This is a genomic window from Ruegeria sp. AE3 (genome assembly GCF_056542225.1).
Map to the genome: position 1 here is coordinate 113,027 of NZ_JBQFZL010000004.1, position 56,962 is coordinate 169,988.

Below are 56,962 nucleotides of genomic sequence, written 5' to 3' on the forward strand. Positions count from 1 at the left end.
TGTCCCTGTTGCTACTGCGGTGGCTTGAAGGTTTCGGTGAAGGCGGGGCCGACAACAGCCATTGGGGTCTGGGCCTGCTGGCGGTCATCTGGCTGCTGCTGGCCTTTGCTCAGGTTCAGAGGTTTGGGCTGGGCGGCAAGCTGAATTATGCCCGGTACGCGTTGGCGGCGTTCTTTGCCGGTCATGGCTTGTTCCGTCTGACCTTGGCGTTGACCGAACAAAACCCGTTGTTGAACCCCAACGCCGACCCGGTGCTTGGCCCACCGATTCTGAACACCCTTGTCCTTGCTTATCTGGTGCCTGCACTGACCATTGGATTCTCGGCCTGGCGGATCAGGGACATGCCAAAGCAGATCAGGCTGGCAAGCTACGCCATTGCGGGCGCGTTGATTGCCGTGTGGTTTGGGTTGACCATCCGCCATGTCTGGCAGGGAGCAGCAGGCATGTTTGAAGGCAACGGCGTCACGCAGCCCGAGCTTTATACATATACCCTTGTTCTGCTGCTGGTCGGGGCGGTGCTGTTCTACCAATCTCTGGCACGTGGTTCGGATGCGATGCGCAAGGCGGGGCTGGTGGTGATCGGGCTGGCGGTGGCCAAGGTCTTCCTGATCGATATTGCCGGTCTGGGTGGGTTGATCCGGGTGTTCTCACTGCTGGCGCTGGGGCTTGGGCTCGCTGGTCTGGCATGGCTGAATCGCTGGGCCAAGCTGCGCCATTCGCCGCATGGGCCGGAACCTCTGGACCATTGAAGGCAGGCGTCTTATAAGCGCGGCCATGTATGACCGGACGGCCATCATTATTCGAATTATATCCCCGGCGCTCTGACCCTCTGAGACGCCGGGCAAAGGTGTTTGAGAACTCGCACCGACCGCTTCGATCCAAGTACGACCAGATCATCCAAAGGACGCTCAAAATGTGCGCCGACACGATTCAAACGCCTGACTATAAAGACACGCTGAACCTGCCAAAAACCGATTTTCCGATGCGCGCGGGCCTGCCTGCACGCGAACCCGCATGGTTGGAGCGGTGGGAGACCATCGGTGTCTATGACCGCTTGCGCGAGAAAACGGGCCGCAAACCCTTTACTCTGCACGACGGCCCCCCCTATGCGAACGGCCACCTGCATATCGGCCACGCACTGAACAAGACGATCAAGGACATGATCGTGCGCTCCCATCAGATGATGGGCTTCGACGCGCGTTACGTGCCCGGTTGGGACTGCCACGGCCTGCCGATCGAATGGAAGATCGAAGAACAGTACCGCAAGAAGGGCAAGAACAAGGACGAGGTGAACATCGTCGACTTCCGTCAGGAGTGCCGCAAGTTCGCCGAAGGCTGGATCGACATCCAGCGGGAAGAGTTCAAGCGTCTGGGCATCACCGGCAACTGGCCTGATCCCTACATCACCATGGACTTCCATGCCGAGGCCGTGATCGCCGACGAATTCATGAAATTCCTGATGAACGGCACGCTGTATCAGGGCTCGAAACCCGTGATGTGGTCGCCCATCGAGAAGACAGCGCTGGCCGAGGCCGAGGTCGAGTATCACGACAAGGAAAGCTTTACCATCTGGGTGAAGTTCAAGGTCGTCCAAGCGAAGGGAGGCGAAAACAGCGATCTCTTCCCTCAAGAAACGGCTTCGGGTCGGCACTATGCGCATAAACCGCAACCAGTTAGAGATGACTTGTTGGGCGCCAATGTTGTTATTTGGACTACGACTCCGTGGACTATGCCGTCCAACAAAGCCGTGGTGTTTGGGAAAGACATTTCTTACGGGTTGTATGAAGTGACGGGAACGCCGGATGAATGCTGGGCAAAAGTCGGTGAGAAGTTCATTGTTGCTGACAACCTTGCCGGCGATGTGTTTGGCAGAGCCAGGCTCAATGATGATCAATGGAGCCGTCTGTCTGACGTTCCTACTGCTGATTTAGCTGGAATCGGCCTCGCCCACCCGCTGGCCGGTGCCGAAGGTGGCAATGGCGAATGGGACGATATCCGCGACTTCCGCGCTGCCGACTTTGTGACCGACACCGAAGGAACAGGCTTCGTTCACTGCGCGCCCTCGCACGGGATGGAGGAATTCGAACTCTATCGCGATCTGGGCATGTTGGAGCAGGTCATCACCTACAATGTGATGGATGATGGTTCGTTCCGTGCCGATCTGCCGTTCTTTGGTGGCAAGTTCATCCTGTCGCGCAAGGGCAGTGAGGGTGACGCGAACAAAGCCGTCATCGACAAGCTGGCCGAGGTCGGCGGGTTGCTGGCGCGTGGCAAGATCAAGCACAGCTATCCGCATTCGTGGCGCTCGAAAGCGCCGATCATCTATCGCAACACGCCGCAGTGGTTTGCATCCGTTGACCGCAAGCTGGATGACGGCATGGGTGAGATGGGGGACACCATCCGCGAACGTGCGCTTCGCTCGATCGACGAACTGGTCAAGTGGACGCCGCAGACCGGCCGTAACCGCCTCTATTCGATGATCGAAGCGCGCCCGGACTGGGTTCTGTCCCGCCAACGCGCGTGGGGCGTACCGCTGACCTGCTTCACCAAGAAAGGTGCCTTGCCCACCGATGCGGATTACCTGCTGCGCAACGCAGACCTCAACGCGCGTATCAAGGCGGCGTTCGAGAAAGACGGCGCGGATATCTGGTACACCGACGGGTTCAAAGAGAAAATCCTAGACGGCATTGCCAACCCCGATGACTACGATCAGGTGTTTGACGTACTGGATGTGTGGTTCGACTCGGGCTCGACCCACGCCTTTGTTCTGCGCGACCGCGAAGATGGGACCGAGGACGGTATCGCCGACGTCTACATGGAAGGCACCGACCAGCACCGTGGTTGGTTCCATTCATCCATGTTGCAGGCCTGCGGCACCAAAGGCCGCGCGCCTTATCGCAACGTCGTGACCCATGGTTTCACGCTGGATGCCAAGGGCAACAAGATGTCCAAGTCGCTGGGAAACACCATCGTACCGGAAGAGGTCGTCAAGCAGTACGGCGCCGATATCCTGCGCCTTTGGGTGGCACAGACCGACTACACGGCCGACCAGCGGATCGGGCCGGAGATCCTGAAAGGCACCGCCGACAGCTATCGCCGTTTGCGCAACACTATGCGGTTTATGCTGGGCTCGCTGGCGGATTTCACCGAGGCCGATCGCGTTGCGCCCGAAGACATGCCGCGTCTGGAACGCTGGGTGCTCAGCCGGCTGGCCGATCTGGATGAGCAGGTTCGCAAGGGCTATGCGTCTTTCGATTTCCAGGGCGTATTCAGCGCGGTCTTTACCTTTGCCACGGTGGACCTGTCGTCCTTCTACTTCGACGTCCGCAAGGATGCACTTTATTGTGACGGCGACACGCCGCGCCGTCGTGCCGCGCGAACTGTGTTGGATATTCTGTTCCATCGCCTGACCACATGGCTGGCGCCGGTTCTGGTTTTCACCATGGAAGAGGTCTGGTTGGAGCGCTTTCCGGGCGACGATAGCTCGGTCCATTTGGTCGACTTCCCGGAAACGCCTGCGGATTGGCGTTTTGCCGAACTGGAAGAGGCTGTTGCCAAAGTGCGCCGTGTACGCCGTGCAGTGACGGCCGCGCTTGAGATCCAGCGTCAGGACAAGGTGATCGGCTCCAGCCTCGAAGCAGCTCCGATTGTGCATGTTGAGGACAGTGAAACCCTTGATCTGCTGGTGACCTTTGACGTGGACGATCTGTGCATCACGTCAGGCCTGACTGTGACCGGCGACCCGGCCCCGGCCGAAGCGTTCCGCGTACCCGAAATCGAAGGCGTTGCCGTCGTGTTCGAGAAGGCCGAAGGCGAGAAGTGTCAGCGCTGTTGGAAAATCCTTCCTGACGTGGGCCGCCACGCCCACGCCGGAGTTTGCCGACGCTGCGATGAAGCGCTAAGCTGATGGAAACCGCCCTCTCGATCTTCCGAGGGGGCGTTTTTCGTTTCACGTCTGCACGGACTGCGGTGTCGGATTAAACAGGTCAAAGCCAATGGCTGGGTCCTTCAGGGCCTTCCAGATCTGATAATCCGTGAAATATCCAGTGTGCCCACCAGGATCGACCGGGATGTTGCGATTTACGGATATCAGCCCGCCTTCAATCTCGGTCCCTACAAAGTCATCCTGCCGGAAGATGTTGAACCATGCGGCGTTCAGATTTTTGGGAACGACCGTGAACATTTCCGGAAAATAGCGCTGATAGATGTGGGTCACAGGACAGCCCATCGTGATCAGCGTCAGGGTGCGCCCGTCAATCAGCTTTTGCACGCGTCGATCAGCCAGCATCTGTGTAGCAATCACGGTGCCTTGTGAATGTGAGATCACCGTGATGTGGTCCGCGGCAAAGATATCCACCACGTAATGCAGCGCACGGTAAAACCGTTCATCAATCGCCTTGCGATCCGGATAATTGCGCAACCTGGTTTTAAGGTCCGCTTTCAGAAAGCACTTGTCGCGAATGGCATAGGTGACGATGTCTCTTGCCACGCCCAGCCCTGCCGCGACGAAATCGGAAAAGCGGTACATCAATGCTGTTGCACCCAGGACGATCAGGCCAATCTCGCCCTGTTTGCTTGCCAGTTTGTTCAAAGCCCGGCCAATCACGTTGCAACTGTCCGTTCCGTTCTGACACAGGGGATCGACGTGCTGGCTCATCGCGATCTCTCGGATTGCGACCAGGGCCAGCGTGATTGCACCGAACAAAAAGACCCATTGTGCAAAACGATTGAGGATGGCGCGGCTGATCAGCCCGTCGCGGACATGCAGGTTTGTTTTCAACCTTCTGCGACCGGCAAACAGGCCAACACCGACAAACGCAAGTAGGACAATTGCCGCAAAGGCAACGCTGAGCGTTTCGATGGAATCGCTGAGAAAATTGTCAAACAGACCGGTCAGTTTTCCATCCGAAAGCCCCGGAATCGTGTTGAGCATTTCCCGCAGCATAAGCCACAACCCGGAGATAAAGAACATCCAGAACACCAACATCCCAGCACATACGCTGGGATACAGCCGTCTGTGTTCTTTCAGATTGTCTGCCTGAACCTTTTCATCAAGCCTGGTCGCAGAAAGCACGTACAAAATGATTGTCATGAAGATCAGTGAAGCCCAGAAAAACGCCAGCAGGTAGACCTGAAAAGCCACAAACTGCTCCAGCGCCGAAGGGCAGGCTGGGCTGCCCGGCAAGGGTGTGCAGGCCCGGATTTCCAGACCAAGCGGACCTATGATCAGGCAGATCAGCAGCAAGAACCCCATCCCGAAAATGCCGCGCCAGAATACGCGTCTTAGATAAGTCGGGGCTTTAAAGCTGCGCCTTAGTCCGTATGCGGCCCCTCCTGCGTAAAGCGTGAACAAGAGCCAGAACAGCAGGATCGTGCTTTGAAAGAAGATCCCGGGAACGCGATCGACCATCACGGCGAGCGCTCCGATCAGAAGATAGGCATTCAGGGTCGCGACTGCACCGAAGAAAACCCAGGTAAAAAGGTGAACCAGCCGCGCGGCCAAAGTGTTCCTGCCGTTGGCTTGGTCCGAGGCCACATCCGCGCGGCTATGCGTTTGTTCGGCATTGTCCATCGCCAGATAACCCAGTGCGAGAACAACCCAGATCAGGTCCAACGCTGTCTTAATGACACCTTTCGGGGCGGGTGAGCGATCTGCCCAGAAAACTTCGGCAAACATAGCTTCATCCTGCGGAGCAGACGGTTTTGTCACCTTGCGCAGGTTGACCGGGAACAATGTCGCGCTTCGGGGGGTGCCGTCGAAGGTTGTCTCGGCCAGCTCGATCATCCCGCGCTGAACCTCAATCGGCGGTTCGGGATTGCCATCCAGCCAGGTTGTCGCGGCCCCGACAACCTGATCGACGGTCTCACCGGGTATTTGTTCGCCAATTCCATGAACCGTCAGGATCAAATGACGACCCATCTCATGCTCCAAAACTCTTTTTGACAATGCAAGTAGGCTAACATGATTGCCGAAATTCACAAAATCCGCGCGTCGCGCAGCCCCCATGGCTTCCCCACTTGAACTTGGAGGATTGATCTGAAACCGTCATCCCATGGCGATGATTGCAGTTGAAACTCAGTTCGGAAGACTCGGGATCGAGGAAACCGATGGTGCCCTCACGCGGCTGGTCTGGGACGGCGAGGACGAGGGCGAGCCGACCGCTCTGCTGCGCGAGGCGGCGGCGCAGTTGATGGCCTATGACGCTGGTCGGCTTGACCGCTTCGATCTGCCCTACCGCATTCATGGATCGCAGTTTCAAAGGCAGGTCTGTGATCTCATGTATGCCATTCCCCTTGGGGAAACGCGCACCTACGGGGATATCGCCAAGGCGTTGGGGCAACCGGCGCAACCGGTCGGTCAGGCCTGCGGGGCAAACCCGATCCCCGTTATTATTCCCTGCCACCGAGTGCTGGCCGCCAATGGGCTGGGCGGGTTTTCCGGGTGCGGCGGGATCGAGACAAAGGTTGCACTGCTGCGGCATGAACGGGCGGCGGGTCTTTTGATCTGAGCCTCGAAATTCGGTTGCAATCCGGTCCGGGGAAGCACAACTTATGTCAGTTGCTGAATTTGAAGGATCGCATTGAATGAGCACTGAAAATGATCGCGCAGCCCAGAAGAAGGCCATTATCGACCGGTTGATGTCGCTTGAGGCGGAGGAACTTGCAACGGCGCAGGCCCATTACGATGCGTTTCTGAAGGATGCCCAACTGGACGACCGGGAAGGCCACGACAAGGATGACATAGCCGCGTCGCGCGAAAATGCCGATCTGGCGGCTGCGTTTGACGCGCCTGTCCATGCGCATCATGCCAAGATCGATGTGATCGAGAATACCGATTTTGGGCTGACAGATACAGTCAAGCCGGGATCGGTGATCAGGTTCAACAACCGCAGCTTTGTCGTCTGCGTTTCGACGACCCGGTTTGAGGTGGGTGGAGATACATATATGGGGATTTCGACGCAAAGCCCGATCTATCTGGCCATGGCCGGTCTGCGCGCGGGTGACGTCTTTACCCATAACGGTACTGAATTTGAGGTTCAGGACGTTCTTTGAACCGGGTCCGGCAGCGCTCGTGTCAGGTACGGCGCTGCGGAATGACCTGTTGTGCGATACCCGCAAATGTCAGGTACAGGCTGGCGATGACCAGACCCCAGTGTGCCCAGCTTTCGGGATGAAAATCGACCCACGCGGCCCAGCCCGCAAAGAACGTCCATGCAAGGGCGACCGGCAAGGTCACACTGCGCCAGCGTTCGGTGCGCACGGGGTGAACGAACTTCAAAGGTAGAAACATCGCAAGCGACAGCAGTGTGACCAGCAGCAGGATGATCCAGAAATTGGGTTCAAGCGCGAAGATCACGACAACGAACATGTTCCAGCATCCGGGAAAGCCGGAAAAGGAATTGTCCTTGGTTTTCATGCGAGTGTCCGCGAAATACATCGCGCTGGCGAAGGTGATGACAATGATTGCGAACCAGCCGGTCCACCCATCCATCAATCCGGATTTGAACAGCGCAAAGGCTGGAATGAACACATAGGTCAGATAATCGATGATCAGATCCAGCAAGACGCCGTCAAACTCGGGCGCGTTCTTTTTGACGTGATAGTGCCGCGCCAGCGGACCGTCGATGCCATCAACAACGAAAGATACAACCAGCCAAAGGTACATTAGGCTCCATTTCTCTTCCACGGCGGCCAGCATGGCCAGCATTGCGAAAACAGCACCTGTGGCAGTGAAGAGATGTACGGCAAGAGCTTTGAATCTGAGTGTCATGTTAGGGTCATGACCGATGCACGCCAGAGATGCAAACCAAAAGCCCGAGGTTTCTGTTCGATGTATCGGTCACGCCTTGGGGTGCGCGCGGTTGTAGACCTCCATCAGCCGAGCGGTATCCACTGCGGTATAGGTCTGTGTGGTTGACAATGAGGCGTGCCCCAACAGTTCCTGTATGGCCCGCAGATCTCCTCCGGCGGACAGCAGATGGGTGGCAAAGCTGTGCCGCATGGCATGAGGTGTGGCGGTTGATGGCAGCCCCAATTGCATCCGTGCCTTAGCCATGACGCCCTGAATTGCGCGCGGGTTCAGAGGGCCGCCACGGACGCCCCGGAACAGGGCTGCGTCCTTCGCTTGCTGGTGGGGGCAAAGCTGAAGATACCGGTCAACCGCATCTCGGGCGGCTGGAAGAACCGGAACGATCCGTTCCTTGTCGCCCTTCCCGACAATGCGCAATGTCTCGGGCAAGGGCGCGTCTGCACCGGTCAGAGACAAGGCCTCGGATATCCGCAGGCCGCATCCATAGAGAAGCGTGACAACCGCAACATCACGGGCCGCGACCCAGTCGGACACAGATTGCAGCTCGACCGTGTCAATCATGGCGCGCGCGGCGTCTTCGGCCAGAGGGCGGGGCAGTTTCTTGGTGAATTTGGGCGCGCGGGTCGACAGAACGGCGGTGGGTTCAAATCCCTCTCGCTCGGCCAGCCAACGATAGAAGCTTTTGACGGCGGACAGTTTGCGCGCAAGGGATCGCGCGCCGATATCCCCGCTGCGCTGATCTGCCATCCAGGCGCGCATGTCCGAGACGGTGATCCGTTCCAGCGCCTTCAACCCTTGTCGTTCCCCGTGATGAAGGGTCATGAAAGACAAAAACTCGGTGACATCGCCGCGATAGGCGGTCTGGGTGTTCTGGGACCGCCCCGCCAGCGCGCCCAGAGTGTCCAGCCAGTGCTGGAGCGCGTCGCGGCAAGCAGGTGAGATAAGGTTCACGACAGCCAGTGGCGCATCGAGCGTTCGAATACGCCGGAAAAGAAGGTGAGAAGATCGGTGCCGAGTTGCGGCGTGAAATGCCGCGGATCACGGGCCCCCATGACGATCATGCCCGGCAGGCGACCCGGACCGAGGTCCAGCTTGAGGCAGGCTTCCGAGCGCAACTGATCCGCCAGCGCGCCGAAAACACGTCGGTTCGGCTGATGAGTTTCGCGCAAGGTCACGTCGCGGACAGGGCCGCCGCGACCATTGGTCAGGTATTGGTTGATGAAGCCGGGCTCTGCGATCGTCAGAACGCCTCCAAGCCTGTCGATGGCAGGATCGTTCTGAACCACGGTGGTTTCCAGAACCAGCGTGATATGGTCAACCCGCAGGATATTTGCGACATCGGCGCCAAGGGCACGCAGGAAATCCTCGAATTCGACGGGTTCCAGCAAGCGCAAAATCGCGCGGTGTACCTGATTGGTGCCTGCAAGGTTTTCATAGGCCGCAGCGATGACCGAGCGGTGGGTATCTTCCAACCGGTCCAGCCGCGCCTCGAGCCGCTGCATGGCAATGCCGCGCAGATCGATCACATTATCACCCCGGGCGCGTTCGTTCGCGGCCACAAGGGCTTGCATCAGGTCCTTGTCGTCCAGAACGACGTCGGGCTCGGCCAGAATTGCCGCGCGGAGATTATCCTCGAGTTTGGGATTGCTGCTCATGTCCTGTCCGGTCTTTTTTTGTTGGGCGGCTTATAGCATGCCGAACCGGATTTGCCTTGGGAAAAATGCACGCAAGAGTGGATTTCCCCGGATGCTGTGGCGGATAGGCTCCCGCCTGCCACGCCTGATCGCAGATCAGGCTTTGGGCCGTTGGGCCGGGCACGGCGCCTGATAGCGCCGCGCGGTTGCACACCAGATCAGAGGATTTTCTGACCGGTTTTGGCCCAGTCTGCCAGAAATGTTTCCAGACCTTTGTCAGTCAGCGGGTGATCGGCCAGTTTCTTGATCACGGCTGGCGGCGCGGTGATGACGTCGGCACCAATGCGGGCACTTTCAGTAACGTGGTTCACGGTGCGGATTGAAGCGGCCAGAATTTCGGTTTCGAATCCGTAATTGTCATAGACCTGACGGATGTCGGCGATCAGATCCATGCCATCCAGGTTGATATCGTCCAGACGACCGATGAAGGGCGAGATGAAGGTCGCACCCGCTTTTGCAGCCAGAATCGCCTGATTGGTCGAAAAGCACAGGGTGACGTTGACCATCTGTCCTTCATCGCTGAGCGTCTTGCAGGTTTTCAGACCGGCCCATGTCAGCGGAACCTTCACTGCGATATTCGGGGCAATCTTGGCCAGCTTGCGGCCTTCGGCGATCATGTCGTCAGCTTCGGTCGCGACAACCTCGGCGGAAACGGGACCGTCGACCAGATCGCAGATCTCTTTGGTCACTTCCAGAATGTCGCGGCCCGATTTCAGGATCAGCGAGGGGTTGGTGGTCACGCCGTCCACCATGCCCAGATCGTTCAGTTCAGCGATGGCGTCAATCTCTGCAGTGTCTACGAAGAATTTCATGAGGGCAGTCCTTTGATGGGTTGGCCTTGGTCGCGGATGGCTTTACCTCAAAGAGAGCCATGCTGGAACCCCCTGCAAAGGATATGCTGTGAGCGCTAACGGATTTTTCGACGAGGGAGAGCTGATTGCGGTGCTGACAACGCAACCGCTTGACCGGACGTTGGATTACAAAGCGCCCGAAGGAGGGTGCTTTCTGGGTGCGTTTGTCGAGGTGCCACTTGGTCCGCGCAAGGTGTTGGGCGTGGTCTGGGGGCCGGGGCAGGGCGGTTTCGATCTGAACAAGGCGCGATCGGTGATCCGTGTGCTGGAAGTTGCACCGATGCGCGAGGAAATGCGGGCATTCCTCGGCAAGGTTGCCGACTATACTCTGACACCGATGCCCGCGATGCTGCGGCTGGCGACCCGCGCGCCGGGGCTGGGCGACCCGCCGTCCATGCGCAAGATCTATCGTTTGGGAGCCACCCTGCCAGACCGGATGACCGACGCCAGAATCCGTGTACTTGACGTGTTGCGCGACTATGGCGGGTTGGCATTCACGTTAAAGGAACTGGCGGAACAGGCAGGGGTAACTTCGTCCGTTGTCAAAGGCTTGGTCAAGCAAGGCGCGGTTCGTGAAGAAGACAGCCCGCGCGACCTGCCGTATCCGCATCTTGATCCCGATTTACCGGGAAAGGACCTGACCGAAGATCAGGCAAGTGCGGTTGCGCAGCTTCGCGCCGGGCAACGGACGGGGAATTACGGCACGACGCTGCTGAAAGGCGTGACGGGTTCCGGCAAGACCGAAGTCTATCTGGAGGCCGTGGCCGAAGCGCTGCGCATGGGGCGGCAGGCGCTTGTCCTTTTGCCTGAAATTGCGCTGACCGCAGAATTCCTGACACGGGTTGAAGCGCGGTTTGGCGCGCGCCCTGCCGAGTGGCATTCGGGCGCGACCATGACTGAACGCAGGCGGGTCTGGCGGATGGTCGGGCAGGGGGAAGCTCAACTGGTTGTTGGCGCGCGGTCAGCCCTGTTTCTGCCATTTCGCGATCTGGGGCTGGTCGTGGTGGATGAGGAACACGACACCTCGTACAAGCAGGAAGACGGGGTGCATTACAGCGCGCGTGACATGGCGGTCTTGCGGTCGGCCATCTGCGGCGCGCGGGTGATTCTGGCCAGCGCAACCCCATCGCTGGAAAGCTGGGCAAATGCTGAGACAGGTAAATATGATCGGATCGACCTGACTTCGCGTTTCGGGGCGGCAGTGTTGCCCGAGATGAAGCCCATCGACATGCGGGCCGAACAGATGCAGGCCGGAACGTGGATATCTCCGACTTTGCGGCAAGCGGTGCAGCAGCGGATCGAGAAAGGCGAGCAGTCGCTTTTGTTCATCAATCGTCGGGGATATGCTCCTGTAACCCTGTGCCGCGCCTGCGGGGAACAGATCGCTTGTGACCATTGCGACGCGCGCATGGTCGAACACAGATTCCTGAAGCGCCTGATGTGCCACCAATGCGGCGAGACCAAGCCGATGCCCGAGATCTGTCCTTCCTGCGGGGTCGAGGGCAAGCTGGCTCCGGTGGGGCCGGGCATTGAGCGTTTGGCCGAAGAGGCCGAGGTGACCTTCCCCGAGGCCAAAATTGCCATGCTAAGTTCTGATCTTTTCGGCTCAGCCCGCGCACTAAAGGCCAAGATCGAAGAGATTGCGGCCGGGGATGCCGATATCGTTGTCGGAACGCAGCTGGTGGCCAAGGGGCACAACTTTCCCAAGCTGACATTGGTGGGGGTGATCGACGCGGATCTAAGTCTGCATGGCGCAGACCTGAGGGCTGCCGAGCGAACATTTCAGTTGATGCGGCAGGTTGCGGGGCGTGCCGGTCGGGCTGAAAAACCGGGGCAGGCGCTGTTACAGACTTTTCAGCCGGAACATCCGGTGATCCGGGCGATTCTGTCGAGTGACGAAGAGGGCTTTTGGAAGGCCGAGGCCGCCGGTCGGCAAGCGGCCGGTGTGCCACCCTATGGACGTATGGCAGGGATTGTTCTGTCAGGGCCAGAGGTCGGCCCGGTCTTTGACATCGGCAATGCCATGGCGCGCAACGACGGTCCATTGCGCCAGATCGGTGCACAGGTGTTTGGCCCCGCCCCGGCGCCGATTGCCCGTATTCGCGGACGTCACCGTGTCCGCCTGTTGGTCAAGGCACCCAAGGGCGCACCAATCCAGGATGCTATCGCCCGTTGGATTGCCCCGTTACGCCTGAAAGGCGATATCCGCCTGACCGTCGATATCGATCCACAAAGCTTTTACTGACGGTGACGTCTGCATTAACGCAGGGCCATTGTGCGCCGGTCGCTTCCCCCTCGCCAAAGTTGGGAAATGGGCGTAGAGGATTCTCATGCTGAAACCTATGCCCCTTGCCGAGGCGCAGAGCCTTCCGTTCTGGCGTCGTCCTGTCACGCTTCTGTTCGTGATGGCCTTGACCATGCCCATCGCGTTTAATGCGTGGAGCGCGCTGTTGAACAACTTCGTCATTGAGGCAGCGAATTTCGACGGGGCCGATATCGGCCTGCTACACACGGTGCGCGAGATTCCGGGCTTTCTGGCGGTCGGCGTGATTGCCGTCATCATTTTCATTCGCGAGCAGGTGCTGGCCATGATCTCGCTGATGATGCTTGGGGTCGCAACGGCTTTTACGGCCTGGTTCCCAAGCCTTGGCGGATTGCTGTTCGTGACCTTGTTCAGTTCAATCGGGTTTCATTACTATGAGACTGTAAACCAGTCGCTTCAGTTGCAATGGCTTCCCAAGGATCGCGCGCCGCAGATATTGGGATGGCTGGTCGCAATGGGCTCGGCTGCAACGATGGTGGTTTACGGGCTGATCGTTCTGACCTGGGAGCGGTTCGATCTGTCCTATAACTTTGTCTTCATGGCTGCTGGCGGTGCAACAGCTTTGCTAGCCCTGTTTTGCCTGTTCGCCTTCCCGCAATTCGATGCCCCCACACCGCAAACCAAGAAACTGATCCTGCGCCGTCGATACTGGCTATATTACGCGCTGCAATTCATGGCCGGTGCGCGGCGACAGATCTTTGTCGTCTTTGCCGGGTTCATGATGGTCGAGAAGTTCGGCTTTGAAGTGCATGAGCTGACCAGCCTGTATCTGATCAACCTGATGATCAACATGATGGTTGCTCCGTTGCTGGGTAAAGCGGTGGCCAAGTTTGGCGAACGGCGCACGTTGATCTTTGAATACACCGGTCTGGCGATCGTGTTCGCAGCCTATGGTGGCATCTACTGGTTTGGCTGGGGCGTGCTGTTGGCGGCGACGCTCTATGTCATCGACCATGTGCTGTTTGCGCTGGCGCTGGCGCTGAAAACCTATTTCCAGAAAATCGCCGATCCGGCGGATATTGCGCCAACTGCCGCAGTCGCGTTCACGATCAACCATATCGCCGCGGTTTTCTTGCCCGCGTTGCTGGGTTTGCTCTGGGTCATGTCGCCAGGCGCCGTATTTGGCCTAGCGGCGGCGATGGCGGTCGTTTCTCTGCTGCTGTCCCTGCTGGTTCCACGCCACCCGGAACCGGGCAATGAGACCGTCCTGAGCAAATACGCGCCAGCCCCGGCGGAATAGGCCGCAAAGCTTGACGTTGGCGGCGCACCGTCCTACGCGCAGTGCCAACTGACACAGGAGTTCCGGATGCCCACATTCACTGCGCTGACCACGCTGACAGGTAAGAAAGCCGCCGAAGGTCTGGGCGAAGCGATGGAGCGGCTGGTGCCCGAACCAACTGGCGTCGGTGTGTTCGAGGTCGAAGATGGCTCGGGCCTGTGGGAAGTGGGTGGATATTTCACCGAAGCCCCTGACGAGGCCGCACTGGCCGTTCTGGCAGTTGCCTTTGAAGCCAAACCTTTTGTTGTGTCGGAATTGCCTGAAACCGATTGGGTGGCCCATGTGCGGCGCGAGCTTGCCCCGGTTGAGGCGGGCCGCTTTTTTGTCTATGGTAGCCACGATGCCGACAAGCTGCCCGACGGTCGCATTCCACTGCTGATCGAGGCGGCAATGGCCTTTGGCACCGGGCATCACGGTACCACGCTGGGATGTCTGAAAGCTCTGGACCGGTTGTTGGATGAAGGATTCAGTGCCTCGAAAGTAGCGGATATCGGTTGCGGCACGGCCGTTCTGGCCATGGCGGCAGCCCGGGTATGGGATGGTGATTTCATTGCCAGCGATATCGACGAGGTGGCCGTTGAAGTGGCCGAAGCCAACCTGAAGGCAAACGGTATGTCCGGCGCGGTTCGGTGTGTTGAAGCCGCAGGTTTCGATCATCCCGACCTCAAGGCACACGCACCCTACGATCTGATCTTTGCCAATATCCTCAAAGGGCCTTTGGTGGCCTTGTCACCCGAAATGGCAGCGAATCTCCGCCCAGGTGGGCATGCGATCCTGTCGGGAATCCTTAACGAACAGGCCGATGACGTGGTTTCCGTTTATTCACAAAACGGGTTCAATCAGGCCTATAGGGCCGAGATTGGTGAGTGGACGACCCTAATTTTAACCAAACAGGGCGCGAATTAGGCCATTTGCAGGAGTTTTATAGGTTTTTGCCACGTTTTTGTCGCAATCTCTTTTTACCGTTTTCTGAATGAAGTCGAGGGGGGCGGTTTTTGGAGGCTGCCATGACGGGTAAACAACTGGAGTTCAATCAGCGCGTAAATCGCCTGAACAAGAAACACCAAAAGATGAGCCGTGGCTATCGTGCGACGATGCGCAAGGATGGGCTGGTTGTGATGAGGCCGCAGCGGGTGAGCTCGGCGGTGCCAGCAAAGGTGCTGTTGCTTACGCTTGTGGGTTTCTTCGCCTTCAAAGCATTTCTTTTGTCCCACCTTAGTCCCACCGGCTATCAATATCGGATCGACAGCCTGAACGAAGGCACACCAGTCGAAAAAGCCGGTGCCTGGGTGATGCAAATCGATCCTGTGTCGCAAGCCCTCGCCACTCAGCTGAACAAAGTTTTCTACTAATCCGCTCCCTCGGATTAAAAAAACACCGCGTACCCTTACGGTGCGCGGTGTTTTTGTGTGCCCCTCAAGGGAGGAGGAAGGGGCATATAAGTGTTGGGGTCGGTTCTTAGCGGCGACCTTCGGCAATGGTGTCGATGTCACCGCGGCACAGGCCGATATCATCCAGTTCGCGGTCGGTCAGACCGGTCAGCGCGTTGCGGGTTACGCGGGCGTCATTCCATTCAACTGCGGCGTTAACGGCCGATACGAAAAATGCGCCGATACGGCCAACAAGGCCGAACGAGCCAGTGGTAGCGACGCGGGTTGTGTCCAGTGCAGCCATATCCTGTTTCCTTCTGGTTAGTGTTCACATTGCATTTCTGCGATCTGCGGGGCATCTAGTGCCGTCATTTCGTTCGCACAAGTTCAGTTTTTGCATGTGTCCTATGCGTTTTCTGCAAGGCTTCACGAAGTTGTAATCCCCTTAAACAATTGGTGAAAAAGCCTTTGAGAAAGTGTCGAATTCAGACTTCACTGGGTCGCAAAACGCGCCCGAAGTCGCGCCTGAAGCACGCGTGTCGTTTTCAGCCCTGGGGTCAATTCGCTTGGAAAATGTTCACGCTTCGTGCTAGGCGTTGAAAAAAGATCACACAACCCGAGCAGGCCGAGGCAAAACATGCGAATTCTGGGCATCGATCCGGGGCTTAGAACCCTGGGATGGGGCGTCATCGAATCAAATGGCAGCCGCCTGAGCCATGTGGCCAATGGATTATGCAAATCGGATGGCGACGATCTGGGCGAGCGGTTGCTGTCGCTGCACAATCAGATTGTCGAAGTGATTGCGGATCACAGGCCCGATCAGGCTGCTATCGAACAGACATTCGTGAACAAGGACGGGGCCGGAACCCTCAAGCTTGGGCAGGCGCGTGGCGTGGCGTTGCTGACGCTGGCACAGGCCGGTCTGCCGGTGGGGGAATATGCACCCAATCGGGTCAAAAAGACCGTGGTGGGCGTGGGTCATGCCGAGAAAGAGCAGGTTATGCACATGGTCAAACTGCAATTGCCGGGCTGTTTTCCGAAAGGGGCCGACGCGGCGGATGCACTGGCGATTGCAATCTGCCACGCCTATTACGGAAAGACGCAACAGGCGCGTGTGAAAGAGGTGCGGGCATGATCGGAAAACTGACAGGGCGGCTGGATTATCGTGCGGCAGATCATGTGCTGATCGATGTCCGGGGCGTCGGCTATCTTGTCTATTGTTCCGACCGGACCTTGGCGGCATTGCCGGGGGTGGGCGAGGCGGTCTCGATCTACACTGACATGGTTGTCCGCGAAGACCTGATGCAGCTTTACGGGTTTCTGTCGCTTGTCGAGAAAGAGTGGCATCGCCTGCTGTGCTCGGTCCAGGGGGTCGGCGCGAAGGTGTCGCTGGCGATCCTGAGTGCATTGGGACCCGACGGTGTCAGCCGCGCAATTGCCCTGGGGGACTGGGGTGCGGTAAAGGCGGCCAAGGGGGTCGGGCCAAAAACAGCCCAGCGGATCGTGTTGGACCTCAAGGACAAGGCGCCGGGTGTGATGGCCATGGGTGGCACGATTACTCAGGCGCTGGACGGCCCGGAACTTGAGGTTGTTGAGCCGAATGATTCTACGCCCGCACCTAGACGTGTGTCGAAACCGCCATCAGGTGCTGCGGCCGCGTCTGCCGGGGCGTTGTCGGCGCTGGCCAATCTTGGATATGGGCCGTCCGACGCGGCGGGCGCTGTGGCTGAAGCGGCTGCAAGCCAGCCGGATGCGGACGAGGCTGATCTGATCCGCGCGGCCCTCAGGCTGCTGGCTCCGAAAGGGTAAGTGAATGGTTGACGCTGATCCCACCCTGCGCCCGGAGCCCCTGCCGGGAGACAATGACCGCGCCTTGCGTCCTCAGGGGCTTGATGAATTCATTGGTCAGGCTGAGGCGCGCGCCAACTTGCGCATCTTTATCCAGTCAGCCCGGCAACGCGGCGAGGCGATGGACCACACCTTGTTTCACGGACCTCCGGGGTTGGGCAAAACGACCCTCGCGCAGATCATGGCGCGTGAATTGGGAGTGAATTTCCGCATGACCTCTGGCCCGGTTCTGGCCAAGGCGGGGGATCTGGCAGCGATCCTGACCAATCTTGAATCGCGTGACGTGCTGTTCATCGACGAGATTCACAGGCTCAACCCGGTTGTGGAGGAAGTGCTGTACCCGGCCATGGAAGATTTCGAGCTGGATCTTGTTATCGGCGAAGGTCCTGCTGCGCGCACCGTTCGGATCGAATTGCAGCCATTCACACTGGTGGGGGCCACCACGCGGATGGGCCTGCTGACAACGCCCTTGCGTGACCGGTTTGGTATCCCGACCCGGCTTCAGTTCTACACGGTGGATGAGTTGCACGAAATCGTCACCCGGAACGCGCGGAAACTGGGTGCGCCCGCGGATAACGATGGTGCGCGCGAAATCGCGCGCCGGTCGCGTGGAACCCCGCGTATCGCCGGGCGATTGCTGAGACGCGTTGTGGATTTCGCGATTGTCGAAGGGGACGGGCGGATCACACGGGACCTGGCCGATGGTGCCTTGACCCGTCTGGGCGTTGATAATCTGGGTCTTGATGGTGCGGACCGGCGGTATCTGAAGCTGATTGCCGAAAATTACGCAGGCGGCCCGGTGGGGATTGAAACCCTGTCTGCCGCGCTGTCCGAAAGCCGCGACTCGCTTGAGGAGGTGATCGAGCCCTATTTGCTGCAACAGGGGCTAATCCAGCGTACTCCGCGCGGGCGGATGTTGGCGCAGAAGGCGTGGACGCATCTTGGGATGGCCGTGCCCAAGCGGCAAAGCGATCTGTTCGGTTGAAGCCCGCGCACTTAGATTTTATGCCTTTCGGCGAGAGTATTTTTAAAAAGATGAAGGGCTGGCGGTGACACCGGAAGAAATTGAGGCGCTGTTCACACGCGAAAGCGGCGAGTTTCTGTTTGCGCGCTGGGGACGGCCTGTTGTTCCGATCGTTTTCGGCGTTGAAGACGAGACGCTAGCCACCGTAAAGGGGGCTTTTGAAGCTGTTGTCACGCTGGCCGGTCACCAAATGGCCGAGACGGACCCTGAACTTGGCGCGAATTGCATGGTTTTCTTTTTCCGGGACTGGCAGGAGCTGCTGGAAGTACCGGACCTTGATCGTCTGGTCCCGGATCTGGAACCGTTGGTTGCACGGCTGGTCGCGGCAGATGCAAACCAGTACCGCATTTTCCGATTCGAAGAAGATGGCGCGATCCGCGCGGCGTTTGTGTTTCTTCGCATGGACAAGGAATTGTCGAAGGTTCCGGCTGAAACCCTTGCGCTCAATCAGGTCGTGCAGACAATCTTGCTCTGGTCGGACACTGCATTTCGCAATCAATCTCCACTGGCAATTGCAGGTGAGGCCACGATCCTGCGTCCCGACATCGCGTCCTTGATCCGGGCGGCCTATGATCCGGTTTTGCCACGGGCAGCACAGGATGCCTCGCACGCGTTAAGGCTGTTTGCCCGTCTGGCGGCGTTGCAATGAAACACACCTACCCCATCCGCGTGTATTATGAAGACACCGACATGGGTGGGGTTGTCTATCATGCGAACTACCTGCGCTATATCGAGCGCGCGCGCTCGGACTGGGTGCGTAATCTGGGCAATGACCAAAACGCCATGCGAGAAGAAGGCATTGTTTGGGTCGTGCGGCGGCTCGAGGCCGAGTATCTGGCGCCTGCAAGGTTCGATGATGAATTGATTGTCGAAACCGAAGTTACCGAAATCTCGGGCGTGCGTCTGACCATGGCACAGCTTGTCCGACGCGGTGAGACCGAAATATTTCGTGCAACAGTCACGGCCGTTTGCATCAATAAAGCAGGCAAGCCGATCCGTTTGCCGGCAGAGATTCGCGCATTGATGTAACAATTTGCGGACCGTGGGTGGTTCTGTTGGCTTTTCATGACCAACTGAGATAGCGTTTGGCAAAACAAGGCCAAACGAACGGCCATCAGGCAAAACAAAGAGCAGGTTCATGGAAGCTGAAACGCTGGCGCTGGCGCAGGAGATCGACTTCTCCATGTGGGGGCTGTTTGCCCGCGCGACCTTTATCGTCAAACTGGTGATGCTGGTACTTACCGGCGCATCCATATGGTCCTGGGGGATCATCATTCAGAAGCTGATCAACTATCGCGCGGCCCGACGCGAGGCGCAGGTTTTTGATGAAAGCTTCTGGTCGGGCAACCCGTTGGATGAGTTGTTCGAGCAGATCGGAACCCAGCCGGATGGCAGTTCGGAAAAGATCTTTGCGTCAGGCATGATCGAATGGCGCAGGTCGCATCGCAATGATGGCGGGCTGATTGCCGGGGCAACCGCGCGTATCGACCGGTCGATGGATGTCGCCATCGCGAAAGAGGCGGAAACCTTGCAAAAAGGGCTTCCCATTCTGGCGACTGTTGGCTCCACAGCTCCGTTTATCGGGCTGTTTGGCACCGTTTGGGGCATCATGAATGCGTTCATCGAGATTGCCGAGCAGCAAAACACCAACCTTGCTGTGGTGGCTCCCGGCATCGCCGAGGCGTTGATGGCGACAGGGTTGGGCCTTTTGGCGGCGATCCCGGCGGTGATTTTCTACAACAAACTCAGCGCCGATAGTGACCGGATCGTTGGCGGCTATGAAGCCTTTGCGGATGAATTCGCAACCATCCTGTCGCGCCAGTTGGACAGCTGACGATGGGCGCTGCGATCCAGCAATCTTCGGGCGGCAATGGGCGCAGACGTGGTCGGCGTCGCGGTCGCGCGCAGCCGATGGCCGAGATCAATGTGACCCCTTTCGTGGATGTCATGCTGGTATTGCTGATCATCTTCATGGTGGCCGCGCCATTGCTGACGGTTGGTGTTCCGGTCGATCTGCCCAAGACCGCGGCCAGTGCGCTGCCCGGCGACAACGAAGAGCCTTTGACCGTGACTCTGACCGCAGACGGCCGCGTGCAGATCCAGACCACCGATGTGTTGCGCGAAGAGTTGATTGGCAAGCTGCGTGCCATTGCGGCAGAGCGGAGCAGCGACCGGGTTTTCCTGCGGGCCGATGGCGCAATCCCTTATGCACAGGTGATGCAGGTCATGGGTGCACTGAACGCGGGCGGTTTTTCCAACGTTGGCCTTGTGACCGATACCGGTGGGCCGACGCTGGATGAAGGTGGAGAGTGAGGTCGCACGGTGGATACCGGCACCAAGATTTCAGCGATTGCGCATGTCAGCCTGATCGGATGGGCGATGTTCGGCGGCACCTTCAGGTCCGAACCGTTGCCGATGGCTGTGCAGGACGTCTCAGTGATCACGGCTGAACAATTCGCGGCGATGACTGCCCAGCGGGATGCGCCGGAAGTCCCCGAAGTGCCGACCGCGTTGCAACAACCGCCCCAACCGGAGGCTGTGACCAAACCGCCGGAATCCGTGATTGACGAACAGCCGCGCCCTGAACCTGTTGCACCGGCTGAACCAGAACCAGAGCCAGAGCCCGTCATCGTGGAAGCGCCGCCAGAACCCGAGGTTCCTGACGAGCCTCCGGTTCTGACGGAACCTCAGGTCGAGCCTGTTGCACAGCCTGCGCCGCCTGGTCCGGAGGCACAGCCGCGCCCCTCGGATCGCGTCGCGCCCGAGGCAATAGCTCCGCCACCGCCCGAGGCAAAACCTGATGATTTTGAAACGCCGCCGGTATCCCTGGATGAAGGCGCAGAAGTTCAGCAGGAACAGCAGGATCAGACCGCGCCGCAAGAGGCAGCCCCGGAGATTGTGACCGAGGCCGAGGAAACCAAGGAACAGTCGCCCCTGACATCTCCGCGACCGCGCGTGCGTCCAAACCGGCCAAGCCCGCCATCCGAACCCGCTGTGGCCAAAACGCCTGAGGCGACCCCGGAACCTGAGAAACAAACCGATGAAACGGCAATCAACGACGCCCTGGCCGAAGCCTTGGGCAGCGGGTTCGAACCTTCTGGTCCACCGCTGACCAGCGGAGAGAAAGACGCGATGCGACTGGCCGTCTCTGGATGTTGGAATGTGGGTTCCTTGTCCACAGATGCGCTGAACACTGTGGTTGTTGTCGCGTTTTCGTTGAACCGTGATGGTACGGTCGTCGGCGGCAGCGTTCGGATGCTGGACAGCTCTGGCGGCTCGGCGGGAGCCGTTAAACAGGCCTACGAGGCTGCGCGACGTGCTATTTTGCGCTGCGGGGCCAAAGGATATGATTTGCCTGCTGACAAATACGAACATTGGCAGGATGTTGAGATTACATTTAACCCCGAGAGGATGCGGATCAAATGATGAAGCTTCTGACCAGCCTCTTTGTCGGCCTGACACTGATGTCTGCGCCGGTTTATGCACAGAGCGGGCCTTTGCGTCTGGAACTGGATGAGGGGATTATCGAACCCTTGCCCTTTGCCGTTCCGAATTTTGTGCCGGACGGCCCGGCCGCAGCTCAGTTCGCGCAAGATATCTCGCGCGTGGTGGCGGCTGACCTGACCGGGACCGGGTTGTTCCGCGAGATATCCTCGGATGCGTTCATCAGCCGGGTCAGTAGCTTCGAAGCTCCGGTTCAGTTTGCGGATTGGAAGGCGATCAACGCTGACGCCCTGATCACGGGCGCTGTCAATGTGTCCGGTCAGAAACTGACGGTCCGGTTCCGGGTGTGGGATGTGTTTTCGGGCCAGGAACTGGGCAATGGCCTTCAACTGGCAGGTACCACCGACGGGTGGCGGCGCATGGCGCATAAGGTGGCCGATCAGGTCTATAGCCGGATCACAGGTGAAGGCGGTTATTTTGACAGCCGCGTTGCCTTTGTTTCGGAAAGCGGTCCTAAGGACCAGCGCCTGAAGCGTTTGGCGATCATGGATTACGATGGCGCGAATGTGCAGTACATGACTGACAGCGCCGCCATCGTTCTGGCGCCCCGGTTCTCACCCACCGGTGACCGGCTGCTTTATACCAGTTATGAAAGCGGCAGCCCGCGCATTTACGTGACTGAAGTCGGGCGCCCGAAACCACGGGAACTGAAGACGCAGGACGGGACCATGAGCTTTTCGCCACGGTTCTCGCCGGATGGCCGGTCGATTGTCTATTCGCTGATTCAGGGCGGCAATACCGACCTGTGGAAAATGGATATCACCTCGGGGCAAAGTACGCGCCTGACCAACACGCCCGCAATTGAAACGGCTCCCAGCTATTCGCCGGATGGTGGCCGGATTGTCTTTGAAAGCGACCGCTCCGGCACGCCGCAATTGTACGTAATGGCAGCAAACGGGGGCGAAGCCACGCGGATCAGCTTTGGCGCGGGTCGCTATGGTACGCCGGTCTGGTCGCCGCGAGGCGACCTGATTGCCTTTACCAAACAGAACCAGGGCCGGTTCCATATCGGCGTGATGCGCATCGACGGATCAGAAGAACGTTTGCTGACAGCGTCTTTCCTGGATGAAGGCCCCACCTGGTCGCCCAATGGCCGGGTCATCATGTTCACCCGCGAAACGCAGGGGGCCAGCGGTAGGGCATCGCTTTACTCGGTGGACATCTCGGGCAGGAACCTGCGGCCGGTACGTACACCGGACGGGGGGAGCGATCCGTCCTGGGGGCCATTGCAGAATTGATCGCAGCAAAGTTCACAACAAATCGTCCCTGTGGTAGACAGGCGGCAATAAACATAACACGAGGCACCTGAAATGAACGTATTGAGCAAAGTTCTGGCGCTGGGCGCGCTGAGTGTGATCGCCGCCTGCACAAGTAATGACCCCTCGGCCTTGGGCGGCGGTGGTAGCGGGGGCATTGGATCCATTGTCCCCGGATCACCGAGTGATCCGCGCTCGCCGGCGTATTTCCAGCAAACGGTCGGGGACCGTGTCCTGTTTGCCGTTGACCAGTCGACCTTGTCGCCCGAGGCGCAAACAGTGCTGCAAGGGCAGGCAGACTGGTTGCTGGCCAATCCGGATTTTGTCGCAACGATTGAAGGCCACGCGGATGAGCAGGGCACACGGGAATACAACCTTGGTTTGGGTGCCAAACGCGCTAATGAAGCACGAGAATACTTGATTTCACGCGGAGTTGCGGGCAGCCGCCTAAATACCGTGAGCTATGGCAAGGAACGCCCGATCGAGATTTGCAGCACCGAGGAATGTTATTCCAAGAACCGCCGTGCGGTAACGGTTCTGACCGGGTCAACTCTGGGGTAAGATGATGCGCATTGCAGGATGGGTTTTGGCGGCGGTTGTGGCGACGGCTGGTGTTGCACAGGCACAGGATCAGCAAACTCTTGCAGATATCCGTCAGGAACTAACGGTGCTACATGTGGAAATTCAGCGTTTGAAACGCGAGTTTTCTACCACGGGTTCACCTGCACCGAACCTGTCCGGCAGTTCGGTCCAAGAACGCGTTGTCGCGATCGAAGCGGAATTGCAGCGCCTGACCCGCCAGACCGAGCAGTTGAACCAGCGGGTGCAGAACATTGTCACTGACGGCACCAACCGAATCGGTGACCTTGAGTTCCGGCTGGTCGAACTGGAAGGCGGCGATTTGACGACATTGGGTGAGACCTCGACATTGGGTGGTGACACGGCCGCTGTGATCACCGGGCCAACAAGTATCGAAACGCCAACGGCGACCGATCATGGTGAACTGGCCATAGGTGAACGTGCTGATTTTGATGCAGCCTCGCAAGCGTTGGCCGATGGCGATTTCCAGACTGCTGCCACGTTGTTTGCGCAGTTTGAAACAAGCTATCCCGGCAGTCCGCTGGCGCCCGAAGCCAACCTGAAACGCGGTCATGCCCTTGAAGGGATTGGCGACACGCGCGAAGCAGCCCGAGCATTCCTGGCGAGCTTCACGGGTGATTCCGAGGGCGCATTTGCACCCGAGGCGTTGTACGAACTGGGTGCGGCGCTTGGCCGTTTGGGACAGACTGATCAGGCCTGCATCACTCTTAATGAGGTCGGAGTACGCTTTCCTTCTGCGCCAGAGTTTTCGAACGCCACGCAGGAGATGACCGCGTTGGGATGTACTTGAACCATCACTCCGGCAAACTACTTGCAGACCTTCGCGCCCGGCTACCCGAAACACTTCCGCGCAAGTTGGGTATTGCAGTTTCGGGAGGCGGCGATTCTGTCGCCTTGATGCACCTTTTGCATCAGGTGTCGCAGGATGAGGCTATCACCCTATTCGTTGCCACGGTCGACCACGGGTTGCGCCCCGAGTCCGCGCGCGAGGCCGAAACGGTATCCCGGCAGGCAGCTGCGTTGGGGATGCCTCACGACACGCTGCGTTGGTCGGGATGGGACGGTACCGGCAACTTGCAGGACCGCGCACGTCAGGCGCGGTATGATTTGTTATCCGAATGGGCAAAGGGCCGCGGAATCGATACCATTGCGCTGGGCCACACCGCAGATGATCAGGCGGAAACACTGCTGATGCGGTTGGGCCGATCATCCGGGGTCACGGGCCTGTCCGGAATGGCGGCTATTCGGGAACAGCGGGGGCTTACGATACTGCGCCCAATGCTGGGGATCACCCGTGAACAGCTGCGCACCTATCTGACTGAGGCTGGCGTGGCCTGGGTGGACGACCCTTCGAATCAGGATGCCCGTTTCGATCGGATCAAGGCGCGCGAAGCTTTGGGTGGTCTAGAACCTTTGGGAATTGATGCGCTTTCATTGTCCCGCGTGGCTGACAATCTGGCGCAGGCACACACGGCACTTGGCATCTGTGCGCAAGAATCCGCACGGTCCGTGGCGCAAGTGGATCAAAGTGACGTGAGGGTGAACCGGGCCGGATTTGCCGCGTTGCCCCTTGAGATTCGGCGCCGTGTCCTGCTGGGAATCCTCTCGTGGGTTGCCGGGTCGGGTTATCCCCCGCGTCAGGCGGCAGTGGATCGGGCGATGGATGCAGTTGCGAATGGGCAATCGGCGTCAGTGGGCGGTTGTCTTATTGTTCCACACGGCGGGAGTGTTTGGATTTGCAGGGAATTTAATGCCGTGAAATCTCAGTTGGCTGCACCCGGTGCTGTGTGGGATGGCAAATGGCGGCTGAGCGGACCGGCAACAATGGGCGCAGAAATCCGTGCTTTGGGGGGTGAGGGGTTGCAACAGGTGCCCGAGTGGCGGGCAACCGGGCGTCCCAGGATAGCTTTGACAGCGACGCCTGCGGTTTGGAATGCGGATAGGGTGCTGGCCGCCCCGCTTGCGGGTCTCGCGAATGGTTGGCATGCCAGTCTTGCGTCAGATTGGCCCGAGTTCCACACATCTTTTTTATCGCATTGAACATACGACAATCCTCTCTATTTTAAGAGGTAACTTGGCAGCGTCTCACCTGCCGGAACTTTTAGGAGAATTTCCTTGGGCAACGCTCGCAATATCGCGTTTTGGGTCGTTTTGTTCCTGCTCATCCTTGCACTGTTCAATCTGTTCAGTGGACCGGGCGGAACGCTTCAGAGCAACGAGAAAACCTATTCCGACTTTGTCGGTGCCGTCCAAAGCGGTGAAGTCAAGAATGTGACCCTGGATGGTGAGCAGATTCGCTATACCCTGCAAAGCGGTGCCAGCTATGTCACGATCAAACCCGGCGACGCCGAAGTGACCAAGCTTCTGATCGAGGAAAACATACCAGTCCAGGCCGTAAAACAGCAGCAATCAGGGTTTCAATCGTTCCTGATCACGCTGCTGCCTTTCCTGCTGCTGATTGGTGTCTGGGTCTATTTCATGAACCGGATGCAGGGCGGCGGCAAAGGTGGCGCGATGGGCTTTGGCAAGTCCAAGGCCAAGATGCTGACTGAAAAGCATGGCCGCGTGACCTTTGATGATGTTGCCGGTATCGACGAAGCCAAGGAAGAGCTGGAAGAGATTGTCGAGTTCCTGCGAAACCCGCAGAAGTTCAGCCGCCTTGGTGGCAAGATCCCCAAGGGCGCGCTGCTGGTTGGCCCTCCGGGTACCGGTAAGACGCTGCTGGCCCGTGCCATTGCGGGTGAGGCGGGCGTGCCGTTCTTCACCATCTCGGGTTCGGATTTTGTCGAAATGTTCGTTGGTGTGGGTGCGTCTCGCGTGCGCGACATGTTCGAGCAAGCGAAAAAGAATGCGCCCTGTATCGTGTTTATCGATGAGATTGACGCTGTGGGTCGTCATCGCGGCGCCGGGTATGGCGGCGGCAATGACGAGCGTGAACAAACGCTCAACCAGTTGCTGGTCGAAATGGACGGGTTTGAGGCCAACGAAGGTGTGATCATTCTGGCAGCCACCAACCGCAAGGACGTTCTGGACCCTGCGCTGCTGCGACCGGGCCGGTTCGACCGTCAGGTCACAGTCGGCAACCCGGACATCAAGGGCCGCGAGAAAATTCTGGGCGTTCACGCACGCAAGACACCGCTGGGTCCCGATGTTGATCTGCGCATCATCGCGCGCGGTACGCCGGGCTTCTCGGGTGCGGATCTGGCCAACCTCGTGAACGAGGCCGCGTTGATGGCGGCGCGCGTGGGCCGTCGCTTTGTCACCATGGAAGATTTTGAAAACGCCAAGGACAAGGTGATGATGGGGGCCGAGCGCCGCTCGATGGTGCTGACTCAGGATCAGAAGGAAAAAACAGCCTATCACGAAGCGGGTCATGCTGTTGTTGGTCTGTCTCTGCCCATGTGCGATCCGGTCTACAAGGCGACCATCATACCGCGCGGCGGCGCGCTGGGTATGGTCGTTTCGCTGCCGGAAATGGATCGCCTGAACTATCACCGGGATGAGTGCGAACAAAAGCTGGCGATGACCATGGCAGGTAAGGCGGCCGAGGTCATCAAGTATGGCGAAGATCACGTGTCGAACGGGCCTGCCGGGGACATCATGCAGGCCAGCCAATTGGCACGTGCCATGGTGATGCGCTGGGGAATGTCGGACAAGGTCGGCAATATCGACTATGCCGAGGCCCATGAGGGATACCAGGGCAATACTGCCGGGTTCTCGGTATCGGCTCATACCAAGGAACTGATTGAAGAAGAGGTAAAGCGCCTGATCCAGCAAGGCTATGAACAGGCGCACAAGATTCTGACCGATCATAACGAAAAATGGGAACGTCTGGCCCAAGGTTTGCTGGAATACGAAACGCTGACCGGTGACGAAATCAAACGCGTCATGAACGGGGAATCGCCCGGCGACAGCGATGACCGGAACGACAAGTCGGACGAGGGCAGTGCGCCCAGCGTGACAGCCATCCCCAAGACCAAGGCCAAGAAATCACCGCCTGAGGGCGGGATGGAACCTGAACCGACAGCATAACCAGCAAGAACCCGGGCTCTGACCCGGGTTTTTTCTCTTTCCATCAGAGCGTTACTGGGCATTATGCGCTGGCAGACACCAATGGGTAGGGAAGCGCGTATGCCGTTTTTGCGGGAAACCGAATTTGCAGCCGAAGTCGTTTGGCTGGGCCTTGTTCCTGCCGGCGGATCGCTTCGTGCCAAGCCCGTGGAGTTGCTGGATCTTGGGTTTGAGGGCGCGAAAGGCGAACGGCACGAAGGTCTGAACCGTGCGTCCTGTGTTCGGGTCTCGAACCTCTATCCCAAGGGCACTGAAATCCGCAATGTTCGTCAACTTTCGGTGCTGTCCTTGGAAGAGTTGCAGCAGATCGCGCAGAACATGGGGCTGGACCAGCTTGACCCGTCTTATCTGGGCGTATCCATAGTGCTGAAAGGTGTTCCGGATTTCTCGCACATTCCGCCGTCCTCGCGCCTTCAGGCGGTCAACGGGCTGACGATCACTGTGGATATGGAAAACGCACCCTGCGTATTGCCCGGTCGCGAAATCGAAGCAGTTCATCAGGGGTATGGTGCAGGGTTCAAACCCGCTGCCGTCGGGCGCCGGGGTGTCACGGGATGGATTGAACGTCCCGGGCGCATTCAACTGGGCGATCACCTCAAGCTCTTTGTTCCGGACCAGCCTGCCTGGAGCCCCGAAAATATGCAGGTTTCCGATTAGTTACCGATGAAGTGACCTGACGACGCTTCGCGACGCCAGAATGTCGGAATCCATGGCTAATCAGATTGTACACAAGGGTATGGAATGCGTAGCGCCGACGTTTGACGTCGGTTTTGCACGGTATTCAATCAAGGACCCCGGCCAATGAGCTATAAATCCGACATCGAAATTGCGCGTGAAGCGAATAAGAAGCCGATCCAGGAGATCGGCGCGAAGCTTGGAATATCCAGTGATGATCTGTTGCCGTATGGGCATGACAAGGCGAAGGTGAGCCAGGAGTTCATCAACTCGGTTCAGGGTCGTGAAGACGGCAAGCTGGTGCTGGTGACGGCGATCAACCCGACGCCTGCGGGTGAGGGCAAGACGACCACAACGGTTGGTCTGGGTGACGGTCTGAACCGGATCGGCAAGAATGCGATGATCTGTATCCGCGAGGCCTCGCTGGGTCCGAACTTCGGCATGAAGGGCGGCGCTGCGGGGGGCGGCTATGCGCAGGTTGTTCCGATGGAAGAGATGAACCTGCACTTCACCGGCGATTTCCACGCGATCACCTCGGCCCATTCGCTGCTGTCGGCGATGATCGACAACCACATCTACTGGGGCAATGAATGCGAGATCGACACTCGCCGGGTCGCATGGCGTCGTGTGGTCGACATGAACGACCGCGCCCTGCGCCAGATCACTGCCAGCCTGGGCGGCGTGTCGAACGGGTTCCCGCGCGAAACAGGTTTTGACATCACAGTGGCGTCCGAGGTTATGGCGATCCTGTGCCTGTCAAACGACCTGAAGGATCTGGAAAAGCGTCTGGGTGATATCATCGTGGCTTATCGCCGCGACAAGACGCCGGTCTATTGCCGCGACATCAAGGCCGAAGGCGCGATGACCGTTCTGCTGAAAGACGCAATGCAGCCGAACCTGGTGCAGACGCTGGAAAACAACCCGGCCTTTGTCCACGGTGGCCCGTTTGCCAACATTGCGCATGGCTGCAACTCGGTCATTGCCACAAAGACCGCGCTGAAAGTGGCTGACTATGTGGTGACCGAGGCGGGCTTTGGCGCCGATCTGGGTGCCGAGAAGTTCATGAACATCAAGTGCCGCAAGGCGGGCATTGCGCCCTCTGCCGTGGTTCTGGTTGCCACCGTGCGCGCGATGAAGATGAATGGCGGCGTCGCCAAAGCCGATCTGGGCGCGGAAAACGTCGCCGCGGTCAAGGCGGGCTGCGCCAACCTGGGCCGTCACATCGAGAACGTGAAGTCGTTCGGTGTTCCGGTTGTTGTCGCCATCAACCACTTTGTCACCGACACCGATGCCGAGGTTCAGGCGGTGAAGGATTATTGCGCCTCTCACGGGGTCGAGGCGATTCTGTCGCGCCACTGGGAACTGGGCTCGGAAGGGTCTGCTGATCTGGCCCGCAAAGTTGTGGAGATCGTCGAAGGGGGCTCTGCGAACTTCGCGCCGATCTACCCCGACGAAATGCCGCTGTTTGAGAAGATCGAAACCATCGCCAAGCGCATCTACCGCGCCGACGAGGTTCTGGCCGACAACAAGATCCGCACGCAGCTGAAAGAATGGGAAGCAGCGGGGTATGGCAACCTGCCGGTCTGCATGGCGAAAACCCAGTACAGCTTCTCGACCGACCCGACCCTGCGGGGCGCGCCCACCGGCCATTCGGTCCCGGTGCGTGAGGTCCGCCTGAGCGCGGGTGCGGGCTTTGTCGTGGTTGTCTGCGGTGAGATCATGACCATGCCGGGCCTGCCCCGCAAACCGGCCGCGGAAACCATCTGCCTCAATGACGCAGGTGAGATCGAGGGCTTGTTCTAAGTCGCTGAATAAGACATTTCATGGTCCGGAACCCCCGGGCCATGAGGAGACGATGATGCCCACTCTGACACCGCCGCAGGACTGCCATTCGATGCGGGATCTGCGGGTTCAGATCGACAGGCTTGACCACCAGCTGATCGGGATGCTGGTGAGGCGCGCAAGCTATATCGACCGCGCGTCTGAGCTGAAGCCGGGCGAGGGCCTGCCCGCCCGCATCCCGGACCGGGTCGAGGATGTGGTGCAAAAGGTGCGCGCCAGTTCGCAGGCGGCGGGGATGGACCCCGATTTGTCCGAAACGCTCTGGCGCATTCTGATTGACTGGTCGATTGCACGTGAGGAACGTGTGCTCGGCCCCGAGTAAAGACCGGGCGCGTTCTGCGCCCGTTTGGGTTTTGAAAGAAGGGACCAAAGGATGGTAGCGCAGGTTATCGACGGGAAGGCCTTTGCCGCCAAAGTGCGCGCGCAGGTGGCCGATCAGGTTGCAAAGCTGAAAGAGGAAAACGGCATCACCCCCGGCCTGGCCGTGGTTCTGGTGGGCGAGGATCCGGCCAGCCAGGTCTATGTCCGCTCGAAAGGCAAGATGACCGTCGAGGTCGGCATGAACAGCTACGAGCACAAGCTGGATGTGGAGACCTCCGAGGCGGAGCTGCTGGCGCTGATCGACAAACTGAACACTGATCCGGCGGTGCATGGCATTCTGGTACAGCTGCCGCTGCCAAAACACCTGAACGAGGATCTGGTGATCAACTCGATCGATCCGGCCAAGGATGTGGATGGGTTCCACATTTCGAATGTGGGCCTGCTGGGCACCGGTCAGAAATCGATGGTGCCCTGCACCCCGCTGGGTTGCCTGATGATGCTGCGCGATCACCACGGGTCGCTGTCGGGCATGGATGCAGTTGTCATCGGTCGCTCGAACATCGTGGGCAAGCCGATGGCGCAGCTGCTGCTGGGGGACAGCTGCACCGTGACCATCGCGCATTCGCGCACCAGGGACCTGCCGGATGTGGTGCGCCGCGCCGATATCGTCGTGGCCGCTGTCGGCCGCCCCGAGATGGTGCCCGGCGACTGGATCAAGGAAGGCGCCACCGTGATCGACGTGGGCATCAACCGCATCGAACGCGATGGCAAGACCAAGCTGGTCGGCGATGTCGACTATACCAGCGCCGCCGAACGCGCCGGCGCCATCACCCCCGTCCCTGGAGGGGTCGGCCCCATGACCATCGCCTGCCTGCTGGCCAACACCCTCACCGCCTGCTGCCGCGCAAACAAACTCCCCGAACCAGAAGGCCTGACCGCGTGATATACGCGGGGCCGGATCGGACCCTTCGGACCGGCCCCCTTTTTTGGCAGGCAAAGCTCCAGCCAAATCGCCCCCTGACCGCCCCCTGACTGCATGGGCAAAGCACCCTGAATGGGTTTGACAGCCGAACAAATCGTGATATCCCTGTAATCCCAGCTGGTTACAGGTGAAGGCACTATTGTGTTTGACACATTCGGGGTGAGCTATGCTAATTCATGCACAAAAGCGGTATGACGTCTAAAATAAGTATAATCCTGAAGGCATTTTCACCGCAGCGTGTGGTGGCGGGTTTGGTCTTTCTTCCTTTACTTGCATATGCGTTTCCACCCTTCCTTGATTCTGACCTGTCATTTGGACTGCGGCTTGTATTCTGGGCCGGAGTGATGGTCCTTGCTTTGACGGTGACTGGGCTTGCCAGAAAGCTGATGCGGAAGAACTCCGTTTTCCTGAATGTTCCGGCGAGGGATCTGGCATTTGTTTCTTTGACCTTGGCATTGTTCACGCCTTCACTTTGGATGTTGGCCTGGGTTCTTTTCACCTGTGGTGGATACATGGCGCCGGACGCCGAGAGGGTTGTGGTTTATGGCGCTTTGTTCGCGACAGGCTTGATGCTTGTACAGCGCAACGATCTGAATGCCGCGGCAATTACTGAATCTGATCTTGAAAAACCACGACTTGTCAAACGCTTGCCACCCAGATTCAACGGGCAGATCTATCGCTTGACCGTTCGGGATCACAACGTGGATGTTGTCACCTCAGAAGGCACCTTCACGCTCCGGTCGCGTTTCACAGATGCGATTGCCGAGATGGAGCCTGTCCCGGGTCATTGCTCGCACCGTTCGCATTGGGTCACCGACGCATCCATTGTAAGTGTCGAAAGGGAAGGCAGTAAAACCTTTCTGAAATTGATCAATGGTGATCTGGTTCCGGTCAGCCGGAAATACAAACCGATGCTGGAAATGGCCGGCCTGATCTGAACCTATTGCGGCATTGGCAACATGTATGGACGCGGACCTGTGAGGATCGCTATCGCCTGCGATCCCATCAGTGCCGACAGCACTTGATCAGAGCTGCGAAGCCCCCCGGTAAAAGCGCCATAGGCCGGAAGTATCATGCGATGATCATTCAGCAGAAAAGCGGGGCGTGAAATATGACGCCCCTTGACCCTGATCCGGACTTTTGGATGGTAATGGCCAGAAACTTCGCCTCGCGCGGGATCCTGCGCGATATGACGGAAAACAAGCGGGCCACGGTGCCATTCGAACAGATGGGTTCCACCCAGCTCAATAGGACCGGGATCGTGGTTCCCCTCAATCCAGATCCACTGACGTCCGGACTGTAAGGTCGCGATCCTTAGCATTTCTGATTTTGGCAGCGCCCGGGCAGCCTCAAGATCATCGAAGCTGTCGCCCAGACATACAATGGTTTTGGCGTTCGTTTGTCCCAGGTCATCTTTCAGGCGGTCCAGCGTTTCACGGCTGTCATAAGGCGGAAGTGAAGGCCCACCACGCCGCGCGACGCGCTCGGATTTACCCAGATGCAAGTCCGACACGCACAGCAAGCTTTCGTCTGGCCACCAAAGCGCACCGGACGGCAAAGCACACAGGCGCTGACCCGCAAAGGGAAACTCAAGTTCGTTCATGATACGTTCTTGGCCTGTTTCAGGGCCCGGCGCAAGCAGATCAAAGCTGTTCCAACCCCGCCGCTTGCAGCAGCCGCGCGCTTTCTTCCGCCAGAAGCCTTTCTTCGGCACTGCCTTTCACCGGCACTTTGCCAACCTCCAGAAACAGTGGCGCTGACAGGGGTGAAACACGCTCCAGCCGCACCAGATCAATCCTGTCGCCAATTCGGGCCAGCATTGTTTCGATCCGACCGAAATCGACAAGCCCACGCATGGCTTCTTCGCGGGTGATCTGCATCAATAGGTGATCGGGATCGTATTTCAGCAAGGTGTCATACAGGATATCGGACGAAAACGTAGCCTGCCGCCCGCTTTTGCGCTGCCCTGCCATGTTGCGTTCGATCAGACCGGCAATGGTGGCCGAAGCACGAAACGTGCGCTTCATAACGGCGTTACCTGCCAGCCAGGTGTCAAGCCCGTCGCGCAGTGCATCGGGTTGAAGCAACGGGCGGGGATCGGTAACCGCGTCCAGACCCCAGATCAGTGTGGCATAGTCCGTGGCGACAAAACCCAGCGGGGCCAGTCCGGTCTCCTCCATCCGTTTTGTCAGCAACAGGCCCAAAGTCTGTTGTGCATTTCGTCCGGCAAAGCCGTAAACGCAAAGATGTTCACGCCCGTCGCTGGGAAAGCTCTCGATGAGCAGCCGGTCACGCTGGGGCAGGCGGGACATCTGGCGCTGCAAATCCAACCATTCAGCCGTATGAGGGGGAAGCTGTGGCCAGCCCTGTTGGGCAAACATGTTCAGGATGCGGTCGCTGAGCTGCGTGGAGGTTGCGAATTTCGTGCCCGAAAAGGTCGCAATCTTTGGCTTTCGGTCTGCGCGCCGTGTGACTTCGACCACCATCTCGCGCAGTCCCTCATACCGCACGATTTGCCCACCGATCAGGAAGGTGTCGCCGGGCGTCAGCGAGGCAGCGAATGCTTCTTCTACTTCTCCCAGTGGCTTGCCGCCCCGGTTGCGTTTCAGACGAACCTTGAGCGTATCCGTGTCCTGAATCGTGCCCAGATTCATACGAATTCGCGATGCGGCGCGCGGGTCGCGCAGTTGCCATTGCCCGTCGGCGCCGTGTTGCAGCCTTTGCCAGCGATCATAGGCTTGCAGAGCATAGCCGCCGGTAGCACAGAAATTCAGGCAGGCGTCAAACTCGGCCCGCGTCAATTGAGCGTAAGGCCCGGCGGATGTCATCTCGGCATAAAGATCATCGGCGTTGACCGGTCCGGCGCAAGCGGCAATCAGGATATGCTGGCACAAAACATCGCGCGGGCCACGGCCGCGGGGTTCCCCATCCAGCTCATGGGCTTTGGCGGCCTCTAGCGCGGCGACGCATTCGACCACTTCGAAGCGATTGGCAGGTACCAAAAGGGCTTTGGAAGGTACGTTATAGCGGTGGTTGGCCCGTCCTATCCTTTGCACCAGCCGTTTGACATTCTTGGGCGCGCCGATCTGGATCACCAGATCGACATCCCCCCAGTCGATGCCCAGATCCAGCGAACCGGTGCAGACGATGGCGCGCAAGTCACCTCGGACCATCGCCGCCTCGACCCGCTCGCGCTGCTGCCGGTCCAGACTGCCGTGATGGATGCCGATGGGCAGACCGTCATCATTGGCCAGCCACAGGTTGTGAAAGAATATCTCGGCCTGTGCGCGCGTATTGTGAAAGATCAATGTGGTCTTGTGCTGCTTGATCTGCTCCAGCACGGCTGGAATAGCATAAGCCGCGCCACCGCCAGACCAGGGCGGCATTTGCGACGTTTCCAGCATTCGGATATCCGGGTCCGGGCCGGGGTCGGCCTGTACAATCTGGCAGGGGTCAGGGTGGCAAGCCAGAAAGCGGGCAATCGCAACAGGATCTTCCACCGTCGCCGACAACCCGACGCGGCGCAGATCGGGATTGAGGCGTTGCAGACGTGCCAGCGCCAGCATCAGCTGATCCCCGCGCTTGCTTTCAGCCAGTGCGTGGATTTCATCGACGATGATCCGCTGCACACCTTCAAACATACGCGGGGCATCCTCGTACGAGGTCAGCAACGCCAGACTTTCCGGCGTGGTCAACAGGATATGCGGTGGATCAGCCCTTTGGCGTTTCTTCTGCGTGGCTGAGGTGTCACCGGTTCGATCCTCGATCCTGACAGGCAGGCCGATCTCATCCACCGGGGTGCGCAGATTGCGTTTGATGTCGGCGGCCAGCGCCTTGAGCGGCGAGACATAGATCGTGTGCAATCCATTGTGGCCAGCATACGCAAGTTCAGCCAGCGACGGCAGAAACCCGGCCATGGTTTTGCCGCCACCGGTGGGCGCAATCAGCAGTGTCGCCGGGCTGAATGCGCGGTTGAACATCTCTTGCTGATGCGGGTGGATGGACCAGCCTTTGGTGGAAAACCACGCGGCAATCCGTGCGGGAATCTGCGTCATGAACGCAGACTACCCGCCCCAGAGTGGTAATGGCACGGCGTTATTTGACGATTTTCTCGTCTTTGACGAACATGTTGGCCCAGGCCCGGTCAATCAGTTCGGGGCTCATCTGATAGGGGATGCCTTCGAACTCGCAGATCGAGATCATCTGGTCGATAAGAAAGATCGGTTGATAGTTGGCGTAGATGTTGTTGATGGTCGGGTATTTGACCTTCAGCAGGTGCACCAGCGCCGCCTCATCCAGCGGCATCCCGCGTTTGCGCGCAACCATGGCGAAAATCTTCAGGAAGTTTTCCTGATTCGGGCCGTCGATCTTGATCTTGAAGAAGATCCGGCGCAGGGCCGCCTGGTCAAATATCTCGTTCGGGTGGAAGTTGGTCGAGAAGATGACCAGCGTATCAAACGGAACTTCGAATTTCTCACCCGATTGCAGGCCCAGGATATCCTTGTTCTCTTCCAGTGGAACAATCCAGCGGTTGACCAGCGCCTGCGGTGGTTCGGCCTGACGGCCAAGGTCGTCCACGATAAAGATGCCGCCCGTGGATTTCAGCTGCAGCGGTGCCTGATAGGTTCGCGCGGTAGGGTTATAAACCAGGTCCAGCATACTAAGCGACAGTTCACCGCCGGTGACAACGGTCGGGCGTTCACACTGTACATAGCGTGAGTCGAACCGTTTGCGGCGGCGCAGGCTGTTCGGGTCGTCGGCTTCCTGCTCGATCGCGGTGTGCACGATCGGGTCGTAGACCGTGATCACCTGCCCCGCATATTCGATGGCGTAGGGCACATAGACATTGTCCCCCAGCGCATCGCGAATGCCGTTCGAGATGGACGATTTACCGTTGCCCGGCGGACCATACATCAGGATCGACCGGCCTGCGCTGACTGCCGGGCCTAGATGATCCAGCAGGCTGTCGGGCAGAACCAGATGGCCCATGGCGTTGGTCAACTGGTCGCGCGTGACCTGAATGTTGCGGATCGATTGACGTTTGACTTGCTCGCGATAGACATCCAGCGGAACGGGCATCGCACCGAAATACTCGGACTGGCTGAGGGCATCCAGAGCGCGGGCCTTGCCGGCATCAGTCAGCTGATATCCCATCTCGTTGCCGCTGTTGGCGTTCAGCGTCCCCATTGCCTCAAGCAGCTTCTGCTCGCGTGCGATGTCGATCAGTTCCTGGGTCACAGCGCCAGGCAGACATATGGCCGCAGAAACTTCTGACACGGTGCTGGTGTTCTTGCGGAATATGGTCTTAAGCAAGATATCCCGCATCATCACCAGCGGAAGCTTCATTTCGCTTAACCCCTTCGGGGTAGGGGGGGCCATAACAGAGGAAGTCTGCATATTCATGCGCGGTGCTCGTTCGTCAAATTGTAACGCCAACTGCCCGAATAAGGGCGACTTGAAGGAAAAATGACCCAGCTTTGTGGCGGGACAAAGGCAGCGGCAAGGCGCGCTGATGATAGTTTACGAACCGAGAACAGTACCCAGAATCAGATACATGGCCAGCGAGCCACCCAGTGCGAACCCCATGGGGAACTGTTTGCCCCGATCCCAGCTTTCCCAATGTGGCGCAATGGTGCGCAACCTTGTGATTTTAGCCAAACGATGCGTGACCACGGCGGCCAGAATACAGGCGGTCAGAATAAGCAGCACCAGCTTTAGATCGCCAAGCCAGACAAATGGCGCGGACGCGGCAAGAAACTTAGCGTCGCCCGCGCCCATTGCCCCTGACGCGTTCAGAAGAATGCCGAAAATCAACACCACGGGGATATGCAGAAGGTGCCAGAAATAGATCGGCATCGACACATTGATCAGCAACAGATGACCGCTGACCGCGCCGGTGGACCAGGGCGGGATGGCAATCAGCCCGACCACGACAAAAATCAACGCCAGCGCAACAACTGCATGGTTTTTGATCCGCATCTCACGCATATCCGTGAAGGCCACGTAAAAGCAGATCGGCAGCACGAAGGGCAGGAACCATGCCGCCGCCGCAGCGGGGATTTGCATGTGTCAGGCCTCTTCAAGCGCACGAAGCGAGCGGACCGCTTCATCGAAATGCTGCGGATGGGTGGCAATGGCCTCGCGGAACAGGTTTTTCGCGGTTTCTACATCGCCCTGCTTGACCGCGGAAATACCCATCGTATTCAGCAGTAGCGCCCGTTCAACCTGGGTCATCGGCACCACTGGAAGGCTATAGTTGCCCTGCGCTGACCGGGCCAGCACCAGATTATTCTTGGCAGTGAACAAAGAGCTGTCCTGGCGGACTGCGTCGGTGAACAGGCGTTCGGCCTCGGCATACTGGCCACGGGTCAGTTTCGAATACCCCCAATTGTTCATTACGCTGCCCGGGCGGGTGGTCAGCCCAACGGCCGTTTCATAGAAATGATCAGCCCGCTTCCACTCTTTCCGGGAATCCGCGACCACCGCCTCAAGGCGATAGCGTTTAAAGGTTTCGAACGTTGGGGGAACCGTATCCAGAACGGTTTTGGCCTGAGACCAGTCGCCATTTCGCACCAGCGCATCGGCGTACTCGACCTTGTCTGCGGCGTTCGTACCCTTCATTGTCGTCACGCGCTTCCACGCTGCTGCCGCTTCGGTGGTGCGTTTTGCGCGTCCCAGGGATATTGCCAACCCGCGCTGAAGATCGATGCGATCAGGGTTCTTGAGTGTGGCACCGTGAAAATAGGTCACTGCCTCATTCGGGTCGGCGGCACTCAACAACACATCGTTCAGGTTGGTTTCGTCAATAACGTTCACTTCCTGAAACGTCCGTTCCACTTTTTCCTCTTCGGATTCCTTTGCACAGGCCGAAAGGATCAGACTGCTGAAAACAACAGCCGGAATCAAGAATTGCTGGCGCATTTTTTGCGTCCTTTACTGCTCTTGCCTCGATTACTGGATTTTGCGTAGCGCGAATTGCCCGTCGCCAAGCTGCTCCAGTGTATATTCTTGTTGTTCTTGCGGGATATTATTAACAGGATTTTCCATTTTTGCGAGTGCTAAGCGCAGATTGTCGCGGATTGCGTCACTTTCGCCATTGTCCAGCGCGTAAGCCCGTTGAAAGACCTGCGCCGCTTCGGGGTACTCCTGTTTCTCCATCAGCAGAACGCCCAGATTATTCCATGCAACAGGCCAATCCGGATCGCCTTCCACGGCACGGCGCAGCAATTTCTCGGCCTGCCCTAAACGCCGCAACCCAAGATTGGCCGTACCCAGAGAGGTCAAGACCTGTGTCGTCATACCCTGGTCCAGCGCGGCGCGGGTAAAAGTATCAAGCGCCAGTTCGTATTCACCGGCAGCCATCAGCCGGTTTCCGACCTCGATATTGTCTTCTGCTTGTCCCCTGGGATCAACTCCCGGCGCATCCAGGCCGTTCGGCGACAGGCCTTCTGTGCAAGAAGCCACCATGGTGCAAACCACGGTGGCCTTAAGTATTCGGCGAAACCCGGACGGGAAGCACCAGAATTCAGCTTTCATAGGGTTTTATCATCCTGCGCGCCCGAAAGTTGAAATGACATTCGCCGACGGGCCGACCAGAATGATCAGCAGTGGCGGAACTGTCAGCATCATTGTGACAAGAGTCATCTTCGTAGGCAACTTGTTCGCAGCCTCCTCGGCGCGCATCACGCGTTTGTCACGCATCTCAGAGGCGTAAACCCGCAATGCTTCGGCAATGGATGTACCGAAAGTTGCCGACTGGATCATCACGGTGACGAATGAGTTTACGTCCTGTACGCCGCAGCGCACTCCGAAGTCGCGCAATACAGTGTCTTTGTCCTTACCGGCTTTCATCTCGTGTGCGACGGTTTCGAATTCCTGAGCGATATCGGGGTAGGAGGATTTCATTTCACCGGACACACGAACGATGGCCTGGTCCAGTGACTGTCCGGCCTCAACGCAGACCAGCATCAGGTCAAGCGTATCGGGAAAGCCTGCTGTAATTGCCTCTTTGCGTGCTTCGACCCGGCGTGTGATCCAGTATTTCGGGGCGAAATAACCAATTGCGGCTGGCACGAACACCCGGATCATCATTTGCTGACCGGTGAATTCCTGACCGTTTGAAAGGACCGTAATCAGCAGAACACCGACAACGATACCAATGATACCTAGCGAAAACTGCGCAAAGTGAAAGAACCGGACCGCATCTTTTGACCGATATCCCGCCTGACGCAGCTTCAGCTCAACCGCCGAATACTCTTCTTCGTTTTTCGGCTCCAGAAAAGTCGCGAATTTCTCAAGCTGTTCATTTCGACTGGAGTTTCGCAGTTGCTCTTTCTTGTTTTTTTTCGTTGCCCGCGGGGCCGCATTCGACCGCTGAAGTTTTTTCAGAGGATCTTCCGGCTGGCTCATGATCAGTGAGACAGCGACAAGAACCATGATCAGGCCAAGTACACCCACCACGATAAGGGGGCCGAACTCACCCAGGTGTTGAGTCAGCAGATCATTGATGTTGGTCAGAAATTCCATTGTGCTGCCCTCAGACCTTGATGTTGGTGATGATCTTCATGACGATCAGGTTCAGTGTCAGCAAAATGCCGACAACGAAACACGCAGGGATGAACCAGGGGTGGTCCAACACTTCGTCATAATACCCTGGGTCCTTGACCAGGATGAAAATCAGACACGCAATTGGGAAGCCAGACAGGAACTTGCCTGACCATTGTGCTTCGGCCGTGATTGCCTTGACACGCCGGAACAGGCGGAACCGCGCACGGATCACCTGTGCCAATCCAGCCAGAATTTCGGCCAGGTTACCACCGGACTGCTGCTGAATACCCACAGCAACCGCGAGGAACCGCAAATCCTGCATATCCAGACGTTCAGCCATATCCTTCAGCGCCTCGCCCACATCGCGACCATAGGCGCATTCATCCGCGATAACACCAAACTCGGTTCCCAGCGGATCCTGAACTTCGTTCGAAACAACCTGAATTGTCGAAACGAAAGGATTACCCACACGCAGCGAACGCACCATCAGCTCAACCGCGTCAGGCAGCTGCTCTTCGATCATTCCCATACGTTTCTTGGCCTTGTGGTTCACCCACGCGTAAACGCCGCCAATACCGATGGCGATTGAAATCGCGGCGCGCAGCGCTGTGTCTGTCGCGGTACCGATGCTCAGACCCACAAACGCCATGGCCGAGACCAGCGCCATGATCATGATCAGTTGACGGGGAGAAAACGCAATGGCGGCTTTTTGAGCCTTGTCAGCAAGCAGCGAATACAGAGGGATGCTCTGTGATTTCATGTGCTGCTGCATTTCCTTGCGCAGCTGCTCCAGAACCTGTTCGCGCCCGGCACCCTTTTCCAGCATGTCCAGACGCCGGTTGACCCGGCTGTTCAGACTGATGGATTTGCCGAACGCAACCAGATAGATGCCCTCGACCAGGGCAAGAACCCCCACAAAGATGGCGACATAGATGATCGCCTCCATAGGCAATTGCATACCCGGTTCTCCTACATTGTGGTTGGGTCGTAGATGGATGCGGGCAGATCAAAACCCCACAGACGGAAGCGTTCCGAATAGTGGCTGCGCACCCCAGTTGCCGTAAAGTGACCGATGATCTTGTTGTCAGGTGTCAGGCCAACACGTTGAAAACGAAAGATTTCCTGCATCGAAATCACGTCACCTTCCATACCGGTAATCTCGGTGATCGAGGTCATCCGGCGCGAACCATCCTGCAATCGGCTGGCCTGAACGATTAGGTTCACAGCGCTTGCGATCTGGCTGCGGACGGCCTTAATGGGCATTTCGATGCCGGCCATCGCGATCATGTTTTCCAAACGTGAAATCCCGTCACGGGCCGAGTTCGCGTGGATCGTGGTCATCGAACCGTCGTGGCCAGTGTTCATGGCCTGCAACATGTCGATCACCTCGGCGCCGCGTGTCTCGCCGACGATGATGCGGTCAGGTCGCATACGCAGGGCGTTTTTCAGACAGTCGCGCGGGCTGACCTCACCTTTGCCTTCCACGTTAGGCGGTCGGCTTTCCATCCGGCCCACATGGGTTTGTTGCAGCTGAAGTTCCGCCGTATCCTCGATGGTCAGGATGCGTTCGGCATCGTCGATAAAGCTGGACAGAGCGTTGAGTGTGGTCGTTTTACCGGAACCGGTACCGCCCGACACGATGATATTAAGACGGGTTGATACGGCAGCCTGCAAATAGGCAGCCATTTCCTCGGTGAACGCACCGAAACTGACTAGATCATCAATACCCAGCTTGTCTTTTTTGAACTTACGAATCGAAACCAGAGACCCATCTACCGCGATAGGGGGCACCATGGCGTTGAATCGCGATCCATCGGCCAGTCGGGCGTCAACATAAGGGTTGGATTCATCAACACGACGGCCCACCGCAGACACGATCTTGTCGATGATCCGCATCAGGTGCTTTTCATCCTTGAACGTGATGTCGCTGATTTCCAGCTTACCGGCACGTTCCACGAATATCTGATGCGGTCCGTTGACCAGAATATCGTTGACCGTATCGTCCTGCAGCAGCGTCTCAAGCGGACCAAGACCCGTTACTTCGTCGTACAGTTCTTTGTTCAACTGCGATCGGTCATCGCGATTCAGAACGATGTTCCTGGTTTCCAGAACTTCGCTGGCGATTGCGCTGATTTCGGCTCGTAGCTCCGCTTCGGCTGCGGTCTCCAGAGCCGCTAGGTTCAGGTTCTCCAGCAACTCGCGATGCAGTTCGATCTTGATCTCACTCAGCCGTTCCTTGCGTTTTCGATCACGATCGGCCCCGGCAACCTCAGCCGTTTTTTTCTGAGGTTTACGTACGACGGCCGTTGCTGCGGGGCTGGGGGCAGCTTGTGCGGCGGGTGCCGCCGTTTCGACCGGCTGCGCTGCCGCTTTGACGGGCTGCGCTGCTGGCTGTTTTTTATATCTTGAGAACACGGCGATCCCCCCTTGGGATGATGTTACGCAGCTTCAGCGCTGCTGCTGCCAAGGCTGTGAAGTGATTTGGCCAGCTTCGCGATTTCCCGGCGAAGCGGGTTCTTGGCGGCTGAATTGGCCAGCGGCAAACCATGGTCGCCACTTTGCATGACAGGTTTGCCCCCATCAGGCAGCAGCAGGTCAATTGAGATGCCAAGGCTTTCCCCCATGCGTTTCACGCGGCTTTTTCCGTTCAGGTCGGTGAATTTTGGGGCTCGGTTCAGCGCAAAGCGCAGCTTGTTGAAGGGCAGTTCTTCGGCCTGCAACGCGCGCTTGAGGCGCAGGGCATTCTGAGCGGACCGCATGTCGAGTTCGATCATTGCAAAATACACATGTGCCGCCTGCAAGACCGTTTCCGACCACAAGACCAGCGTCTTGGGCATATCCACAACCACATAGTCGAAATGCGTGCGGGCCATGTCAATCACGCGCTGGATGTCTTCGGGCGTAATCAGGTCCAATGGCACCATGTCGGATGGCGCGGTCAGAACTTGCAGTTTTTCTTCATATGTTTGAAGGGCTTGCGAGAAAACCTCGCTGTCCATCGAATCCGTGTCGGACAGCATTTCAAACACCGTCTCGCGACGCGCCAGGTCCAGATAGGTTGAAACCGTGCCGTATTGCAGATCCAGATCGATCAGACAGACGGACGGGGCATCCTTGTCCGATGCACAGGCCAGCTCCCAGGCCAGGTTCACCGCCAAAGTCGTGGAGCCCACGCCACCGGCAAGTCCCTGAACGACGAACAAAGCGCCTTCCTTTGATTCGCCATTTGCCAATGGAACAGCTGCGGCTTGTGCCATGACAACCGGATCGGGCTGCTTCATGCGTTCTACCGCTTCCTGCAATTCACCTTCCGGAAGCGGGTAGGGGACAAACTCGTCCGCGCCCTTGCGCAGCAGTTGGTGGAGCGAAGCAGGTGTGACGTCCTCGGCGATCAGGACGACCTTGATTTTCTTTTCCTTGGCCCGCGTGATGATTTCACCCATCAATGACAGGTTGTCTTCATCTTCCCCGTCGATTGCCAATGCAACGAATTCAAGCGCTTCGGCTTCTGGCTGGCTGAAAAAGGCCAGCGCTTCGGCAAAACCCAAGTCGCCCCAGCGCTCGCCCAGAATGGTTTCCATGTCTTCAATCAGAAGATCAAAATTCTGGACATCCCGGCTTATGGTGCAGGCCAGGATTGCAGAAGTCTCGTCTTGCGGCGTTGCGCTGGTCATAAACACTATCCTCGTCGTGAGGGCTCAGCATGTCATATGAACGAATTCCGCCAGATTGATGTGCTGTCGCCCCAATACGGTCAAATTTGGCCGCAGGTCACCCTATTGTTCACAAAGTTGCTCTGAAGTTGGGCAAGAATTGGGCGCAAAAGAACCAATTGTAGGGAAATGGGCGACGATGTCGCCCATTTCGCGTATATTATTCACCCGCATCAGATGCGTCTGTCGCGGTCACCTGTTCAATCGTGCTCTTCCACGTCGCGCTTTCAACGTATTCGCGATAAATGACGTTGGCGTATTTGCCGTCCAGCAGTTGCGGGTGACGGTCAACAAAGCCAGAAACTTCCGTTACAGTCCGGCGGTTGCGGCGGTCCCGATTCGGTGTTGCGATCAACGGCTGCGTTTTTCCAAAGGATACAACGGCTTCAAGACGTGAACGCGAGATTCCTTGCCGTTCAAGGAATGCGACTACCGCTTGTGCGCGGCGCATCCCAAGACTCTTGTTGTAGCTTGTTGAGCCTACGGCATCCGTATGTCCGTAAACCCGGAACCTGGCTTCGGGGAACTGTTTGATCCAGTCAGCTTGCTGCAGCAGAATGCGTTGAGCTGATGCATCCAGTTGCGAACTGTTGAAGGCAAAGTTCACTTGACTGGGCACATCTGCGGCAAATCTGCGACCGAGAATCTGAGCATATGTCAACTCGCCGTTTTGAACCTGTATATTGTTCAATGTCGCGTTTCCGAAGGTTCCGGCATCGATCTCGTATCCGGCCTCGCGCGTACATGCGGCAACGGCGACCGTAAGACCCAGTGTGATGATCCACTTCTGCATTGGTCCTATCCTCCTGATCAATCTAGGACGTAGCCGTACGAGCTGCCGAAGTCCTGTTTGGCAACTTCGGATGCTCCGCCGGCTCCGGGACGCTGTGTACGAGCAACCCGACCATTCACGAACAGGTCAAATTCGCTGGGCGGTTTGACACGATCGGTGGGAAGGGCTAGCGCCTCGCCGCGTGTCGGCGTTACAAGATGCGCCGTGATGATTATCACAAGTTCGCTTTGAGCGCGTTGATAGTTCGCGCTGCGAAACAATGCGCCCAGCACCGGTACATCTCCCAGCCACGGAACCTGATTGCTGAGATCAGAAAAATCATCCTGAATCAGACCCGCAATGGCAAAGCTTTCCCCATCGCGCAGTTCAATCGTGGTCGTCGCACGACGGGTAATGAAGCTGGGAACAGAATCGCCGTTGATCGTAAAGTCCGAGCTTTGATCGATGCTGGAAACGGCAGTTCCCATTTCAAGGTTGATCAGGTTACCATCCACAACACGTGGGATGAAGTCCATCTCGACCCCGAAAGCCTTATATTCAATAGCTACGACGCCATCATCCTGTGGTACAGGAATCGGAACTTCGCCGCCGGCCAGGAATGTTGCTTCTTGCCCAGACAGGGCAGACAAATTTGGTTCGGCCAGGCTGCGGGCCAAACCCTTGCTTTCAAGCGCTTCCAGCAACAAGCGAACCTGCGTCGAGCCCGCGCCAAACCCAAACAGAATCGCGCCTGTATTTGTTTGAACGTTTGGGATGTTGTTCGCGATAGCGTTGTTCAGCGAAAGCTGGTTGTTGAGTGTGTTGAAACCGCCGGTAACGTCACTGCCGCCGAAACCAAGCGACGCTGTCAGGTTTTTGGCAACAGTACGATTCATCTCGGCAAAGCGTACTTTCAACATCACTTGCTGCACGCCACCTACAGACATCAGGTTCGATACACGTTCGGGCGCGTAGCGTTCAGCCAATTCAAGTGCGCGGGCCAGTTTGGCGGCGCTTGAAACCGTGCCGGACAGAACGATGCCATCATTGGCGGTGCGCACTTCAATCTGCTCGCTTGGCAGGATCTGACGCAGACGCTCTTTAAATTCGGTTACATCGGGCGAGACCCGGACACGTACGTTGGCAAGCAGATTTCCTGCGCCATCAAACAGTGTCAGCGTGGTCAGGCCAGGGGCCTTACCCAAAACATAGATTGTGCGATCCGAAAGCGAAGAGATATCCGCAATGCCTGCGTTGGCAATGCTGAGCTCTGCAAACGGTTGTTCGCTTTCCACAACAATCGCGCGGTTCATCGGAACGTCCAGCGTTTCCACTGTGCCCTTTTTTACCACGCGAAGGGATTCAGCCCAGGCGGCATCGCCGACCGGGCCCATAACAAGCGACAACCCCAGCAGGGTTGCGCTGATCCAGGAACGTATTGTCATGTGACCTGCCTCTCCGATCACGCCTCGTTTTTTGGGTCTTATGCCCTATGTGCTAAGAGACTGCGCGAAATCCGAATTTATTGCAATAATCAATGGTTTCTGGAATTTTCCTTATGTGGAGAATTGGCAACAACAACAAGAAAAGAGCCGCATCTGAGATGCGGCTCCGATCTTGTAACACTCTGAATTGGCGTCAATTTGTACAGGGGATAGGCACGTTGACAATCTCGCCACCGCGTCGGATGCGCGTCGTGCAGACCTGTTCAACCTCTTCCTTCGGTTCCGGAGCGGCTGCCGTTATTCCAAGCAGTTTGCGCTGATCCACCTCGATTGCCGACGCAACAGAGTCATCCTGTACCCCAACAAGGGCCAGTGACAGCCGCCCGGTGTTCTGGGCCTGCGCGAGTGCTGCGACCTGTTCCGGCGTGGCTGCGACCGTGACTGTGCGTGCAATCGTTGCGCTTGCGACGTCCGAACCAGCGGTCTGGTCGACGGCGATCAGCTGAACGTTGGTTTCGATCAGTTTGGTGATGCCGCCAGAATTCCCTTCTACCGTTCCGCTCGATCCGGTCCAGTAGATGTCGACATTATCGCCGGGGCGCAGGAATCCTGAAACACCAGAGGCCACGTCAACGCTAATCGCAAAGGCGCGCATACCTCTTTCAAGACGAGAGGTCAAACCGGCCGATTCGCCAGGCTGTGTGATCTTGACCTCCATGATCGCCTCATCCTTTTCCATGGTCCTCAGAACATAACGCTCATTGGCGCCTCTTTCGGGAAAGAGCACAGCGAGATCAGAGAATGTACCTGCGGGAATCGCGTTTTCCGGCCAGTCTACGGCGCGAATGTCCTCCTGCGTCAGGCGTTCACCGTATTTCAGCGCACGATTTGAAACGTAAACGGTTACCGTTGGAATGACATCGACTTTGGCATTGGCCAGCGCTTCTTCTGCCGCTTGTTTCTGCCGCGCCAATTCGCTTTGATAAGCCGCAATATAGTTGCGCGCCATGTAAACGGCGCCCCCAGCCAGAGCAACGCCGACAATCAGGACAAGTCCGAATACCGCTCGCATACATGCACCTCTTTCTTATTTAGCCGGATACTAAGCGGCCAAAGGGCCACTTTGAAACAGCCCAAGTGTTAAATGTAAATTGTGTCGAAATGTGGGACAAAAATGTCTGCTTGTTAGATTCTGCGTCAGCTTTCGCACAATTCCGCAAAACGACTGCTGTCATTTCCTTGCGGCAGGCCAGACGAAGAACAACGAAACAAACGCCGCGCCCCAAAAGGTCGCCGCGTTTATTTGCCCTACACGTTCGCCAACAAGCTCAGGAAGGCGCGTGAATGTGAAAACTCGCTGTGGTTCAGTTGGTTCCCGCTGTGACGAGACCGCCAGGCCCGGTGTTCGAGCCGGTGCTGACAACAGAGGAACTCATGGCTTGGTTGATGTTACCGCCGATACCATCAACACTTGAGCTGATGACGAGGTAGGTCGCGCTTGACAGACCGATGAGCACTGCGGTCAAAACCACCCAGTCAACGGTCACCGCTCCTGCTTCGTCCGATTTGAAGCGAGTAAGGAACTTTAGCATCTACTTATCTCCAATACGACAATTCAGTGTTTCCCATAACGTCGCCCAACAGTGGTTCGTTCGGATGGCGGAAATCAGGCCAAAAGTTGATTTTGGTGGAAATATCTAAGATTCTGCACTTTTTCACGTGTTACTTGTTGCAGTGAGACCTGAAAAAGGGCGTGACTAATTCGGTGGCGCTCGTGGTGTGGCGCGCGGAGTCATGTCTATTAGCCTGAATCTTTGCCTCAGGAGGTACCGGTACTTCTGAAACAAAAAAAACCGCGCCTGAAGGCGCGGTCTCGAAATCTTGCTAAACCAAAGGCTTAGTTGGTGCCTGCAGCTGTGATACCACCTGTTGCGGTGTTGCTGCCGGTGCTGATCGACGATGCTTGCAGAGCGGTGTTCACGTCTGTTGCCAGGCCGGTCGCGCCAGCCGAGATCTGCTGGTATGCAACGGCTGCCAGGCCGATGACTGCTGCGGTCAGAACAACCCAGTCAACTGTTACTGCGCCGTCTTCGTCTTTGCGGAAGTTCTTGATGAACTTGATCATGTTACGTCCCTCCTAAAGGATCAAAAAGAGTTTAACAAACCTCGGCGTTCTTCAGAGCTTTCTCTCTCAGGCCGCTCATGTCCGTCTCGGTATGGATTAATGTTTGCCTGTTGTGCGTGGCAGGAATTGGGCCAAACACAGATTTTTTTTCGTGCGGCTTAACTTTTTGGTCACTAAATGCGCAAATCATTGTAAATAAAATAAAAAAAATTTCTTTGATCCGCGCCAAGAGCTCCACAGCGGTGCAAATTTACGCCAAATGAGGCGAAATTGCCCCAATTCGCTTTGTTTTTCTGGCTTTGGGCGAAGATTCGCGGTTCAAATCGCGTAAAAAGAATACATGAGGCAGGCACATGACTCTCCGGAACGCACTTCAATGCGCCGGTGTACTGGCGTTTCTACTATCTGGTGTCGCACCGGGGTATGCGACCGAGGTTGAGCCGCGCGGAGTTTACAAGCGGATCAAAGCGCCCAAGCCGGGTGAGCGTCCTCGCGTGACCATTCAGATCACACCCGAGGAACACGCGGCCAAGCCCTCAGCCCCCAGCACAGGGGTGGAGCTGGTGGTTCCAGAAATCATAGCAAGAACCAAAGTGGTTCAGCCCACAGTGCCGGGAATCGGTGCCGCGCCTGACCCTAAAGGGTCGTACAAGGCATTCTGGGACCGCATTTCACCGCACATTGATGAAGGCGGGGCCGGGCGGCTTGATGCTGCAATAAACGCGCTGGCGGCGACGAATGTTAGATCACCCCGGCTGCAATCGCTGCAAGACATAGCGAAAGAACGTGGGATCGAGATTTTGCGATCAACCGTGGGAACCAATGTGTCGCCAGCTCTGGTGCTGGCTGTCATTTCGGTTGAATCGGCCGGTCGCGCGGATGCCGTCAGTTCGGCAGGTGCACAGGGTCTTATGCAGTTAATGCCCGCCACAGCTGCCCGCTTTGGAGTTAAGGACAGTCTGCAACCCTCGCAGAACATTGCCGGGGGTGTGAAATACCTCAACTGGCTGATGGAAGAGTTCGGAAATGATCCGATTCTGGTTCTGGCCGGTTACAACGCTGGTGAGGGGGCTGTACGTAAACACAGCGGCGTGCCGCCTTATGCCGAAACCCGAGACTATGTGCCCAAGGTTCTGGCCGCTTTCCAGATCGCGCGGGCTTTGTGCGCGACACCGCCGGATCTGATTTCAGATGGGTGCGTGTTCCAGACCTCAAACTGAAAAAGGCCCGCCTCGTTCCGGCGGGCCTTTTCTTTTGTTCAGCCGACGATTGTCGCTTCGGTCGCAGCGCGCATTTCGTCTTCACTGACACCTTCTGCCAGTTCAACGATCCTCAATCCGCCCTCGACCACGTCCAGAACGCCGAGATTGGTGATGATGCGATCCACGACGCCCTTGCCGGTCAGTGGCAGAGTGCATTCCTTCAGGACCTTGCTTTCACCGTGCTTGTTGGTGTGGTCCATAACCACGATCACGCGCCCAACGCCTGCAACCAGATCCATGGCACCGCCCATGCCTTTCACCAGCTTGCCAGGAATCATCCAGTTTGCCAGGTCGCCTTTCTCATCCACTTCCATGGCACCCAGGATCGCAGCAGCGATCTTGCCGCCCCGGATCATCGCAAAGGACGTAGCGCTGTCGAAATAGGCGGTGCGGGACAGTTCGGTGATTGTCTGTTTGCCCGCGTTGATCAGGTCCGGGTCTTCTTCACCCTCGTACGGGAAGGGACCCATACCCAGCATTCCGTTTTCGGATTGCAGAGTGATGTCCTTGTCGCCCACATAGTTCGCCACCAGCGTCGGAATCCCGATGCCGAGGTTCACATACATGCCGTCGTCCAGTTCCTCTGCCGCGCGTGCGGCCATTTGATTGCGGTCCCAGGGCATTATGCGTCCTCCTTCTTGCGGGTGGTGCGCTGTTCGATGCGCTTTTCATGATCGCCCTGAATGATGCGATGCACATAGATGCCGGGCAGGTGGATCTTGTCCGGGTCCAGTGAGCCGCGCGGAACAATCTCTTCCACTTCGGCCACGCAGATCTTGCCGCAGGTGGCTGCGGGCACATTAAAGTTGCGGGCGGTCTTGCGGAACACCAGATTGCCGGTGTCGTCAGCTTTCCAGGCCTTGACGATGGCCAGATCGGCGAAGATTCCTTCCTCAAGGATGTAGGTCTCGCCGTTGAAATCCTTGTGCTCTTTCCCTTCCGCAATCACGGTGCCGACGCCCGTCTTGGTGTAGAAACCGGGAATACCGGCCCCACCGGCGCGCATCCGTTCGGCCAGTGTTCCTTGCGGGTTGAATTCCAGTTCCAGCTCACCGCTCAGATACTGGCGCATGAATTCGGCGTTTTCGCCCACATACGAGCTGATCATCTTTTTGACCTGCTTGGTCTGCAACAGGATGCCGATGCCGAAATCGTCCACACCGGCGTTATTCGACGCAAAGCTCAGGTCTTTGACGCCCGAATCCCTGATGGCAGTAAGCAACAGTTCGGGAATGCCGCACAGGCCAAACCCGCCCGCGGCAATCAGCATGCCATCCGTCAGCACCCCATCGAGTGCCTCGGCGGCATTGGCATAGACTTTCTTCATGGAAAACTCCCCCAATGACATGGTGATGGGCAGGTTTTGCCGCCACGTCATGGGGAAGTCAATGAAACCAGAAGGTTCAGGTATTTCTACGGTAGTTCAGCTTACAATAGTGTCAGTCGGCGATCAGGATTCCGCAGGCGATGCGCCCCCCGGCACCGCCAATGGGTTGGCTAATGTGATCGTCGCCAGCTTCGTGGATGATGAAAGTTGACCCGTCCGCATCCAGCAATGCGCTCCCGTCACCCTCAAGTGAAACAAGGTTTGTAAAGGCCTCCATCTCGCCCACACCATCCTGTCCCACATATAGATTGGGCAGATCGCCGGGCTCGGGGCCCTCAGGGTTCAGCAGCCCATGTGCGCCTTCAACTTTGCCAACATGGCCTTGGGCCGTCTTGAACCCTTCACCGGCCTCGCAGACACCATGGCTGTGCAGGTGTAACCCATGTTTTCCCGGCGGCAGGTCAGTGACGCGTACGTGCAGCAGAACACCATTGGGCCCTTGCGTCGCCTTCGCCTGACCAATGACGTCGCCTTGCGCGTTGATGATTTCGGCTGTGGCAGATTTGACGTGATGCGCGGTCTGGCCCTGCGTGGCAGCCGCAACGCCTATCGCCGCAACAAGAATGGCGGTTCTGAACATGTCTCAACTCCTTTACTGATCAACGCAATCCTGTATCGCGTCAGTCCATAAACACGCAGGCCGGTTCCTTTATTCAGAAACCGGCCTGCGCGCTTTGTGACATGTCCCGGTCAAACGTCCGGATTATTCAGCCGCTTTCTTTGCTGTCTTCTTCGCGGCTGCCTTCTTTTGGGGTGCAGCCTTTTTTTTGGTGCCTTTCTTGGATGCGCGCTCATTGACCAGTTCTATGGCCATTTCCTGCGTCAGCTCTTCGGGCTTGATGTCTTTCGGGATGGTCGCGTTGACCTTTTCCCATTTTACATATGGCCCGTACCGTCCGTCCAGAACCTGCATCGCGCCGCCGTCTGGATGCTCGCCCAGGTCTTTCAAAGCTTTTGCCGCGGCGCGCCCGCGTCCGCCGGGATTGGCCCGTTTCTCGGCCAAAAGCTCAACGGCGCGGTTCATACCGATTTCGAACACATCGTTTGGGTCTTTGAGATTGGCATAGACCGGCTTGGCTTCATCGGCCAGCTGATGCATCAGATAGGGGCCAAAACGCCCGAAGTTCGCTGTGATCATGCCGCCTTCGGGGTGTTCACCGATCTGACGGGGCAGGGACAGAAGCGTCAGCGCCTTGTCCAGATCCATGTCATCCTTGCTCCAGCCGCGTGGAAGCGAGGAGCGCGGCGGCTTCTTGTTCTCGGGCGTGGGTTCGCCTCGCTGGACATACGGCCCAAAGCGACCGGATTTCAGCCAGATCTCATCCCCGGCGTCTTCGCCCAGCAATTGTTCGTCGCCTTCCGCGCCTTCACCGGCGATGGGCCGTGTATAGTTGCACTCCGGATAATTGCCGCAGCCCACGAACCCGCCAGTGCGCGAGGTTTTCAAGTGCAATTGCCCCAAACCGCATTTCGGGCAGATGCGCGGGTCGGACCCGTCCTCACGCGGGGGGTAAAGCTGTGGCGCCAATGCTTCGTCCAGCTTGTCCAGCACTTCCGAGATGCGCAGTTCGGATGTTTCACCAATCGCTACTGAGAAATCACGCCAGAACTTGCCCAGCAGATCCTTGTAGTCACGATCACCGGCGCTGACGTCATCCAGTTGCTCTTCCAGATTCGCGGTGAACTCGTAGCCAACATACTGGCGGAAGAAATTCAGCAGAAAGATAGTGACGATCCGGCCCTTTTCCTCAGGGATCAGCCGGTTCTTGTCCTTGCGTACATATTCGCGGTCCTGAATCGTGGTCACGATCGAGGCATAGGTCGACGGACGTCCGATCCCCAGCTCCTCCATCCGCTTGACCAAAGTGGCCTCGGTATAGCGCGGCGGCGGTTGCGTGTGATGCTGCAACGCCAGAACGGCTTCGTTATCTGCCATGATTGCGGCTTTGTCCGACTCGCTGGTGGCCTTGGCAAACTGATCGCGCAACGTAGTTTTGGAAAAGCGCGCGGGGTCGCCCTTCATGATCTGCGGCAGGCGCTTTTCGTCATCATCGGCGACATCATCGCGGCCTTCCTCATAGACGCGCATGAATCCGTCGAACAATACCACCTGACCGGTGGCACGCAGACCGACCTGACCGTCGTCACTGCCAATCTCGACCGTGGTGCGCTCCAACCGTGCTGCCGCCATCTGGCAGGCAATTGTCCGTTTCCAGATCAGATCATAAAGCTTGCGCTGATCTTCATCCGTGACCTTCAGCGCCTTGGCATCACGCGTCATATCCGTGGGGCGGATACACTCGTGTGCTTCCTGCGCGTTTTTGGCCTTGTTCTTGTACATACGCGGGCTGTCCGGCACATATTCTGCACCGTATCGATCCGCGATGGTGTCGCGCGTTGCCGTCACGGCCTCGGGGGCCATGTCGATCCCGTCGGTTCGCATATAGGTAATGTATCCGGCCTCATAGAGGCGCTGCGCCACCTGCATCGCATGGCGCGCGCCCATGCCGAATTTGCGGCTGGCCTCCTGTTGCAGGGTCGAAGTCATGAACGGCGCGCTTGGATTGCGCGCGGCGGGCTTGGCTTCGACCGAAGTCACACGCAGCGCGCGGCTGGTGACGGCCTGAACCGCCAGTTCGGCCCGTGTTGCGTTGGTCAGATCGTGCTTGTCCAGTTTCTTGCCCGCCAAAGTGACCAGCCGCGCCTCATAGGTCTGACCACGCGGTGTCTCGAACAGGGCCCGGACCGACCAGTATTCGACCGGCTTGAACGCTTCGATCTCCATCTCACGCTCGACGATCAGGCGCAGACAGACCGATTGCACCCGACCTGCGGATTTTGCACCGGGCAGTTTGCGCCACAGAACCGGCGACAGGTTGAAGCCAACAAGGTAATCCAAGGCGCGGCGCGCCAGATACGCTTCGACCAGGGGCATATCGACATCGCGCGGGTTTTTCATCGCCTCGGTCACTGCCTCTTTGGTGATGGCGTTGAAGGTCACCCGGCTGACCGGTGTATCTTTCTTGATCGATCGGCGCTTGGTCAGCGCTTCCTGCAAGTGCCAACTGATCGCCTCGCCCTCACGATCAGGGTCGGTGGCGAGGATCAGCGCGTTGTCTTCTTTCAGCGCGTCGGCGATGGCCTTTACATGTTTGCGGCTGTCATTGCCCACTTCCCATGTCATGCAAAATCCATGGTCCGGATCGACCGATCCGTCCTTTGGCGGCAGGTCCCGCACATGGCCGTAAGAGGCCAGAACGGTGTAGTCAGGGCCGAGATACTTATTGATTGTTTTTGCTTTGGCCGGAGATTCTACAACAACTACGGGCATTTAAGGGGAAACCTCGCTCGACGAATTTGGCGCCTTTTATGGTGGTGCAAAATGTGTGGGGCAAGCGGGGATTGTCAATGCGTTCCTTTGGCAGGCGGAAAAGCGACGTGATTTCAGCATGATACCCGCGCCGACTGGCAAGCAGAGCGTTCGGCTGGGCATTCTTGCCTTCCATCCAAGTCAGCTTGCCAGAGACAACAACCCGCCCGGCTGGCGCTGGATTCGTCCGTCCAGTTCAAGGTCGACCAGCGCTGGCCCCAGATCCCCTGCCGAGGCCGCAATATCGCGCAGCAACTGGTCTTCGGCGATGGGGGAAGGTCCCAGCCGCTCAAGGATTTGCGCCTGCAAATCCTGTGCGGCAGGCCGTGGCTGCTTGGCAGGTGGCAGCTCGGGTTTTGCAAAGATCGGATCACCGTGCCGTGGCAGGGCCTCGACAACGTCGTCCACCGACCGGACCAGCGTTGCACCGTCCCGAATCAAAAGGTTGCACCCGGCAGCGCGGGCGTCGAACGGGTGGCCGGGCACGGCCAGAACCTCGCGCCCCTGATCCAGGGCGTCACGCGCCGTGATCAGGCTTCCGGATTTGGCGGCTGCCTCAACCACCACGACAGCTTGGGCCAGGCCCGAGATGATACGGTTGCGGCGCGGAAAATGCCTGGCCTGAGGCGTCACGCCCATCGGCTGTTCCGACAGCCGCAGTCCCTTGGTTGCAATATTATGCGCCAGTTCCGTGTTCTCGGCCGGGTAAATGACATCAACACCACCCGCCATGACGGCAACTGTGCCGGTGTCCAGCGACGCCATATGCGCCGCCGTATCAATACCGCGCGCTAGACCCGAAACAATCACATGGCCCTTTTCGCCCAAGGCGCGCGCCAGACCACGCGCCATCCGCACGCCCAACGAGGAACAGTTGCGCGCGCCCACCATCGCAATCGCCGGTTTCTGCAACAGCGACACATCCCCGATGGCCCAAAGCAAGGGCGGGGCATCGGATAGGTCGTTCAATGCGTCGGGGAAATCCGCGGACCCAAGGCACAAAAGCCGCGCTTTGGCGGCTTCTGCGGCCCTGAGTTCCGCCTCGATCACGCCGGGGGGGCAGGTTTCATACCCTTCTATTCCGGCGGCGCGTGCCATTTCAGGCAGCGCGGCCAGCGCGTTCTGCGCCGAGCCATGTTCGCGCATCAGCCGACGAAACGTCGCCGGGCCGACCTTGCGCGAGCGCAACAGGCGAAGCCACGAAAACCGTTCCTCTTCCGTGGTGGGTGGGAGTGGGGGGTGATTGGAAGAAAGCTGCTCTTCGGTCATCCGTTGCTCCGCCTGATTGCAGAACTGGTTTACGGGACAGGGGGTTAACAGCCTCTGAATCGCAGATAATTAGCAGCGATTTATCTGTATTTCTCGGGGAATGCACCGGTTAAGTGTCTGAAAGTAAATAAAAGAAAATTAACCAACCGGCGCTCAAATTAATAGCGCCGGTTGGAACGCTGTCGAATCAAAGTGGCGTATGGTTAACCCTGCGCCTGCCGTTGCGCTTGTCTTCCGACTCAGGCTGCCGACCCGCCGACAGTCAGCCCGTCCATCAGCACTGTCGGTTGACCCACACCCACGGGCACCCATTGACCGTCCTTGCCGCAGGTGCCCATACCCGGATCCAAAGCCATATCATTGCCAAGGCCGCGGATACGTTTCAACGCCGAAGGCCCGTCGCCGATCAGCGTGGCCCCTTTGACAGGCGCTCCGATCTTGCCGTTTTCGACCCGATACGCCTCGGTACACGAGAAAACGAACTTGCCGTTGGTGATGTCGACCTGGCCGCCTCCGAATCCAACCGCCCAGATGCCGTCTTTAATATCTGCCACCAAAGCTGCCGGATCAGCGTCGCCCCCCAACATGATCGTATTGGTCATGCGGGGCATTGGCTTGTGCGCATAGCTTTGCCGCCGCCCGTTGCCCGTGGGCGCAACGCCCATCAGCCGGGCGTTTTGCCGATCCTGCATGTAGCCGGTCAGGATGCCGTCCTCGATCAGCACGGTGCGTGAGCTGGGCGTGCCCTCATCATCCACAGTGATCGAGCCGCGACGGTCGGCAATCGTGCCGTCATCCACCACGGTCACGCCCTTGGATGCAATCTGTTGCCCCATCAGCCCGGCAAAGGCCGAGCTTCCCTTGCGGTTGAAATCGCCCTCTAGCCCGTGACCGATGGCTTCGTGCAGCAAAATACCGGGCCAGCCGGGGCCAAGTGCAACCTCCATCACGCCGGCAGGCGCGGGAACCGCGTCCAGATTGACCAACGCGATGCGCAGGGCTTCGCGCGCCTTGGCCTGCCAGTCGGCCGGGTCGATCAGCCCGCTTAGGCCAACCCGCCCGCCGCCACCGGCCGATCCGCTTTCGCGCCGCCCGTCCTGTTCAACAATGACCGAGACATTCACGCGCGTCATGGGGCGCACGTCACGCACCATCACACCATCGGGTCGCAGAATTTCCACCTCCTGCACGGCGGCTGCGATCATTGCGCTAACCTGAACCACCCGCGGATCCAGGTCGCGGGCAAAGGCGTCAATCTCCCGCAGGGTTTCGATTTTCACCGGGAAGGCGGCAGATTCGATTGGGTCTTCGTCCGTGTACAAGCGCGTATTCGTGGGCCGGGGGGCTTCGGCGAGCGTTCCGCCTCCATCGCCAACCGCCAGTCGCGCGGTCTCGGCAGCACGTTTCAGCGCGGCTATCGATACATCAGTCGAATGCGCGTACCCCGCCACTTCGCCCTGAACGGCGCGCAGACCAAACCCCTCGGATGCGTCATAAGACGCGGTGCGAAGACGCCCGTCGTCAAACACCAGAGATTCGGATTTCCGACGCTCGACAAACAGCTCTCCATCCTCGGCCCCGTCCGTTGCCGAACGCAATATGGCCAGTGCTTCATCTTGCGG

Annotated in this window: 54 protein-coding genes (2 of these 54 cut by a window edge); 27 read left to right on the plus strand and 27 right to left on the minus strand. The window is 58.0% G+C overall.

Annotated elements, in window-relative coordinates; genetic code table 11:
- Both ACR0NZ_RS10610 and ileS read left to right on the plus strand, forming a co-directional pair.
- Positions 1-749, plus strand: the 3' portion of a protein-coding gene (locus ACR0NZ_RS10610; RefSeq protein ID WP_480518792.1) for a DUF2339 domain-containing protein. Its footprint begins 1,960 nt before the window's first position; the window shows 749 of its 2,709 coding nt (coding positions 1,961-2,709); the start codon falls outside the window, past its left edge; its stop codon occupies positions 747-749.
- Positions 750-913: 164 nt separating this feature from the next.
- The gene (gene ileS, locus ACR0NZ_RS10615) at positions 914-3,907 is read left to right on the plus strand and encodes an isoleucine--tRNA ligase (RefSeq protein ID WP_480518794.1); all 2,994 of its coding nucleotides are present in this window, start codon (positions 914-916) and stop codon (positions 3,905-3,907) included.
- Between the two features lie 42 nt (positions 3,908-3,949).
- On the opposite strand, the gene ACR0NZ_RS10620 is transcribed toward ileS, so the two are convergent.
- Entirely contained in the window at positions 3,950-5,920 is a 1,971-nt protein-coding gene (locus ACR0NZ_RS10620) for a hypothetical protein (RefSeq protein WP_480518796.1), read from the minus strand.
- A gap of 133 nt (positions 5,921-6,053) precedes the next feature.
- On the opposite strand from ACR0NZ_RS10620, the gene ACR0NZ_RS10625 reads away from it, so the two are divergent.
- Together ACR0NZ_RS10625 and ACR0NZ_RS10630 are read left to right on the plus strand one after the other, a co-directional pair.
- Entirely contained in the window at positions 6,054-6,509 is a 456-nt protein-coding gene (locus tag ACR0NZ_RS10625; protein ID WP_480473747.1) for a methylated-DNA--[protein]-cysteine S-methyltransferase, read from the plus strand.
- Between the two features lie 76 nt (positions 6,510-6,585).
- Positions 6,586-7,053 carry a hypothetical protein gene (locus ACR0NZ_RS10630; RefSeq protein WP_480473746.1) on the plus strand — a complete coding sequence of 156 codons (468 nt, stop codon included), beginning with the start codon at positions 6,586-6,588 and terminating at the stop codon, positions 7,051-7,053.
- 22 nt (positions 7,054-7,075) lie between these two features.
- Here ACR0NZ_RS10630 and ACR0NZ_RS10635 read toward each other — a convergent pair whose 3' ends face one another.
- The 4 genes from ACR0NZ_RS10635 to fsa all read right to left on the minus strand — a co-directional run bounded on the left by ACR0NZ_RS10635 (position 7,076) and on the right by fsa (position 10,316).
- Positions 7,076-7,771 (minus strand): CDP-alcohol phosphatidyltransferase family protein, encoded by a 696-nt coding sequence (locus ACR0NZ_RS10635; RefSeq protein WP_480518798.1) that lies wholly within the window; start codon positions 7,769-7,771, stop codon positions 7,076-7,078.
- A 69-nt stretch (positions 7,772-7,840) separates the two neighbouring features.
- Positions 7,841-8,761, minus strand: coding sequence for a tyrosine recombinase XerC (locus ACR0NZ_RS10640; RefSeq protein WP_480518800.1), 921 nt, complete (start codon positions 8,759-8,761; stop codon positions 7,841-7,843).
- The gene (locus ACR0NZ_RS10645) at positions 8,758-9,465 is read right to left on the minus strand and encodes a DUF484 family protein (protein WP_480473743.1); all 708 of its coding nucleotides are present in this window, start codon (positions 9,463-9,465) and stop codon (positions 8,758-8,760) included. The genes ACR0NZ_RS10640 and ACR0NZ_RS10645 overlap by 4 nt, the downstream gene beginning before the upstream one ends.
- Before the next feature lie 197 nt (positions 9,466-9,662).
- Positions 9,663-10,316, minus strand: coding sequence for a fructose-6-phosphate aldolase (gene fsa / locus ACR0NZ_RS10650; protein ID WP_209505487.1), 654 nt, complete (start codon positions 10,314-10,316; stop codon positions 9,663-9,665).
- 88 nt (positions 10,317-10,404) lie between these two features.
- Between fsa and ACR0NZ_RS10655 the strand changes: the two genes are divergently transcribed.
- The 4 genes from ACR0NZ_RS10655 (at position 10,405) to ACR0NZ_RS10670 (ending at position 15,309) form a co-directional block, all read left to right on the plus strand.
- Positions 10,405-12,600 (plus strand): primosomal protein N', encoded by a 2,196-nt coding sequence (locus ACR0NZ_RS10655; RefSeq protein WP_480518802.1) that lies wholly within the window; start codon positions 10,405-10,407, stop codon positions 12,598-12,600.
- Positions 12,601-12,685: 85 nt separating this feature from the next.
- Positions 12,686-13,918 (plus strand): MFS transporter, encoded by a 1,233-nt coding sequence (locus ACR0NZ_RS10660; RefSeq protein WP_480473741.1) that lies wholly within the window; start codon positions 12,686-12,688, stop codon positions 13,916-13,918.
- 66 nt (positions 13,919-13,984) lie between these two features.
- Entirely contained in the window at positions 13,985-14,863 is an 879-nt protein-coding gene (locus ACR0NZ_RS10665) for a 50S ribosomal protein L11 methyltransferase (RefSeq protein WP_480518804.1), read from the plus strand.
- A gap of 101 nt (positions 14,864-14,964) precedes the next feature.
- The gene (locus ACR0NZ_RS10670; protein ID WP_480518806.1) at positions 14,965-15,309 is read left to right on the plus strand and encodes a hypothetical protein; all 345 of its coding nucleotides are present in this window, start codon (positions 14,965-14,967) and stop codon (positions 15,307-15,309) included.
- A 106-nt stretch (positions 15,310-15,415) separates the two neighbouring features.
- Here ACR0NZ_RS10670 and ACR0NZ_RS10675 read toward each other — a convergent pair whose 3' ends face one another.
- A complete protein-coding gene (locus ACR0NZ_RS10675) occupies positions 15,416-15,631 on the minus strand; it encodes a DUF1127 domain-containing protein (RefSeq protein WP_209505505.1) in 216 nt (71 codons plus the stop codon).
- 333 nt (positions 15,632-15,964) lie between these two features.
- Between ACR0NZ_RS10675 and ruvC the strand changes: the two genes are divergently transcribed.
- The 18 genes from ruvC to ACR0NZ_RS10765 all read left to right on the plus strand — a co-directional run bounded on the left by ruvC (position 15,965) and on the right by ACR0NZ_RS10765 (position 32,388).
- Positions 15,965-16,462 carry a crossover junction endodeoxyribonuclease RuvC gene (gene ruvC / locus ACR0NZ_RS10680; protein WP_480483974.1) on the plus strand — a complete coding sequence of 166 codons (498 nt, stop codon included), beginning with the start codon at positions 15,965-15,967 and terminating at the stop codon, positions 16,460-16,462.
- Positions 16,459-17,136 carry a Holliday junction branch migration protein RuvA gene (ruvA, locus tag ACR0NZ_RS10685; protein WP_480483973.1) on the plus strand — a complete coding sequence of 226 codons (678 nt, stop codon included), beginning with the start codon at positions 16,459-16,461 and terminating at the stop codon, positions 17,134-17,136. The genes ruvC and ruvA overlap by 4 nt, the downstream gene beginning before the upstream one ends.
- Before the next feature lie 4 nt (positions 17,137-17,140).
- Positions 17,141-18,160, plus strand: coding sequence for a Holliday junction branch migration DNA helicase RuvB (gene ruvB, locus ACR0NZ_RS10690; RefSeq protein ID WP_480518808.1), 1,020 nt, complete (start codon positions 17,141-17,143; stop codon positions 18,158-18,160).
- Between the two features lie 64 nt (positions 18,161-18,224).
- Positions 18,225-18,848 (plus strand): hypothetical protein, encoded by a 624-nt coding sequence (locus ACR0NZ_RS10695; protein WP_480518812.1) that lies wholly within the window; start codon positions 18,225-18,227, stop codon positions 18,846-18,848.
- Positions 18,845-19,228 carry a tol-pal system-associated acyl-CoA thioesterase gene (gene ybgC, locus ACR0NZ_RS10700; protein WP_480518814.1) on the plus strand — a complete coding sequence of 128 codons (384 nt, stop codon included), beginning with the start codon at positions 18,845-18,847 and terminating at the stop codon, positions 19,226-19,228. Before ACR0NZ_RS10695 ends, ybgC begins: the two co-directional genes overlap by 4 nt.
- A 109-nt stretch (positions 19,229-19,337) precedes the next feature.
- Positions 19,338-20,033: a protein TolQ gene (tolQ, locus tag ACR0NZ_RS10705; RefSeq protein WP_209505518.1), complete on the plus strand. Its 696-nt coding sequence runs from the start codon at positions 19,338-19,340 to the stop codon at positions 20,031-20,033.
- A 2-nt stretch (positions 20,034-20,035) separates the two neighbouring features.
- Positions 20,036-20,512, plus strand: a complete 477-nt coding sequence (gene tolR, locus ACR0NZ_RS10710; RefSeq protein ID WP_480473731.1) for a protein TolR — start codon at positions 20,036-20,038, stop codon at positions 20,510-20,512.
- 9 nt (positions 20,513-20,521) lie between these two features.
- Positions 20,522-21,625: an energy transducer TonB gene (locus ACR0NZ_RS10715; protein WP_480518816.1), complete on the plus strand. Its 1,104-nt coding sequence runs from the start codon at positions 20,522-20,524 to the stop codon at positions 21,623-21,625.
- Positions 21,622-22,941, plus strand: coding sequence for a Tol-Pal system beta propeller repeat protein TolB (gene tolB, locus ACR0NZ_RS10720; protein ID WP_480473729.1), 1,320 nt, complete (start codon positions 21,622-21,624; stop codon positions 22,939-22,941). The genes ACR0NZ_RS10715 and tolB overlap by 4 nt, the downstream gene beginning before the upstream one ends.
- Before the next feature lie 72 nt (positions 22,942-23,013).
- Positions 23,014-23,520 carry a peptidoglycan-associated lipoprotein Pal gene (pal, locus tag ACR0NZ_RS10725; RefSeq protein WP_480518818.1) on the plus strand — a complete coding sequence of 169 codons (507 nt, stop codon included), beginning with the start codon at positions 23,014-23,016 and terminating at the stop codon, positions 23,518-23,520.
- 4 nt (positions 23,521-23,524) lie between these two features.
- Positions 23,525-24,349 (plus strand): tol-pal system protein YbgF, encoded by an 825-nt coding sequence (gene ybgF, locus ACR0NZ_RS10730; protein WP_480476809.1) that lies wholly within the window; start codon positions 23,525-23,527, stop codon positions 24,347-24,349.
- Positions 24,340-25,599, plus strand: a complete 1,260-nt coding sequence (gene tilS / locus ACR0NZ_RS10735; protein ID WP_480518820.1) for a tRNA lysidine(34) synthetase TilS — start codon at positions 24,340-24,342, stop codon at positions 25,597-25,599. The genes ybgF and tilS overlap by 10 nt, the downstream gene beginning before the upstream one ends.
- Before the next feature lie 75 nt (positions 25,600-25,674).
- Complete coding sequence (ftsH, locus tag ACR0NZ_RS10740) at positions 25,675-27,591, plus strand: ATP-dependent zinc metalloprotease FtsH (protein ID WP_480518822.1); 1,917 nt, start codon at positions 25,675-25,677, stop codon at positions 27,589-27,591.
- Positions 27,592-27,690: 99 nt separating this feature from the next.
- Entirely contained in the window at positions 27,691-28,287 is a 597-nt protein-coding gene (locus ACR0NZ_RS10745; protein WP_480518999.1) for an MOSC domain-containing protein, read from the plus strand.
- A 144-nt stretch (positions 28,288-28,431) separates the two neighbouring features.
- Complete coding sequence (locus ACR0NZ_RS10750) at positions 28,432-30,108, plus strand: formate--tetrahydrofolate ligase (RefSeq protein ID WP_480518824.1); 1,677 nt, start codon at positions 28,432-28,434, stop codon at positions 30,106-30,108.
- 55 nt (positions 30,109-30,163) lie between these two features.
- On the plus strand, positions 30,164-30,469 hold the full coding sequence (locus ACR0NZ_RS10755; RefSeq protein WP_480496684.1) for a chorismate mutase: 306 nt from the start codon (positions 30,164-30,166) through the stop codon (positions 30,467-30,469).
- A 51-nt stretch (positions 30,470-30,520) separates the two neighbouring features.
- A complete protein-coding gene (folD, locus tag ACR0NZ_RS10760) occupies positions 30,521-31,411 on the plus strand; it encodes a bifunctional methylenetetrahydrofolate dehydrogenase/methenyltetrahydrofolate cyclohydrolase FolD (RefSeq protein WP_480518826.1) in 891 nt (296 codons plus the stop codon).
- A 425-nt stretch (positions 31,412-31,836) separates the two neighbouring features.
- Positions 31,837-32,388: a LytTR family DNA-binding domain-containing protein gene (locus ACR0NZ_RS10765; RefSeq protein WP_480518828.1), complete on the plus strand. Its 552-nt coding sequence runs from the start codon at positions 31,837-31,839 to the stop codon at positions 32,386-32,388.
- Positions 32,389-32,390: 2 nt separating this feature from the next.
- Here the strand turns inward: ACR0NZ_RS10765 and pdeM are convergent, their stop codons facing one another.
- From pdeM to ACR0NZ_RS10840, 15 genes are all read right to left on the minus strand, one after another.
- Positions 32,391-33,053, minus strand: coding sequence for a ligase-associated DNA damage response endonuclease PdeM (gene pdeM, locus ACR0NZ_RS10770; RefSeq protein WP_480518830.1), 663 nt, complete (start codon positions 33,051-33,053; stop codon positions 32,391-32,393).
- Between the two features lie 40 nt (positions 33,054-33,093).
- Positions 33,094-35,505: a ligase-associated DNA damage response DEXH box helicase gene (locus ACR0NZ_RS10775; RefSeq protein WP_480518833.1), complete on the minus strand. Its 2,412-nt coding sequence runs from the start codon at positions 35,503-35,505 to the stop codon at positions 33,094-33,096.
- Between the two features lie 40 nt (positions 35,506-35,545).
- Positions 35,546-36,853: an ATPase gene (locus tag ACR0NZ_RS10780; RefSeq protein ID WP_480473719.1), complete on the minus strand. Its 1,308-nt coding sequence runs from the start codon at positions 36,851-36,853 to the stop codon at positions 35,546-35,548.
- A gap of 117 nt (positions 36,854-36,970) precedes the next feature.
- Positions 36,971-37,516 (minus strand): prepilin peptidase, encoded by a 546-nt coding sequence (locus ACR0NZ_RS10785; protein WP_480518835.1) that lies wholly within the window; start codon positions 37,514-37,516, stop codon positions 36,971-36,973.
- A gap of 3 nt (positions 37,517-37,519) precedes the next feature.
- A complete protein-coding gene (locus ACR0NZ_RS10790; protein ID WP_480518837.1) occupies positions 37,520-38,371 on the minus strand; it encodes a tetratricopeptide repeat protein in 852 nt (283 codons plus the stop codon).
- A 30-nt stretch (positions 38,372-38,401) separates the two neighbouring features.
- A complete protein-coding gene (locus ACR0NZ_RS10795; protein WP_480473716.1) occupies positions 38,402-38,986 on the minus strand; it encodes a tetratricopeptide repeat protein in 585 nt (194 codons plus the stop codon).
- Between the two features lie 9 nt (positions 38,987-38,995).
- On the minus strand, positions 38,996-39,976 hold the full coding sequence (locus ACR0NZ_RS10800) for a type II secretion system F family protein (RefSeq protein ID WP_480518839.1): 981 nt from the start codon (positions 39,974-39,976) through the stop codon (positions 38,996-38,998).
- 10 nt (positions 39,977-39,986) lie between these two features.
- Positions 39,987-40,955: a type II secretion system F family protein gene (locus ACR0NZ_RS10805; protein ID WP_480518841.1), complete on the minus strand. Its 969-nt coding sequence runs from the start codon at positions 40,953-40,955 to the stop codon at positions 39,987-39,989.
- 11 nt (positions 40,956-40,966) lie between these two features.
- Positions 40,967-42,412 (minus strand): TadA family conjugal transfer-associated ATPase, encoded by a 1,446-nt coding sequence (locus tag ACR0NZ_RS10810; protein ID WP_480473713.1) that lies wholly within the window; start codon positions 42,410-42,412, stop codon positions 40,967-40,969.
- A gap of 23 nt (positions 42,413-42,435) precedes the next feature.
- Positions 42,436-43,671, minus strand: a complete 1,236-nt coding sequence (locus ACR0NZ_RS10815) for a CpaE/TadZ family protein (RefSeq protein ID WP_480518844.1) — start codon at positions 43,669-43,671, stop codon at positions 42,436-42,438.
- A gap of 199 nt (positions 43,672-43,870) precedes the next feature.
- Entirely contained in the window at positions 43,871-44,503 is a 633-nt protein-coding gene (locus tag ACR0NZ_RS10820; RefSeq protein ID WP_480518846.1) for an OmpA family protein, read from the minus strand.
- A 17-nt stretch (positions 44,504-44,520) separates the two neighbouring features.
- Positions 44,521-45,927: a type II and III secretion system protein family protein gene (locus tag ACR0NZ_RS10825; RefSeq protein WP_480518848.1), complete on the minus strand. Its 1,407-nt coding sequence runs from the start codon at positions 45,925-45,927 to the stop codon at positions 44,521-44,523.
- A 193-nt stretch (positions 45,928-46,120) separates the two neighbouring features.
- Positions 46,121-46,999, minus strand: a complete 879-nt coding sequence (gene cpaB, locus ACR0NZ_RS10830) for a Flp pilus assembly protein CpaB (RefSeq protein ID WP_480518850.1) — start codon at positions 46,997-46,999, stop codon at positions 46,121-46,123.
- A gap of 292 nt (positions 47,000-47,291) precedes the next feature.
- Positions 47,292-47,519 (minus strand): hypothetical protein, encoded by a 228-nt coding sequence (locus ACR0NZ_RS10835; RefSeq protein ID WP_480518852.1) that lies wholly within the window; start codon positions 47,517-47,519, stop codon positions 47,292-47,294.
- Positions 47,520-47,824: 305 nt separating this feature from the next.
- A complete protein-coding gene (locus tag ACR0NZ_RS10840) occupies positions 47,825-48,052 on the minus strand; it encodes a Flp family type IVb pilin (RefSeq protein ID WP_171724432.1) in 228 nt (75 codons plus the stop codon).
- A 353-nt stretch (positions 48,053-48,405) separates the two neighbouring features.
- On the opposite strand from ACR0NZ_RS10840, the gene ACR0NZ_RS10845 reads away from it, so the two are divergent.
- Positions 48,406-49,272 (plus strand): lytic transglycosylase domain-containing protein, encoded by an 867-nt coding sequence (locus tag ACR0NZ_RS10845; RefSeq protein ID WP_480518854.1) that lies wholly within the window; start codon positions 48,406-48,408, stop codon positions 49,270-49,272.
- 38 nt (positions 49,273-49,310) lie between these two features.
- Here the strand turns inward: ACR0NZ_RS10845 and ACR0NZ_RS10850 are convergent, their stop codons facing one another.
- The 6 genes from ACR0NZ_RS10850 to tldD form a co-directional block, all read right to left on the minus strand.
- A complete protein-coding gene (locus tag ACR0NZ_RS10850; RefSeq protein WP_480473704.1) occupies positions 49,311-49,937 on the minus strand; it encodes a 3-oxoacid CoA-transferase subunit B in 627 nt (208 codons plus the stop codon).
- Positions 49,937-50,641 (minus strand): CoA transferase subunit A, encoded by a 705-nt coding sequence (locus ACR0NZ_RS10855; protein ID WP_480518856.1) that lies wholly within the window; start codon positions 50,639-50,641, stop codon positions 49,937-49,939. Before ACR0NZ_RS10855 ends, ACR0NZ_RS10850 begins: the two co-directional genes overlap by 1 nt.
- A 112-nt stretch (positions 50,642-50,753) precedes the next feature.
- Complete coding sequence (locus tag ACR0NZ_RS10860; RefSeq protein WP_480473702.1) at positions 50,754-51,281, minus strand: superoxide dismutase family protein; 528 nt, start codon at positions 51,279-51,281, stop codon at positions 50,754-50,756.
- Positions 51,282-51,404: 123 nt separating this feature from the next.
- The gene (topA, locus tag ACR0NZ_RS10865) at positions 51,405-54,032 is read right to left on the minus strand and encodes a type I DNA topoisomerase (protein WP_480518858.1); all 2,628 of its coding nucleotides are present in this window, start codon (positions 54,030-54,032) and stop codon (positions 51,405-51,407) included.
- A gap of 180 nt (positions 54,033-54,212) precedes the next feature.
- Positions 54,213-55,340 carry a DNA-processing protein DprA gene (gene dprA, locus ACR0NZ_RS10870; RefSeq protein WP_480518860.1) on the minus strand — a complete coding sequence of 376 codons (1,128 nt, stop codon included), beginning with the start codon at positions 55,338-55,340 and terminating at the stop codon, positions 54,213-54,215.
- Between the two features lie 239 nt (positions 55,341-55,579).
- Positions 55,580-56,962: the 3' portion of a metalloprotease TldD gene (gene tldD / locus ACR0NZ_RS10875; protein WP_267363048.1), read on the minus strand. 39 nt of this gene lie beyond the right edge of the window; the window shows 1,383 of its 1,422 coding nt (coding positions 40-1,422); the start codon falls outside the window, past its right edge — the gene reads right to left on this strand; its stop codon occupies positions 55,580-55,582.

What these genes read in the sequence shown, in the direction of transcription:
- ileS (WP_480518794.1), top strand. Translation starts at nt 914, where the DNA reads ATGTGCGCCGACACGATTCAAACGCCTGACTATAAAGACACGCTGAAC.
- ACR0NZ_RS10620 (WP_480518796.1), bottom strand. Translation starts at nt 5,920, where the DNA reads ATGGGTCGTCATTTGATCCTGACGGTTCATGGAATTGGCGAACAAATA.
- ACR0NZ_RS10625 (WP_480473747.1), top strand. Translation starts at nt 6,054, where the DNA reads ATGGCGATGATTGCAGTTGAAACTCAGTTCGGAAGACTCGGGATCGAG.
- ACR0NZ_RS10630 (WP_480473746.1), top strand. Translation starts at nt 6,586, where the DNA reads ATGAGCACTGAAAATGATCGCGCAGCCCAGAAGAAGGCCATTATCGAC.
- ACR0NZ_RS10635 (WP_480518798.1), bottom strand. Translation starts at nt 7,771, where the DNA reads ATGACACTCAGATTCAAAGCTCTTGCCGTACATCTCTTCACTGCCACA.
- ACR0NZ_RS10645 (WP_480473743.1), bottom strand. Translation starts at nt 9,465, where the DNA reads ATGAGCAGCAATCCCAAACTCGAGGATAATCTCCGCGCGGCAATTCTG.
- fsa (WP_209505487.1), bottom strand. Translation starts at nt 10,316, where the DNA reads ATGAAATTCTTCGTAGACACTGCAGAGATTGACGCCATCGCTGAACTG.
- ACR0NZ_RS10660 (WP_480473741.1), top strand. Translation starts at nt 12,686, where the DNA reads ATGCTGAAACCTATGCCCCTTGCCGAGGCGCAGAGCCTTCCGTTCTGG.
- ACR0NZ_RS10665 (WP_480518804.1), top strand. Translation starts at nt 13,985, where the DNA reads ATGCCCACATTCACTGCGCTGACCACGCTGACAGGTAAGAAAGCCGCC.
- ACR0NZ_RS10670 (WP_480518806.1), top strand. Translation starts at nt 14,965, where the DNA reads ATGACGGGTAAACAACTGGAGTTCAATCAGCGCGTAAATCGCCTGAAC.
- ACR0NZ_RS10675 (WP_209505505.1), bottom strand. Translation starts at nt 15,631, where the DNA reads ATGGCTGCACTGGACACAACCCGCGTCGCTACCACTGGCTCGTTCGGC.
- ruvC (WP_480483974.1), top strand. Translation starts at nt 15,965, where the DNA reads ATGCGAATTCTGGGCATCGATCCGGGGCTTAGAACCCTGGGATGGGGC.
- ruvA (WP_480483973.1), top strand. Translation starts at nt 16,459, where the DNA reads ATGATCGGAAAACTGACAGGGCGGCTGGATTATCGTGCGGCAGATCAT.
- ruvB (WP_480518808.1), top strand. Translation starts at nt 17,141, where the DNA reads ATGGTTGACGCTGATCCCACCCTGCGCCCGGAGCCCCTGCCGGGAGAC.
- ybgC (WP_480518814.1), top strand. Translation starts at nt 18,845, where the DNA reads ATGAAACACACCTACCCCATCCGCGTGTATTATGAAGACACCGACATG.
- tolQ (WP_209505518.1), top strand. Translation starts at nt 19,338, where the DNA reads ATGGAAGCTGAAACGCTGGCGCTGGCGCAGGAGATCGACTTCTCCATG.
- tolR (WP_480473731.1), top strand. Translation starts at nt 20,036, where the DNA reads ATGGGCGCTGCGATCCAGCAATCTTCGGGCGGCAATGGGCGCAGACGT.
- tolB (WP_480473729.1), top strand. Translation starts at nt 21,622, where the DNA reads ATGATGAAGCTTCTGACCAGCCTCTTTGTCGGCCTGACACTGATGTCT.
- pal (WP_480518818.1), top strand. Translation starts at nt 23,014, where the DNA reads ATGAACGTATTGAGCAAAGTTCTGGCGCTGGGCGCGCTGAGTGTGATC.
- ybgF (WP_480476809.1), top strand. Translation starts at nt 23,525, where the DNA reads ATGCGCATTGCAGGATGGGTTTTGGCGGCGGTTGTGGCGACGGCTGGT.
- tilS (WP_480518820.1), top strand. Translation starts at nt 24,340, where the DNA reads ATGTACTTGAACCATCACTCCGGCAAACTACTTGCAGACCTTCGCGCC.
- ACR0NZ_RS10745 (WP_480518999.1), top strand. Translation starts at nt 27,691, where the DNA reads ATGCCGTTTTTGCGGGAAACCGAATTTGCAGCCGAAGTCGTTTGGCTG.
- ACR0NZ_RS10750 (WP_480518824.1), top strand. Translation starts at nt 28,432, where the DNA reads ATGAGCTATAAATCCGACATCGAAATTGCGCGTGAAGCGAATAAGAAG.
- ACR0NZ_RS10755 (WP_480496684.1), top strand. Translation starts at nt 30,164, where the DNA reads ATGCCCACTCTGACACCGCCGCAGGACTGCCATTCGATGCGGGATCTG.
- folD (WP_480518826.1), top strand. Translation starts at nt 30,521, where the DNA reads ATGGTAGCGCAGGTTATCGACGGGAAGGCCTTTGCCGCCAAAGTGCGC.
- ACR0NZ_RS10765 (WP_480518828.1), top strand. Translation starts at nt 31,837, where the DNA reads ATGCGGAAGAACTCCGTTTTCCTGAATGTTCCGGCGAGGGATCTGGCA.
- pdeM (WP_480518830.1), bottom strand. Translation starts at nt 33,053, where the DNA reads ATGAACGAACTTGAGTTTCCCTTTGCGGGTCAGCGCCTGTGTGCTTTG.
- ACR0NZ_RS10775 (WP_480518833.1), bottom strand. Translation starts at nt 35,505, where the DNA reads ATGACGCAGATTCCCGCACGGATTGCCGCGTGGTTTTCCACCAAAGGC.
- ACR0NZ_RS10780 (WP_480473719.1), bottom strand. Translation starts at nt 36,853, where the DNA reads ATGAATATGCAGACTTCCTCTGTTATGGCCCCCCCTACCCCGAAGGGG.
- ACR0NZ_RS10785 (WP_480518835.1), bottom strand. Translation starts at nt 37,516, where the DNA reads ATGCAAATCCCCGCTGCGGCGGCGGCATGGTTCCTGCCCTTCGTGCTG.
- ACR0NZ_RS10790 (WP_480518837.1), bottom strand. Translation starts at nt 38,371, where the DNA reads ATGCGCCAGCAATTCTTGATTCCGGCTGTTGTTTTCAGCAGTCTGATC.
- ACR0NZ_RS10795 (WP_480473716.1), bottom strand. Translation starts at nt 38,986, where the DNA reads ATGAAAGCTGAATTCTGGTGCTTCCCGTCCGGGTTTCGCCGAATACTT.
- ACR0NZ_RS10800 (WP_480518839.1), bottom strand. Translation starts at nt 39,976, where the DNA reads ATGGAATTTCTGACCAACATCAATGATCTGCTGACTCAACACCTGGGT.
- ACR0NZ_RS10805 (WP_480518841.1), bottom strand. Translation starts at nt 40,955, where the DNA reads ATGCAATTGCCTATGGAGGCGATCATCTATGTCGCCATCTTTGTGGGG.
- ACR0NZ_RS10815 (WP_480518844.1), bottom strand. Translation starts at nt 43,671, where the DNA reads ATGACCAGCGCAACGCCGCAAGACGAGACTTCTGCAATCCTGGCCTGC.
- ACR0NZ_RS10820 (WP_480518846.1), bottom strand. Translation starts at nt 44,503, where the DNA reads ATGCAGAAGTGGATCATCACACTGGGTCTTACGGTCGCCGTTGCCGCA.
- ACR0NZ_RS10825 (WP_480518848.1), bottom strand. Translation starts at nt 45,927, where the DNA reads ATGACAATACGTTCCTGGATCAGCGCAACCCTGCTGGGGTTGTCGCTT.
- cpaB (WP_480518850.1), bottom strand. Translation starts at nt 46,999, where the DNA reads ATGCGAGCGGTATTCGGACTTGTCCTGATTGTCGGCGTTGCTCTGGCT.
- ACR0NZ_RS10835 (WP_480518852.1), bottom strand. Translation starts at nt 47,519, where the DNA reads ATGCTAAAGTTCCTTACTCGCTTCAAATCGGACGAAGCAGGAGCGGTG.
- ACR0NZ_RS10840 (WP_171724432.1), bottom strand. Translation starts at nt 48,052, where the DNA reads ATGATCAAGTTCATCAAGAACTTCCGCAAAGACGAAGACGGCGCAGTA.
- ACR0NZ_RS10845 (WP_480518854.1), top strand. Translation starts at nt 48,406, where the DNA reads ATGACTCTCCGGAACGCACTTCAATGCGCCGGTGTACTGGCGTTTCTA.
- ACR0NZ_RS10850 (WP_480473704.1), bottom strand. Translation starts at nt 49,937, where the DNA reads ATGCCCTGGGACCGCAATCAAATGGCCGCACGCGCGGCAGAGGAACTG.
- ACR0NZ_RS10855 (WP_480518856.1), bottom strand. Translation starts at nt 50,641, where the DNA reads ATGAAGAAAGTCTATGCCAATGCCGCCGAGGCACTCGATGGGGTGCTG.
- ACR0NZ_RS10860 (WP_480473702.1), bottom strand. Translation starts at nt 51,281, where the DNA reads ATGTTCAGAACCGCCATTCTTGTTGCGGCGATAGGCGTTGCGGCTGCC.
- topA (WP_480518858.1), bottom strand. Translation starts at nt 54,032, where the DNA reads ATGCCCGTAGTTGTTGTAGAATCTCCGGCCAAAGCAAAAACAATCAAT.
- dprA (WP_480518860.1), bottom strand. Translation starts at nt 55,340, where the DNA reads ATGACCGAAGAGCAGCTTTCTTCCAATCACCCCCCACTCCCACCCACC.